At 65.6% G+C, this 57,671-nt stretch carries 46 protein-coding genes and 1 pseudogene (1 of these 47 cut by a window edge); 22 read left to right on the top strand and 25 right to left on the bottom strand.

Annotation, left to right across the window (positions count from 1 at the left end; translation table 11 throughout):
* The first annotated feature begins 453 nt into the window (after positions 1-453).
* On the top strand, positions 454-4,191 hold the full coding sequence (locus TEP_RS09575; RefSeq protein ID WP_132825131.1) for an autotransporter outer membrane beta-barrel domain-containing protein: 3,738 nt from the start codon (positions 454-456) through the stop codon (positions 4,189-4,191).
* A 47-nt stretch (positions 4,192-4,238) separates the two neighbouring features.
* Here the strand turns inward: TEP_RS09575 and TEP_RS09580 are convergent, their stop codons facing one another.
* The gene (locus TEP_RS09580) at positions 4,239-4,463 is read right to left on the bottom strand and encodes a hypothetical protein (protein WP_240790675.1); all 225 of its coding nucleotides are present in this window, start codon (positions 4,461-4,463) and stop codon (positions 4,239-4,241) included.
* A 274-nt stretch (positions 4,464-4,737) separates the two neighbouring features.
* The gene (locus tag TEP_RS09585; RefSeq protein WP_132825133.1) at positions 4,738-5,094 is read right to left on the bottom strand and encodes a hypothetical protein; all 357 of its coding nucleotides are present in this window, start codon (positions 5,092-5,094) and stop codon (positions 4,738-4,740) included.
* Between the two features lie 615 nt (positions 5,095-5,709).
* Here TEP_RS09585 and TEP_RS09590 point away from each other — a divergent pair.
* The 3 genes from TEP_RS09590 to TEP_RS09605 all read left to right on the top strand — a co-directional run bounded on the left by TEP_RS09590 (position 5,710) and on the right by TEP_RS09605 (position 8,423).
* Positions 5,710-6,219: a hypothetical protein gene (locus tag TEP_RS09590; protein WP_132825134.1), complete on the top strand. Its 510-nt coding sequence runs from the start codon at positions 5,710-5,712 to the stop codon at positions 6,217-6,219.
* A 572-nt stretch (positions 6,220-6,791) separates the two neighbouring features.
* Complete coding sequence (locus tag TEP_RS09595; RefSeq protein ID WP_132825135.1) at positions 6,792-7,553, top strand: hypothetical protein; 762 nt, start codon at positions 6,792-6,794, stop codon at positions 7,551-7,553.
* Positions 7,554-7,922: 369 nt separating this feature from the next.
* Complete coding sequence (locus TEP_RS09605) at positions 7,923-8,423, top strand: hypothetical protein (RefSeq protein ID WP_132825136.1); 501 nt, start codon at positions 7,923-7,925, stop codon at positions 8,421-8,423.
* A gap of 23 nt (positions 8,424-8,446) precedes the next feature.
* On the opposite strand, the gene TEP_RS09610 is transcribed toward TEP_RS09605, so the two are convergent.
* The 3 genes from TEP_RS09610 to TEP_RS09620 form a co-directional block, all read right to left on the bottom strand.
* Positions 8,447-8,929, bottom strand: coding sequence for a DUF3653 domain-containing protein (locus TEP_RS09610; RefSeq protein ID WP_317219731.1), 483 nt, complete (start codon positions 8,927-8,929; stop codon positions 8,447-8,449).
* 131 nt (positions 8,930-9,060) lie between these two features.
* A complete protein-coding gene (locus TEP_RS09615; protein ID WP_132825138.1) occupies positions 9,061-12,516 on the bottom strand; it encodes an ESPR-type extended signal peptide-containing protein in 3,456 nt (1,151 codons plus the stop codon).
* A gap of 251 nt (positions 12,517-12,767) precedes the next feature.
* Positions 12,768-14,156, bottom strand: coding sequence for a DUF389 domain-containing protein (locus TEP_RS09620; protein WP_132825139.1), 1,389 nt, complete (start codon positions 14,154-14,156; stop codon positions 12,768-12,770).
* Between the two features lie 580 nt (positions 14,157-14,736).
* Between TEP_RS09620 and TEP_RS09625 the strand changes: the two genes are divergently transcribed.
* Together TEP_RS09625 and TEP_RS09630 are read left to right on the top strand one after the other, a co-directional pair.
* Positions 14,737-15,363 (top strand): response regulator transcription factor, encoded by a 627-nt coding sequence (locus TEP_RS09625; RefSeq protein WP_132825140.1) that lies wholly within the window; start codon positions 14,737-14,739, stop codon positions 15,361-15,363.
* On the top strand, positions 15,360-17,687 hold the full coding sequence (locus TEP_RS09630; RefSeq protein WP_132825141.1) for an ATP-binding protein: 2,328 nt from the start codon (positions 15,360-15,362) through the stop codon (positions 17,685-17,687). The genes TEP_RS09625 and TEP_RS09630 overlap by 4 nt, the downstream gene beginning before the upstream one ends.
* A 1-nt stretch (position 17,688) precedes the next feature.
* Here TEP_RS09630 and TEP_RS09635 read toward each other — a convergent pair whose 3' ends face one another.
* The 9 genes from TEP_RS09635 to TEP_RS09675 all read right to left on the bottom strand — a co-directional run bounded on the left by TEP_RS09635 (position 17,689) and on the right by TEP_RS09675 (position 27,795).
* Positions 17,689-18,444: a SapC family protein gene (locus TEP_RS09635; RefSeq protein WP_132826497.1), complete on the bottom strand. Its 756-nt coding sequence runs from the start codon at positions 18,442-18,444 to the stop codon at positions 17,689-17,691.
* A 111-nt stretch (positions 18,445-18,555) separates the two neighbouring features.
* Positions 18,556-18,828 carry a hypothetical protein gene (locus TEP_RS09640; RefSeq protein ID WP_025877210.1) on the bottom strand — a complete coding sequence of 91 codons (273 nt, stop codon included), beginning with the start codon at positions 18,826-18,828 and terminating at the stop codon, positions 18,556-18,558.
* A 274-nt stretch (positions 18,829-19,102) separates the two neighbouring features.
* On the bottom strand, positions 19,103-21,145 hold the full coding sequence (gene fusA / locus TEP_RS09645) for an elongation factor G (protein ID WP_132825142.1): 2,043 nt from the start codon (positions 21,143-21,145) through the stop codon (positions 19,103-19,105).
* A gap of 403 nt (positions 21,146-21,548) precedes the next feature.
* Positions 21,549-22,298, bottom strand: a complete 750-nt coding sequence (locus tag TEP_RS09650) for a hypothetical protein (RefSeq protein ID WP_132825143.1) — start codon at positions 22,296-22,298, stop codon at positions 21,549-21,551.
* A 66-nt stretch (positions 22,299-22,364) separates the two neighbouring features.
* The gene (locus TEP_RS09655) at positions 22,365-23,126 is read right to left on the bottom strand and encodes a heme ABC transporter ATP-binding protein (RefSeq protein ID WP_132825144.1); all 762 of its coding nucleotides are present in this window, start codon (positions 23,124-23,126) and stop codon (positions 22,365-22,367) included.
* Positions 23,123-24,172, bottom strand: coding sequence for an iron ABC transporter permease (locus TEP_RS09660; RefSeq protein ID WP_132825145.1), 1,050 nt, complete (start codon positions 24,170-24,172; stop codon positions 23,123-23,125). Before TEP_RS09660 ends, TEP_RS09655 begins: the two co-directional genes overlap by 4 nt.
* On the bottom strand, positions 24,169-25,215 hold the full coding sequence (locus TEP_RS09665; protein ID WP_132825146.1) for an ABC transporter substrate-binding protein: 1,047 nt from the start codon (positions 25,213-25,215) through the stop codon (positions 24,169-24,171). Before TEP_RS09665 ends, TEP_RS09660 begins: the two co-directional genes overlap by 4 nt.
* Positions 25,216-25,265: 50 nt before the next feature.
* A complete protein-coding gene (locus tag TEP_RS09670; RefSeq protein ID WP_132825147.1) occupies positions 25,266-26,645 on the bottom strand; it encodes an ATP-binding protein in 1,380 nt (459 codons plus the stop codon).
* Between the two features lie 121 nt (positions 26,646-26,766).
* Positions 26,767-27,795, bottom strand: a complete 1,029-nt coding sequence (locus TEP_RS09675) for an alpha/beta hydrolase-fold protein (protein ID WP_132825148.1) — start codon at positions 27,793-27,795, stop codon at positions 26,767-26,769.
* A gap of 270 nt (positions 27,796-28,065) precedes the next feature.
* On the opposite strand from TEP_RS09675, the gene TEP_RS09680 reads away from it, so the two are divergent.
* Positions 28,066-28,440: a hypothetical protein gene (locus TEP_RS09680; protein ID WP_088099885.1), complete on the top strand. Its 375-nt coding sequence runs from the start codon at positions 28,066-28,068 to the stop codon at positions 28,438-28,440.
* 85 nt (positions 28,441-28,525) lie between these two features.
* Here TEP_RS09680 and TEP_RS09685 read toward each other — a convergent pair whose 3' ends face one another.
* From TEP_RS09685 to TEP_RS09705, 5 genes and pseudogenes are all read right to left on the bottom strand, one after another.
* Positions 28,526-28,927, bottom strand: a complete 402-nt coding sequence (locus tag TEP_RS09685; RefSeq protein WP_025877228.1) for a DUF805 domain-containing protein — start codon at positions 28,925-28,927, stop codon at positions 28,526-28,528.
* A gap of 84 nt (positions 28,928-29,011) precedes the next feature.
* Positions 29,012-30,261 (bottom strand): annotated as a pseudogene (locus TEP_RS09690) (replication-associated recombination protein A).
* Between the two features lie 307 nt (positions 30,262-30,568).
* The gene (lolA, locus tag TEP_RS09695; protein ID WP_132825149.1) at positions 30,569-31,207 is read right to left on the bottom strand and encodes an outer membrane lipoprotein chaperone LolA; all 639 of its coding nucleotides are present in this window, start codon (positions 31,205-31,207) and stop codon (positions 30,569-30,571) included.
* Between the two features lie 110 nt (positions 31,208-31,317).
* Entirely contained in the window at positions 31,318-33,255 is a 1,938-nt protein-coding gene (locus tag TEP_RS09700) for a DUF3857 domain-containing protein (protein WP_132825150.1), read from the bottom strand.
* A gap of 41 nt (positions 33,256-33,296) precedes the next feature.
* Positions 33,297-35,660: a DNA translocase FtsK gene (locus tag TEP_RS09705; RefSeq protein ID WP_132825151.1), complete on the bottom strand. Its 2,364-nt coding sequence runs from the start codon at positions 35,658-35,660 to the stop codon at positions 33,297-33,299.
* 232 nt (positions 35,661-35,892) lie between these two features.
* Between TEP_RS09705 and trxB the strand changes: the two genes are divergently transcribed.
* Positions 35,893-36,864, top strand: a complete 972-nt coding sequence (gene trxB, locus TEP_RS09710; protein ID WP_099818427.1) for a thioredoxin-disulfide reductase — start codon at positions 35,893-35,895, stop codon at positions 36,862-36,864.
* A 126-nt stretch (positions 36,865-36,990) separates the two neighbouring features.
* On the opposite strand, the gene TEP_RS09715 is transcribed toward trxB, so the two are convergent.
* Entirely contained in the window at positions 36,991-38,496 is a 1,506-nt protein-coding gene (locus tag TEP_RS09715) for an N-acetylmuramoyl-L-alanine amidase (protein ID WP_132825152.1), read from the bottom strand.
* Between the two features lie 192 nt (positions 38,497-38,688).
* Here TEP_RS09715 and TEP_RS09720 point away from each other — a divergent pair, with 192 nt between their 5' ends.
* On the top strand, positions 38,689-39,813 hold the full coding sequence (locus tag TEP_RS09720) for a GNAT family N-acetyltransferase (RefSeq protein ID WP_132825153.1): 1,125 nt from the start codon (positions 38,689-38,691) through the stop codon (positions 39,811-39,813).
* Between the two features lie 21 nt (positions 39,814-39,834).
* Here TEP_RS09720 and TEP_RS09725 read toward each other — a convergent pair whose 3' ends face one another.
* A complete protein-coding gene (locus tag TEP_RS09725; protein ID WP_240790677.1) occupies positions 39,835-41,112 on the bottom strand; it encodes a hypothetical protein in 1,278 nt (425 codons plus the stop codon).
* Positions 41,113-41,214: 102 nt separating this feature from the next.
* The gene (locus tag TEP_RS09730; RefSeq protein ID WP_132825154.1) at positions 41,215-42,483 is read right to left on the bottom strand and encodes a hypothetical protein; all 1,269 of its coding nucleotides are present in this window, start codon (positions 42,481-42,483) and stop codon (positions 41,215-41,217) included.
* 71 nt (positions 42,484-42,554) lie between these two features.
* Here TEP_RS09730 and aat point away from each other — a divergent pair, with 71 nt between their 5' ends.
* The 3 genes from aat (at position 42,555) to TEP_RS09745 (ending at position 44,199) form a co-directional block, all read left to right on the top strand.
* Positions 42,555-43,295, top strand: coding sequence for a leucyl/phenylalanyl-tRNA--protein transferase (gene aat / locus TEP_RS09735; RefSeq protein WP_132826499.1), 741 nt, complete (start codon positions 42,555-42,557; stop codon positions 43,293-43,295).
* Between the two features lie 86 nt (positions 43,296-43,381).
* Positions 43,382-43,600, top strand: a complete 219-nt coding sequence (infA, locus tag TEP_RS09740) for a translation initiation factor IF-1 (protein ID WP_005409596.1) — start codon at positions 43,382-43,384, stop codon at positions 43,598-43,600.
* Between the two features lie 203 nt (positions 43,601-43,803).
* A complete protein-coding gene (locus TEP_RS09745) occupies positions 43,804-44,199 on the top strand; it encodes a hypothetical protein (protein WP_132825155.1) in 396 nt (131 codons plus the stop codon).
* Between the two features lie 73 nt (positions 44,200-44,272).
* Here TEP_RS09745 and clpA read toward each other — a convergent pair whose 3' ends face one another.
* Positions 44,273-46,555 (bottom strand): ATP-dependent Clp protease ATP-binding subunit ClpA, encoded by a 2,283-nt coding sequence (clpA, locus tag TEP_RS09750; protein ID WP_132825156.1) that lies wholly within the window; start codon positions 46,553-46,555, stop codon positions 44,273-44,275.
* Between the two features lie 137 nt (positions 46,556-46,692).
* On the opposite strand from clpA, the gene TEP_RS09755 reads away from it, so the two are divergent.
* Positions 46,693-47,505 carry an APH(6) family putative aminoglycoside O-phosphotransferase gene (locus TEP_RS09755; protein WP_132825157.1) on the top strand — a complete coding sequence of 271 codons (813 nt, stop codon included), beginning with the start codon at positions 46,693-46,695 and terminating at the stop codon, positions 47,503-47,505.
* 46 nt (positions 47,506-47,551) lie between these two features.
* Here TEP_RS09755 and clpS read toward each other — a convergent pair whose 3' ends face one another.
* Positions 47,552-47,878 (bottom strand): ATP-dependent Clp protease adapter ClpS, encoded by a 327-nt coding sequence (gene clpS, locus TEP_RS09760; protein WP_025879127.1) that lies wholly within the window; start codon positions 47,876-47,878, stop codon positions 47,552-47,554.
* A gap of 113 nt (positions 47,879-47,991) precedes the next feature.
* Here clpS and TEP_RS09765 point away from each other — a divergent pair, with 113 nt between their 5' ends.
* The 8 genes from TEP_RS09765 to TEP_RS09800 all read left to right on the top strand — a co-directional run bounded on the left by TEP_RS09765 (position 47,992) and on the right by TEP_RS09800 (position 54,205).
* Positions 47,992-48,480 carry a hypothetical protein gene (locus TEP_RS09765; protein WP_132825158.1) on the top strand — a complete coding sequence of 163 codons (489 nt, stop codon included), beginning with the start codon at positions 47,992-47,994 and terminating at the stop codon, positions 48,478-48,480.
* 1 nt (position 48,481) lies between these two features.
* Positions 48,482-48,943 carry an NUDIX hydrolase gene (locus tag TEP_RS09770; protein ID WP_025879125.1) on the top strand — a complete coding sequence of 154 codons (462 nt, stop codon included), beginning with the start codon at positions 48,482-48,484 and terminating at the stop codon, positions 48,941-48,943.
* The gene (mnmA, locus tag TEP_RS09775; protein ID WP_132825159.1) at positions 48,940-50,082 is read left to right on the top strand and encodes a tRNA 2-thiouridine(34) synthase MnmA; all 1,143 of its coding nucleotides are present in this window, start codon (positions 48,940-48,942) and stop codon (positions 50,080-50,082) included. The genes TEP_RS09770 and mnmA overlap by 4 nt, the downstream gene beginning before the upstream one ends.
* Entirely contained in the window at positions 50,079-50,693 is a 615-nt protein-coding gene (gene hflD, locus TEP_RS09780) for a high frequency lysogenization protein HflD (protein ID WP_093818272.1), read from the top strand. The genes mnmA and hflD overlap by 4 nt, the downstream gene beginning before the upstream one ends.
* 174 nt (positions 50,694-50,867) lie before the next feature.
* Positions 50,868-52,058, top strand: a complete 1,191-nt coding sequence (locus TEP_RS09785) for a methyl-accepting chemotaxis protein (protein WP_093818271.1) — start codon at positions 50,868-50,870, stop codon at positions 52,056-52,058.
* 98 nt (positions 52,059-52,156) lie between these two features.
* Positions 52,157-52,372 (top strand): hypothetical protein, encoded by a 216-nt coding sequence (locus TEP_RS09790; RefSeq protein ID WP_132825160.1) that lies wholly within the window; start codon positions 52,157-52,159, stop codon positions 52,370-52,372.
* A 67-nt stretch (positions 52,373-52,439) separates the two neighbouring features.
* On the top strand, positions 52,440-52,967 hold the full coding sequence (locus tag TEP_RS09795; RefSeq protein WP_132825161.1) for a hypothetical protein: 528 nt from the start codon (positions 52,440-52,442) through the stop codon (positions 52,965-52,967).
* 188 nt (positions 52,968-53,155) lie between these two features.
* Positions 53,156-54,205 (top strand): GAD-like domain-containing protein, encoded by a 1,050-nt coding sequence (locus tag TEP_RS09800; protein ID WP_165933913.1) that lies wholly within the window; start codon positions 53,156-53,158, stop codon positions 54,203-54,205.
* Between the two features lie 165 nt (positions 54,206-54,370).
* Here the strand turns inward: TEP_RS09800 and TEP_RS09805 are convergent, their stop codons facing one another.
* Positions 54,371-57,130: an EAL domain-containing protein gene (locus TEP_RS09805; protein WP_132825163.1), complete on the bottom strand. Its 2,760-nt coding sequence runs from the start codon at positions 57,128-57,130 to the stop codon at positions 54,371-54,373.
* 144 nt (positions 57,131-57,274) lie between these two features.
* On the opposite strand from TEP_RS09805, the gene TEP_RS09810 reads away from it, so the two are divergent.
* A protein-coding gene (locus TEP_RS09810) for a PAS domain-containing sensor histidine kinase (protein ID WP_132825164.1) crosses the window boundary here: on the top strand, positions 57,275-57,671 show its start. The gene runs 1,706 nt beyond the window's last position; only the first 397 of its 2,103 coding nucleotides appear in the window; its start codon is at positions 57,275-57,277; its stop codon lies beyond the right edge, outside the window.

The raw sequence follows: 57,671 nt of genomic DNA on the forward strand, positions 1-57,671 counted from the left end.
GGGCAGGGTGGCTGAGGCGGGGGGGGGTGTACTGCTGGCTCTGCACGCCAGCCAGGACCTGTTCCAGATAGCGCATCGGCACCACCGGCCGATGCATCTGCTCTGCCACGACCAGTGCCAAAAAGAGCACCCACATCATCCCGTGGCGCACCGCTCCGGCTCGCCGTTCTGGCGGCTGCGTTCGGCACCAGCAGCACTTCCAGCACCACGCGCAGGCCATTCAGCGAACGTCAGGCCCCACCGGGGCCACCTTTGGCCGGGCCGGCGCACGGCTTCTAGGACGCTGAACACGCCTGCCTGCCTGGCCCCTATCCCAACGTTTTTGGGACGAGTCCGATTCGGCTCCCAAGCGGTCCTCCCTAACCTCTCAAGTGTCAGCTGAGTGCTCCCTTTCCGTTCTTTCGAACGCTTCAGGACGCCCTCCAGCATTCATCTCACTTCGAGGAGAGCCTCATGAACAATAGTCATGCAATCGCCTGGGATGCGACCGCCGGTCGATGGCTCGCCGCCTCCGAAGTTGCCATCCGCCGCGCGCGCGTCAAGGCGGGTCGACGTGCTTCACTGCGCCCGCTGCAGCTGGCGACCGCTATCGCGCTAGCGTGGAGCGGCGCAGCCGCTGCCGAGACATTGCAGTTTCCCGCGGCTCCGGTGGACATTGCCGATGAAACCCGCGTTGTAGACAACATCCTGGTTGCCAACGGCGCGACAGGTATTGTCCGGGGCGAGGGCGGTACGCTGATCCAGCAGGCAAACTCGTTCCGTATCGGCGGCACCGTGAATCGCGGCACGCAGAATCTGGACCTCAGTGGCCTTTCGAACTACGTCTTCGATAATGCCCAAGGTGTTTACAGTGTGGGTGGGCGCGCTATCGGCGGCGCCTGGAACCAGACCGGTGCTACTACCGGAGCCGTCACCCTGGCCTCGGGTAGCAACCTCATCCGTGCTTCATACTTCGGCATCGGCGATGTGGGGCGTAGCATCAGCGCAAATGCCACCAATCAGGGCACTGTACGCCTGGGTCAGAACAATACGATCAATGCGGACAGGATCATCCTTGGAGGCAACCAGAGTTCCGGCACCCTGACGTTCCAGGACTCGGTCACGGAGGGAACCCTCACCCTGCGGGGCTCGGACGGTAACAGCGCCGTGGGCACCTGGAACATCGGCACGGGAAACAGCAGCAATTACGGCGACGCGACCGGCAATGTCGACCTGCGCCGCGGCACGATTGATGCCAAGGTGGACGCCCTGAACATTGCGGGCGCGTTGTATGGCAATGGCGCTGCCAACGGCACCCTGAGCCTGGGCCGGGGTGTGCTCGAGGCCAATACCATCATGCTGGGTGCACGAAGCAGCACCGCAGGCACCGGCGGCTCGAACGGGCGCCTGAACATTGGCAAGGACGGCAGCGTGCTTGCCAACAGCATCACCATGGGCAACCGCACCGGCACCACCGGCACTGTGTCCGCGAACATCACCCTCGAGGGTGGTGCGCTGCGTGCTGGCAGCATCCTGGCCGGCGCTGGCGCCGGCACCCGCGTGATCACCTTCAATGATGGCGTGCTGGGCAACCGTGCCGCAGGGCAGGACATGGTCGTCAACGTACCGGTGGTGCTGGCGGCAAGCGGCCAGCACGTGTTCCGCGTCGATGGCGGTGATGCCCTGATGACCGTCAGTGGCCAGGTCCGGGGCAATGCAGGCACCCTCACCAAGACAGGCGAGGGCGTGCTGGCCTTGACCGGCGCCAACACCTACAGCGGGTCCACGCGCGTCAATCAAGGCCTGATCCGATTCCAGTCCGGCAGCAACCTGGGCACCGGCAGCATCGTGCTGGATGGCGGCGGCCTGCAGTGGGCTGCTGGCAGCCACGAAGACATCTCTGCGCGACTGGAGGCGCTGGGTACCGCAGGCGCCGTTCTGGACACCAACGGCAACGCGGTCACCCTGGCCACCGCCCTGCATGGGGAAGGCGGCCAGCTGATCAAGCGCGGCGATGGCACCCTGACCCTTACCGCGGACAGCACCCATACCGGTACGACCCGGATTGAACAGGGTGAACTGGTGCTTGGCGATGGCGGTACGACCGGCAACGTGGCCGGCGACATCGTCAACAACGCCCGGCTGACCCTCAGCCGTGGTGACCGCATGTCCCTGTCCGCCAACGTCTCCGGCGGCGGCGAGCTGCTGCAGGCAGGCAGCGGCACCGTTGTGCTGTCCGGCAACGTCGCCCATAGCGGCGGCACCCGGGTGGAGGCTGGCACACTGCAGGTCGGTGATGGCGGCTCACGCGGCACGCTGGCTGGCGATGTCAGCCTGGCCAGCGGCACCCATCTGGACGTCGACCGCAACGACACGTTCCTGCTCTCCGCGCGCGTCGGCGGCGACGGTGCGCTGCGCCAGGTCGGCTCGGGCACCACCGTGCTGGACGGCGACCACACCTACACCGGCGGCACGTTCATCGCGGCCGGTGCATTGCGCGTGGGCAACGGCGGCACCACCGGTAGCGTGGTGGGTGCAATCAACAACCAAGGCCGGCTGGAATTCAATCGCAGCGACGACTTCGTGCTGGGCAATGCCGTGAGCGGCGCTGGCGGCCTGGTGCAGATGGGTACGGGCACCCTGCGCATCGCCGATGACCAGACATACACCGGCGCCACCGGCGTGCTTGCCGGTGCACTACAGGTCGATGGCAGCATCCGCTCGGCAACCGAAGTGGCCCGCAATGCCACCCTCAGTGGCAACGGCACGATTCATGGTGATGTAGTCAATGCCGGTGTCATTCGTCCGGGCAGCGGAAATGACTATGGCCGCCTGACCATTCACGGCAACTACGTTGGCCAGCAGGGGCAGTTGGAACTGAACACCTGGCTGGGCGACGACGCATCGCCCAGCAGCCAGCTGGTGATCGATGGCGGCGTCGCCAGCGGCAGCACCACCGTGCGCGTTCACAACACCAGCGGTTCGGAAGGCCACACCTTCGGCGATGGCATCCTGGTGGTTGCCGCCATCAATGGGGGCACCACGTCGGCTGATGCGTTCAAGCTCGGAAACCATGCACGAAATGGTGCCTTCGGGTACGGCCTCTTCCGCGGCGACCTGGAGGGCAAGTCGGCCGAGAACTGGTATCTGCGCAACGCCTTCGTCGTGCAGCCGCCGGTCGGCCCTGTCGATCCGACCCATCCGGCCGACCCCGTTCCTCCGGTGGCCATGCCCATCTTCGGCCGCGAGCTGGCGACCTACGGCACCGTCCAGCCGCTTGCGCAGGAGCTGGGGACACTGGCAATGGGCAACCGGCGTGACAGGGCAGAGGCCGCCGCCACCGGCGACACGCGTCATGCTGCCTGGGCACGGGTGGCAGGCCGCACCCTGCACAACGGGTACGACTCCATTGTTGCGCCCGAAGCGAAGGGCAGGCTGGATGCACTGCAGGTCGGAAGTGACTTCTGGCAGGCGGCCGCGTCGGCAGGCGCGAACTGGCGGGCGGGCGGCTACCTGTCGCACGCAAGCAGCAATGTGCAGGTCGAGGGCATCTACACCAACGATGAGCGAACCCGCTATGTGCGTGGCGCAACCGGCAGCGTTGACCTGCACGCCACCAGTGCCGGCCTCACCCTGACGGGCGCGGGCAGCAGCGGCGGCTATCTGGATGCCGTCGTCCAGCTGACGCGCTACGGCGGTTCCGCCAGCGCGGGGCCGGTCAGCCTCGATACCCACGGCGAAGGCTACCTGGCGTCGCTCGAGGCGGGCCATCCGTTTGTCATGCAGGCCGGCAAAGGGCAGTTCACGCTCCAGCCGGAGGTCCAGCTGGTCTGGCAGAAGGTGCGTTTCGACGCAGCGCAGGACGCTGCAGGCCGCGTAGCGCTTGGCAGTTCGCAGGGCCTGAGCGGGCGGCTGGGCATCAACGGTAGCTGGCAGTTCCAGGGCGCGGGTGGCGTGCAGTGGGCGCCGTACCTCGCAGCGGACGTGTGGCACGCGTCGGATGCGCGCTCGGCGGTGACGTACGCCGACAAGGATCAGATTCCGCTGGAAGCAGGCGGAAACCGAGTGTCGTTGAGCGCTGGCATTACCGTCCGGTTGAATGACCGCTTCAAGCTGCAGGTATCCGGTGGCCGCGAGCGCTCCTTGGGCAATGGAAGTGGTGTCAGCCGGGACGTGGCTTTCGGCAACGTCGGCCTGCAGGTGCGCTGGTAAAGCCAGCGCACCGTGCCGCCCCGGCTGACGCCAAGCCGGGGGGCCTTCTACTGCCGTACGCCACACCGCTCATCCTCAGGTACATCGCCAGCAAGGTTCAGCAGCAGCCGATCCTGCAGCGTAGGTTCCTGCACGCCAGACAGTACCTGCTCCAGATAGCTCAACGGCACCAGTGACCATTGCAGCGTGGCCTGCAGCGGGAAGATCGCCGGCGCCCGTTGCTCGGCACCCAGCGCAACCTGGATCAGCAGAAGGGGCGGCTGCCTCTCCACGTGCAGCACCGGCACACTCTTGCACAGGATCTGGAACGAAGCCGAAGCGGGCGTCCCCTCCAGGAACGCGAAGCCCTCCCGTGCCCGCGCCTCTGCGAACCGAAGCGTGGCGGCGCAGCGTCCAGAATGTGTCGTCGGATACGTCGCGGTAAGCGAGCACTTCCGGCTCAACAGGCTCTGGCGAATGGATCTGTACTGCAACGACCAGCGCCAGAAAGAGCGCCCACATCACCCCGTGGCGCACCTTCATTTCAGGCCCCACCGAAGTGATCCTTCAGTCTGCAGGCTGCAGCCGTTCACTTGCGTGCGCTGCGAGCCCCAAACCGGCCATGATCAGTCCTTCCATCACCCGGTCGCCGACGTACTGCTCCGGCTCACCATTCTGGCGGGTGCGTTCTGCCGCCAGCAGCACCTCCAGCACCACGCGCAGGCCTGTAAGCGAGCAGTCGGCATCGGCCAGCGCCATCTGCCGGCCACGCAGCTGATGCCGCTCTGGCCAGGGCTGGCCGTTGGCGGCCACGCCCGAGCCGATGCTGTGCAGCAGCGCGATGAGGGTGTTGGGGTCCACGGCAGGCCCGGCCGAGGATGCCTCGTGGATGGGCTGTGGGGCAGGGGAGTAGGGCGTGGTCATGGCAGGGCTCCTTGCGTGCAGGCAGAAGCCGCCACCGATAAAGGTGGCGGACGATGCGTGGCTCGAAATCCGGTCTACGCTGGAACCGGTGGGCACGAGGCCCCCACGCACCGCCCGCCATAGCCGGCAGACGGATTGCCAGCCGGCACCACGCCGAGGTGGTGCCGACTGGCAAGCGTAAACATCAGCATAGAACCGGGATTTCGAGCCCCGACCACCGGTGTTAGGTGGCACGGAAAGAATTACGCCCGGTTGCGCGCGATGCCAATACAGTAAGGGCAATGCCGTCACCGTTTTCGACGTTTTCAGAATCGTTGTATGGCGGGGAGGGGCGCTAGAGGCTTGGCCTGCAAGGGCTGTCGGCTATCGCCAATCACTGGGGACGTTGTTGCTGCCGCCCATCTTGCGGTCCCAAGGGTGTGGCAGATGCGACAGCTGGTCGGCAGAGTCGGGACTGGTTAGACGCTCTTTATCGTCGCCTAGCTCGATCCACCTAGACCTAGACGGCATTGGATCCCACCACGGGACCAGGTTGTACGATCGCTTGTTTGCCGCCCCCGTTCGCCCTAAGATCGAGCGGCAATACGAGGTCAGTCAACAGATAGTCAGGAGTCTATGGGAACTTCAGACGCAATTGCAGCCTTGGCGTTGATAGTCAGCCTGGCATCTGCCTACATCAGTTTTAGGGCTTTCAAGCACTCTGTTAGTGTTCACGACCTGGAGTCAAGCTTGGCCTTTGATCGAGACAAATCCGAATTACTGGTGCAGGTCGAGCAAAGTCGCAAATTATTCTCTGCTGCAAGGCGAGAGATTGAGAAAACTCAGTTTGTTCTTTCGCAAGAGCCGGAGCAGGTCCGGCTGGCACTAAACTGCTACGACAGTCTTTTCACAGAGTTCCTTCCAAAGCTGATCGGTGCTGAAAGGCAGGCATCCTTGCTATGGGAAGAGATCTTCAGCTGGCGAGATAAGGCAGGTCGCAGCGCGTTCGTCCATCATACGCCACGATTTCGCTCACTAATTGAAGATGATCAAGTGGTTCACGATTCGGCCTTGGTCTGCAACAACGAGGTTCGGGCTCAGCTTGTAAAAGCGCAAGATATGTATCGGAAGGGGCAGTTAGCATAGCCCCCAATAGTTCATGCAAGCCCACCACCCTACGGCTTGGCCAAATTCCGGCAATGAGACGGCATGGATGTCTGGCGACGTTTCGCCACGATTCCGTACCCGGGCCATCGAAGGTGCCGAGGTCAGGATGCCGAAGAACACGGATGTTCGGCCACTTCCGGGATGTCCTGCATGCAAAGTGATCTAATTTCTCTTGAGGCCGCCAGCGGGCATAGCCTGGCTACTCAGAATGTGGGCGGGAACAGCTCCGTGGCCGGCAGCAGGGCAGTCGATCACGTTATCAATTGCACTCTCAACAGCCCTCCTTCTCTTAGTGAACCTGGCTTGGAAGTGGCCCGCTCTTGCATGGCTGGCTAAGCGTCCGATCGTTCATGGAGTCTGGTGGGGGGAGATCAAGCCGATCTACCAGGGGCGTGCCATTGAGGCTGGCAAGGCGATTCTTCGACGGGCGGCTACGCGATGAATGTCTGAACGAGCACACGACAACGCAGAGAGTCGCACGCTGTCTCAGGTTTTGCGATTCCTTGAGGCGAAAATGGTCACCTTTGCCAGACGCCTGTCAACGAGAGGAGATGACGCTGGACGCCACTGAGATTTCACGCGTAGTGAAGGATGGGGATTTGATCGCGATGGCCGTGCTTGGCGGGCTCGCGGCAGCGCCTCTGGTCAAGGGACTATTTGCGCTGATCGCAACGCGCCGTCAACGCCGGAAGGAATTTCTGGAATTCTGGAAAGCTGACAGTCTGGAGAGTTCCAATCTCTGGCTGGAGGAGGCGATCCAGCACCGATATGGGGCGTCCATTCCTGCGGAACTGATCCGCCATGTTGCTCGATTGAGCTGGCCGTCAAAGAGGCTGCGTCGACTTGCAATGAGTGCAGAGTTTTTGCAAATGGATGAAACGGGGCAGGCCGTGACATGGTCAAAGAAGCGCCGCGCGAACGCCTTCTGGCTGGAGGTGGAGATGGTAATGAGCGTTGGTGGTTATGTAGCGCTTGCCGCACTAGGCGTTGCGCTTATCATCACGGGAAGCAGGCAGGGCTTGGGCGAGGCTCACGACTTTGGCGTGCGGCGGGATCCTCGCCAGTTTGGCCTGCGCCGCCTTCATGCACTTCATATCTCTTATCGAGGCACGGTCCTCTCTGGTCGTCATCAACGACGCACCTCGCAAGGGGCTTTGGTATCGCGTCAAAGAAAAGCTGAGCGGTTGACCCTGGAGAAATTCCGTCCACCCTCCATTTATCGTGACGCATCACGGCGCAGCAGGAATGAGATACCATGCCCACGAATCTTGGGGGCGAAATGGACATCCGATTGGGCCCAATCCTGTCTCTAGCATTGCTTGCAGCACCCCTGCATACGCAGCAAATGCGCTCGGCCACGGGGCCGCAGCCACTACCCAACCACACGCCCGCATCGCCGAAGGCGAGCAACCTCGGCGCCGAGCCACTCAAATGCCAGCAACACGTCGATCCGCGTATCCGCCTGTACTGCACCGAGATCGAGCGATCATTGATCCAAGGCGAGGCACGTCGGCAGGGCATACCAACGCCATCGACCGAGATTGTTCGTATGCCTGCCTACGGCAGCTCGGAGGCGAAGCAACTGGGCGCCGCCTGCATGGGCGGGACGGCAATGCGCCGGCTAAGCAACGGCTGGGAGCAGCTTCGAAATGCCAAGGGCGAATGGCTGAGGTGCAGCCCATATGAGTGATGAGTTTGAGTACTCTAAATTGGAAGTTGCAGATGCGCACTTCGACGCTGCTTGCAGGGCATTTCTGACCAAGGAACATCCCGCCGTAATCGTCACACTGTCAGGTGTTGCGGAGGAGATCTATGGCGCACTGATTAGTTCCACTCTTGGGTGGACAAAGGAACATCAGCCGAGAGCCATCGACTCACTGGTGGACTGGGCTGCCACGCCAGAGGACGACGGAGGGCTTGGCTTGGAGCGAAAGGCAGCGTGGCAATTCCTCTACGCCACCAAGAACGCTATTAAGCACGCGAAAGATCCTTTCGGATCGACCAAGATTGACCCTTCAGCAGCGATTTACATGCTGCTCGCTGCGATGATCAATCGCATAAGACTTGGCAAACTTCCCGATGGGCCAAGTCTAGAGGCCACTCAATTGCTCATGGAAATTTGGCACCAGCGGCCAGCCTGGGTAGAAGCTGAGGCCCGGAAATGGGAGCAGGCCGGGGTGTAGGGGCGGCGCCCTACGTATACGCCTTACACGCGCCGTCGCGGCCTCGGCCCACGGCTCATATAGACCACATTGGATGGCTCGGCGCCGGGGCCGGATACACCCACGCCCAACCGCCGTTCTCTGCGGATTCTGAGCACTTCGGCTAGGTAGATGACGCTGGATTTCGTTGTAGCGCAAGCCTTTCGAGGCAGTACCGATCGGCTGGCTACCTCGGCTCGAGCCTCGGCCATCATGAGCCGCCATTCCCGGGCGATGTTGCAGGTCAGCGACCACCAGGCCATGTCGCCGGGTTCCAGCTGGTGACCTTCGGGAGTGAACATGTGGCCGCCTTGAAAGCCGAAACCGGCCCAATGGCCGGTTAGATCCATGGGGACGAACAGGCAGGCAAGAGCCGAGCCAGAGCCGTAGCCATTCCCAAGTAGAACCGACGAAAGCGGCCCAGCGGCGGAGTCTGTGTCGGCTACATAGCATTTCGCATAATGTATATTATGTTCTATCCAGCCCATGAATGTTCAACACGCTACCGGCCCCTCCGCGTGATCTAGCTTCTACAAACGCCCGATCCAGACAGATCAAACCACGGCCTCACTGATGCGAGGCCGCGGCACTCCTCCTCCCACCGCAGTGGCGAGCGGGATCAGTCGCCCAGCACGATCCCGACACCGAATCGCAGAATGGGACGGTCGCCGCGCGCAGCAGAGACCCCCGCGTTGATGTTGACCCGGCCATTGTCGCTCCAGCGAGAGATGCCGACACCCAGCGCCGTTTCTCCGCGGTAGCTGGCCATGCCGGCGTTGAGCACCGTCTTGCCCGGCAGATAAGGCGTGACCTGGATCAAGGCTGCGGCACCGGCAATGCCGCGGTTGGCCTGGCGGCTGACATGGTCAACGCGGTCATTCAGTCCTTCCCAGACGTCCTGGACCCGTGAATCGGCGTAAGCCTTTGCGTCATTCAACCCTTGGTTCAGCTGGGAAACGTTGACGGCGTCGGTGTCGCGCACACCGCGTGCCACGTGCGTGATCTGACGCTCGCCACCCTCGCGCCCAACGGCGACCGTGTTGTCCCGGTCGGCCAGCGAGCCGGCGCCGAGCGCAACCGCGTTCGCAGCGGAAGCATCGGCACCAGAACCTGCAGCGACCGAACCGGCACCTGCGGCGGTAGCCGGGGTTCCTGCGCCTACCAGCGGAGATGCCCCGTCTGCTGCGCCATCGGCCGCGTTGGCGTCATAGTAAGGTGTGTCCTTGCCACCGCTTCCAGTGCCGTTCTCCACCTGGCTCACACGCTCATCCAGATGCCCGATCTGGCCATTGAGCTCATCCCGCAGTGCGGCGATCTGGCCGCCGTTGACCGCTTCACGGCTCCCTTGGCCGATGCGCCCGTCGGCAACATTCCCCAGCACCGTACCTGCCGCGCCGCCAAACGTAATCCGGCCGCGCTGACTGTCGACATCGTAGACAACGGCATCCAGGCTCTGGCCACCATCGCCAATCAGGCCCGCGGCCTTCAGCTGCCGCAGGTTGACCGCATCGGTGTCCTCACTGGCATCGGCTACATGGGTGATCTGGCGCTCGGCACCTGCAGCGCCCACGGCCACCGAATTGGCACGATCGGCCACTGAGTTGGCACCCAACGCCACCGCGTTGTCTGCCGAGGCCTGCGCCCCCTGCCCCAGGGCAACCGAGCCCTCGCCTGCCGCGCGGGCGTTCGCGCCAGCGGCAACTGCGCCCTGCCCCGACACCCACGCGTCGTCACTACCGTCGCCCTCGCCGTCCGCCTTGAAATAGCGGGTATCGCCACTGCGCACGCCCTCGATGGCTGCGCTCAGCTGCGAGACGTTCACTGCGTCGGCGTCCTCGATCCCGTTGGCCACGCCTTTGAGCTGGCGCGCGCCGGAAAGACCGGAGAAATCAACGCTGCCGCCACCACTGCCAGCGGCAACCGTGACCACGTCGCTGGGCGAAGCCTGGCGGACCAGGCCGGCGGCGCCGCCGGAAAGGTTGTTCAGCACATTGTTGATCTCGGTGATGTCCCCCTCGTTGACGGCAACACGGCCGTCCAGAGCGGTCAGCGAGCCATCCACCGCATTCAGCGCATCGCCAACGTTGTTGTAGTCATTGCCCTGCAGCACATAACGCGGGCCGGTAACAATGCCCTGCATGGCACTCATGGTGGCACCACCGCCCAATGCCGCCACGACGGGGCGCAGCTGCTGCACGTTGACCGCATCTGCGTTTTCGGTGCCGTTGGCAACGTTGATCAGCTGACGGCTGCCGTTGCCGAACTGGTAGCCAGCACCCAACGAAACGACGTTGTCGCGGGTAGCGACCGACCCCGCACCCAGTGCGACAGAGTTCTCCCCGGTCGCCTGCGCGCCGGCACCCACCGCCACGGTCTCGATCGCAGCGGCCACTGCGCCGGCGCCGATCGCGGTGGCATCTGCAACGCTCGCCCGGGCCGCACGGCCGAACGCCGCCGCCCCCAAGCCAACTGCCTGAGCGTCATCACTGCCGTCATTGCGGCCCACAACCTTCACGTAACGGGTTGCGCCGCTCAGACCTTCCTGCAGCGCCACGATGCTGGTGGTATTGCTGGATACCTGCGCATTGGTGGCGTGCAGCTGCCGCCCATTGACGGCTTGCAGGCTGTCCGCGGCGACTACGCCGTCGGCGAGCCCATCCAGCGAGCGGGCGCCAGCGGCGCCACGGATGTCGAGGCGGCCACCGCCGGTGCCGGCGCCAACGGTGATGTCGGCATTGGCGTTCGATTGCTGGACCAGGCCGACCGTGCCCGCATCGATGGCGTCCACAAGGGTCGTCATGCGTGCGTCGACGTTGACGATGCTCCCATTGAGGGTGTCCAGGGCCGAGCCGACATTGTCCACCGTTTCCTGGCGTCCGCTGGCCACGTCATTTACGGTGTAGCTGGGCGCAGAGAGAGACCCGTCCGATGCCACGATTGCTCCGCCTCCCAGTGCAGCTGCAACACTGCTGGTGGCGGTGCGCAGCTGGCCCAGATTGACCGCGTCGGTTGATTGGGTGGCATTGGCCACGTTCACCAACTGCCGCTCAGCACCGGCTGCGCCCACCGACACCGTATCGCCACGGTCGGCGATGGCGCCGGCGCCAATGGCCACGGCGTTCGTAGCAGTCGCCTGCGCCTGATAGCCCAGGGCGCTTGAGGATGCGCCGCTTACACGGCTGCCGGCGCCGATGGCCATCCCGTTATTGACATTCGCCGATACGGCACTGCTTGCACCGATCGCCACCGCATTGGCGCTGTTGCTGCCAATGGCAGAGTAGTAGCCGATGGCCGTTGACGCGCTGCCGGCAACATTGGCCGACGCGCCGATGGCAGTAGCGGACCCCGAAGTTCCGCGGGAGCCGGTGCCGATGGCCACCGTATTGCCGCCTGACGAGGCAGAATTCAGGCCGATCGCGGTCGAGTTGTTCCCACTGGCGTTGGCGGCCACGCCAACCGCAAGCGTGCCGTTGTTGGTGGCGCGAGCGGTCGCGCCGAACGCGTTGGCGCCATTGCCGCTGGCATACGCGCCCTGGCCCACAGCCAGCGAGTTCGGCCCGGTATTGGTTGCAGCGGCCGTGCCGGTGTTGCCGAAGACGGCGATGAAGCGGCTGCCGTTTGGAATGTTGGCAATCGCCTGCTCGTTGTCGGTGATTCGTGCGTCCAGCCCATTCAATGCGCTGCCGACGTTACCGTAGGTTGTGCCACCCAGGACATAGCTGGGAGCGATCAGCACCCCATCCGGGTCTACAGCGGCTCCGCCGCCAAACGCATCAGCAATGCTCTGCACACTGGAGCGCAGTTGCGCACCGTTCACCGGGTCGGCATCGGCGAACAGCGTCCCCATGCTGGGCGATGCGTCGACGTCACAGGTCTCGACTTCGTTGTCGACAACTGGGCAGGCAACGTCTGGCACTGCATCCGCTGCTGCCGCCGACGTCACCAGCAAGGCGGAAAGCAGGCAGGACAACACGGTGCGGCGCGCCGTGCGCTTGCCACGGCCGTGGGCCAGTTCCGAGGCCACAACCCACTTGCCCAAGGCGGTGTTCCAGACAATGCGATAGATGGTGTTCATGCTCGTTCTCCGTCAGGTAAAGGACTTGGTGAAGGCCGTTGGTGGCCTACCCGCCGGTCCAGGGGACGTTCGGCGACGGATTCAGAGTAGGTAGCGAGGGTCATCAACCCCATCGGACACGGCCTATTCGCAGTGCCGCCAGGATTTGAATTAAGCCTTTGCAATCAATTGTTTGCGGAATTCTCATGGACGCTTTTAGGCGGCGTCCTATACGCCCCCGGACGTATAGGACGCTCGGCAGCGCTTCGATTTCAGGCAGCAGGCGGCTCTACCGTCCCGGTTGCGGCTTGCGAACCTTCGCCCCTCGAACCCACCGGGGGCCGGAGAACCTGGATGCGCCATTGCGGAAATGCGGCAGACAACCCCCTGCGAAGCTGCACGCTCTCATCCTCATCCAAGGCGTCCTGCTGAGGAAGCTCGAACGACTCTGGCTCGGGCGTGGGCAACAGCGCGACAGTAATGGTCTGTTGAAGGCCGTCGACAGCCACGTGGGCCTGCCTGTCACCAAGCCACTGGTGCACGTCTGCAATGGTGGCAGCGTCGGCCTGCCACCGTAACCTCGCCGATTGCTGGGTCAGCGCATTCACTTCCAGGCGCAGTGCATCCAGATCGGCGCGGTCGCGTCGGCCGCTGTCGCTGGCCTCCAGGGTCTGCCGTATGCGAACAGTCGCTGGCTTGCCCAGGCGTGCGGAAATGCGGGCATCCAGCTCATGCTGCGCATTGGGAATGTAACGAGGGACCATCGCCACCAGTTCCACCCGATAGCGCTGGTCATTGCGTTGCACGTTGATGAGCTCGATTGAACCCTGGTGCGCGTCCAGATAGCGTTGAACGACTGAACGGGCCTGGTTTGCGGCCCATGTCTGCGTACTGATGTTGCGCAGGGCGACGCCCAGCGGAACTGCGAGCAGGAGGAACGTGGCGACGATCACCGTGGCTTGCCAGGCAGTATGTTGCGGCGAGTTGTTCAGGCCAAACCCGTACCACTTGGCGATCAGCGTAACGCTGAAGGCGATCGCGAGCAGGTTCGTCATGAACAGAAAGAACGCACCACCTGCAACCTGGAAATTGCCGGTTGCCAAACCGAATGCAACCACGGCCAGCGGCGGCATCAAGGCGGTCGCGATGGCCACACCCACGATGGCCTCCCCTTTCCGGGTGATCACGGCATACCCGCCGGCCAAGCCGGAGAGAATCGCCACAAGCAGGTCAAACAGCGTTGGCTGCGTACGTGCCAGGATCTCACTGGTCGCCTCCTGCAGCGGCGACGCCCACACGATGCACATTGCAGTCCCCAGCGCCAACGCGACGCCAGCGGCAAGGGCCATCAGTGCCCGCCGCATCATGTGGAAGTCCACCACGCAGAGCGAGAACCCAAGCTGCACGATCGGGCCCATCAATGGCGAGATCAGCATCGCGCCAATGACCACGGCTGCCGAAGACTGCAGCAGCCCGAGGATGGCGATACCGCACGACATGACTGCCATGAACGCATAGCGGGCAGTGAGGCCGCCTGCATCGACCACGTTGTCCACGACTGCCGAGTGATCCACGCGCTGCAGTGGCCGCTCCCGCAGGAGGCGCCAACGGAAAACGGCATGATCAATGATATGCCTGACAAGGCCGCCGATAAGGTTCATTGCTTGAGTCCCGACGACAGCTGTGACGGGTCCAGGCCATGGATTCGCTCGAACAGCTCAAGGACGCGCTTGGCCTCGCAGACTTCAGTTCGTCCTGCCAGGAGTTGCGATCCACGCATTACCAGCCAGAAACCACTCGGTGCTTGCTTCAGATAGTGGAAGGAAGATGTAGACATCGCGGTGCTCGCACAGTGCCACGTAGGCCGATATCCGGATGCTCCGCTCGTCCCCCTTCTTTCCCAATAGGACCAGGCTCAATGTGCCTCATTGAGACGTCATCAGCGTGATGCGTCACACTAATCACCCCCTTCCCCCTCAGTCACGCCGACCTCCGGCGTGTTGCGTCGGGTGTTGATCTGGATGACGGGCGTCCCGCCCGTGGTGGCGGACACGCTCCAGAAGCCGGCAGACGCAACAGGCCGCTGCGCCGCCCCCACTCAGCGTCGATCGCGACGCAAGCCCCACCTTTTGCTGATTTCGCTCTAGGAAAAGTCTCAAAAATCGAACGTTTTCGATGCTCGACGCGACAGCGGCGCCAGAATGAGCGCCACGCCACTGGGCGCTGACAACACTCCTGCGCATGAACGGATTCCCTGCACCGCGCCGGCTTCGCCTGGCCCTGCTTGATGATCATGACGTCGTCCGCCGCGGCACGGCCTTCCACCTGGGCAACGACAGCCGCTTCGAAATCGTCGCCAGCCACAGTGACAGCCAGGCGTTCGTGCAGGCGCTGCAGCAACGTCATGCCGATGTGGCCATCATCGACATCACCCTGGCGCCCGGTGACATCAGCGGCACCAAGCTCGTCCAGCACCTGCGGCAGGCGTTGCCGCGGGTAACGCTGCTGGGTTTTGCCGGGCAGACTTCGGTGGCGATCATCAACCATCTGCTGGATGCTGGAATCAGCGGTTTTGTCGGCAAATCCGAGCCGTTGGCTGAACTGTCCGACGCGGTCGTGCGCGTGGCCCAAGGGCTCTGCCGCATTCCGCCATCGTGCAAGCTGCTGACGCCCGGCGATGCGCTGAGCCGCAACGAGCGCGAGGTCATCCGGTTGGTCCTGGACGGGCTCACCGTCTCCGAGATCGCCCGGCATCGGCACCGCAGCATCAAGACCGTCAGCACGCAGAAGGTTGCCGCGCTGCGCAAGCTGGGGCTGCGCAATGATGCGGAGATCTTCGCGATACGGCAGCAGCTGGAGGCGCTATGACCGCGCTGTTCACGCGTGGCCGCAGGTTCCTGCTGCTGGCACTGCTTGCCCTGCTTCCCTGCACATCCGCGGGCGACATCCAGCACGGAAAGTGGACAGCGGGGCGCGTGGTCCGGGTGGCCGCGGCACCCACGCTGCACCCTGTGCCCGAAGATGCGGCCGACCCTGAGGTGCTGCAGACGCTGGCGCATGGCTATGCCGCGCTCGTGGCCCGCCATTCCGGCCTGACCTTCGTCGAAGTCCCTTTTCCCAGCACCCTCGCCGCGATGGCCGCGGTCTGTGAAGGGCGGGCCGATCTTGTGCTGGCGATGGGTGCTGACGATGCGGCGCGCCTGCCCTGCCCCAGCCTGGCGCCCTCGCGCAGTTTTCCTGGCGGTGCCAGCGTACTCGCCGGCCGCATTGGCGAGCGCTTGCCACGCCGGGTTGCCGATCTCGGCACGCTGCGCATCGCCGCCGTTGAAGGAGGCCCCTACCCGGTGTGGCTGGCACAGCATCACCCTGCGGTACCTGTGCTGCCGCACCCCAGCATGCGGGCGGCATTGGCTGCCGTGGATGCCGGCATTGCCGACGCTGCGATCGGCCTGGAATCCACTGCAGGTGCGATAGCACGGCGTCACTTCTCCCACAGCCTGCGGCTGCAGACGGTGGATGCCGATTTTTCGACCCAGCTGCATCTGCTTGCCCGGCGCGAAGACCAGGCGCTGCTTGATCGTATCGAGGCGGCACTGGATGACATCACCATCGAAGAGCATGCCCAGTTGCTGCAGCGCTGGGCACGGCAGACGCTGCCGGCCGCGCTCGGCCAGAAGGTGCGCGAAGGCCTCGATGGCGCCGTGCTCTGGCTGTTGCCCGCCGCAGCCCTGCTGCTGGCATTCCCATTGCTGGCTGTACGCAGGCTGCGCCAGCAGCAGGGTCTTGACCAGAAACAGGCGCAGATGACGGGCATGATCAGCCATGAGGTGCGCAATTCCGCCCAGGCCGTGATGGCGTCGATCGACCTGCTGGGCCAGGCGCCACTGCCAGCCGGGCAACGCGAACTGGTAGCCGCCGCGGCCACCGCCAGCCAGACATTGCGCGGACTGCTCAACCGCACGCTGGACTTCTCCCGCCTGGCCAGCGGCACTTTCCGGCCAAAGCAGGTGCCCTGCGACGTCCCTGCGATCTGCACGCAGGCGCTGCAGGCCATTACGCCCCTCGCGCAGAAGAAGGCGCTCAGCCTGCAGCTCTGCGCACCGCAGGCGCCATTGCCGATGCTGGCAACGGACCCGGACTGCCTGCGCCAGCTGCTCGACAACCTGCTCGGCAATGCCGTCAAGTTCACCGACGTAGGCGGCGTTGAACTGCGCCTGCAGCTGGATGCGCCCACGAAGAACGCATCACTGTTGGTGGAGGTCATCGACAGCGGCATCGGCATCGCGCCAGCGCAGATGAGCGCCCTGTTCGAGCCCTTCCGGCAGGCCGATGCAGGCAGGCAGCGCGGTGGCAGCGGCCTGGGCCTTTCCATCTGTCGCGCGTTGGCCGAGGCCATGGGCGGCACCCTGGATGTCCATAGCGTGCATGGCCGTGGCAGCCGCTTCATTCTTCGCCTGCCCGTGCAGCAGGTGCAGGAAGATGCACCGGCCGCTGCCGCTGCGTCCGCCCTGCCCCGGCTGGCCGGCATGCGCATCCTGCTGGTGGAGGATCACGCGCTGACCCGGCAGGTCATTGCCGCCCAGTTGCGGCACTGGGGCGCGACGGTGCAGGAGGCTGCCGATGCCGAAGATGCCTTGGCGGCGCAGATACAGGCGCCCTGCCCGCTGGTGATGCTGGACATCGGCCTGCCAGGAATGGACGGCTACGCGCTGGCGCGGCAATGGCGGCTGCATGAGGCAGAAGGTGCGCCGCGCGCCCGGCTGATCGCGCTTTCCGCCTTCACTGGCGACGATCACACGCGGCGCTGCCAGGTTGCCGGCATCGACGCGGTATTGCTCAAGCCCTTGCAGGCCGATGCGCTGCTGCAGGCGCTGGACCAGCCTGTGCCCGGCGGTGTCGTCAAAAGCACTGCCCGCGATCTGGTGGCCGCCTACGAAGAAGATATCGATCGCGAGCTGCAATGCCTGCACGAGGCGATCGCTCGTTGCGATGCCGCACAGCTGCGCCATCATGCGCATCGCCTGCAGGGCGTGCTGCAGATGCTCAACGCGGGCGGCATGGATGCACGCGCCGGCGAACTATGGGAGCTGGGCGATCGCGTGCCGCCCGGCTGGGACGATGCGCGCCAGCTGCTGGCCGAGCTGCAGACGTGGCGCGGCTCCCGGGGTACGGGAACCGCGCCGTCGCCCTGAATCAGGCGGCTTTGCGGCCTGCCTGGCGGCGGGTCAGGTCGTTGAAGCGACCCAGCGACATCAGGTGCTGGTGGATCAGCGCCAACCAGCCGTTGCGGTGCCATTCGATGACGGTCGCATCCGGCAGCGCGATGAACTTCTCGACGTCGACCACGAAGAAGCCGTTGAGGTTGAACTCGCGACCATCGGGCAGGCGCACGGTTGCATTGCGCTCGACCAGCAGGCCGTTGTCGACCAGTGCCTTGGAGAAGGCCTGGGTCTGCTCGTGCTCGCGGGTGAACTGGCCGCAGAACTCAAGCGCCTGCTGCACCATGTCGGTGGCCTTGCCGTCGACGAACAGCGGCTGGCCTTCTTCGCCGCCACGGACGATGCGCGGGCTGTCTTCGTCGATGCCGAGCAGGAAGTCATTGTCCGCGCCGGTGTCGATGAAGATGAAGGGATGGCGGCGCAGGTAGGCCGGAATGTAGGTCTCGTCGTCCCACAGGCCATCGGTGATGAACAGATTGTCGGTGGTCACGCCCACGGCGGCCATCGGCACCGCGCTCGGGCCTGCGAACAGGATCGGGAAGTGGTGCAGCGCCAGCGAGAATTCGCCCAGCACCAGCGGGATGGAGTTGCTGCCGGCAGCGAACTCGAGCTTGCCCGGCAGGATGCGCACATCGGCGTGCAGGTCTGCCTGCAGCGGCACCGGGCGGGTGTAGAACAGGGGCGCGCTGCTCGGCGCAGCTTCGGTGGTGGTGTCGCTGGTGGTGGTCATCGTGGAAACCATGTCGATCATGCGCGCCTGCCATCCCGGGCGCGCCAGCGGGAACAACCTGAATCCCGCATTATCAACAAGGCAGGTGACAACGGCCACCCCGCCGCCCAGTTATTTCAGCTGCAACGGGTAGCGCTGCCACAGTACGTGGACCAGGAAGCCGGCCAGTTCGGTGTCGCGCGCACTGACCGCCGCGCGGATCTTGTCCAGCAGGACCATGTCGCTGCAATGCCGCACATCGGCGTGATTAGCCTGACCGGCGCGCCGCGCCCTATAGCGTGCAGCCCGCTGTGCGTCGCTCATTGCGTACCCGAACTTGGGCGGCCGGCCGCGTTTGCGCGGCAGGGTCAGCTCCAGGGTTCCGGGATCATTGTCATCACGCATGGGCAGGGTGCGGGCGGCGGCAAGCAACGGGGGGTGCGCAATTTATCGTGAGGCATCACTTTAATCCAGCTTTTTCTGCAGTTTTGTTGCAATGCAATGCAGGCACGTGGCGCACCGATGGCACCCATCCATGCATGGCGTGGGAAGTAGATCCACGCCATGCGTGGATAGACCCCCGCCAATGCAAAGGTCGGTAGATCCACGCCATGCGTGGATGCCCCCCCCTCGCCAATACAAAAAAAGGGAGCCCGCGAACGGGCTCCCTGCATCCACCTTACGCTGCACGCACCGGCTCGTAGCCATGCAGGTGCGATTCGCTGCTGGCCCGTCCCTGGCTCAGCGAACGCAGCGAGGTCGTATACCCGACCAGCTGAGCCAGCGGCGCGAACCCGCTGACTTCGGCGCGACCGTCCTGGTCGTCGATGCGGGCAACGCGTCCATGGCGGCGATTCAGATCACCCACCACGTCCCCCACCGAGGCCGACGGCGAATGCACCGTCACCGCCATCACCGGCTCCAGCAGCTGCGTGCCACTGGCTGCCAACGCGGCCTTGATGCCCTCGCTGCCGGCCCGATGGAACGCCATCTCCGACGAATCCTTCGCGTGGGTCTGGCCATCCACCAGGCTGACTTCGATGCCGACTACCGGATGGCCCTGCGGGCCTTCCGATAGCGCGGCACGAACGCCTTTCTCCACCGCAGCGATGAAGTTGCGCGGCACCACGCCACCGACGATGCGGTCATTGAACACAACCTCGCCGTCGTCGCGCGGCACCACATCCAGCACCACGTGCGCGAACTGGCCCTGGCCACCGGTCTGCTTGACCAGGCGGCCCACAACGCCTTCCACGGCACGCTGCGGCGTTTCCTGGTAAGCCACGCGCGGCGCGCCAATGCCGATGTCCAGCTTCCATTCGCTGCGCAGGCGCTCGACCATCACCTCCAGGTGCAGCTCGCCCATGCCCCAGGCCAGGGTTTCACCGGTCTCGCGATCGGTTTCCACCCGGAACGAGGGATCTTCCTGGGCCAGGCTTGCCAGGCCCTGCGCCAGCCGGATTAGGTCGGCCGCACGTGCCGGCTCCAACCGCCAGGCCAGTACCGGGGCCTGTGCCTGGATGTTCTCCAGGCGCAGCGGCTGCCCTCGCCCGCTCAGCGTTTCACCGCTGACCGCATCCTTCCAGCCCAGCACCGCCACGATGTCGCCGGCCACGGCCTGCCCGATGTCCTGGGTCTGGTCGGCCTGCACGCGCACCAGCCGGCTGATGCGACGCCCTTGCGGGTGCTGCGAGCTGGCCACGTTGTCGCCTACCTTCAAGGTGCCCGAGTACAGCCGCAAGAAGCTCAACGCACCGTGCTGCTGATGGGTGATCTTGAACAGGAGGCCAGCCAGCGGACCGTCCGGGTCCGGCGGCAGCAGGACATCGCTGCCCTCGCCTTCGGCAGTGACCGCAGGACGATCCAGCGGCGACGGCAGGTAATCGACCACCGCATCCAGCAGCGTTTCGATGCCCTTGTCCTTGAAGGCGGCGCCGGCCAGCACCGGTACGCCGGCGCCCGCCAGCGTCGCGCGGCGGATCGCGGCGCGCAGCATCGCGGCGTCGATGTCACGGCCTTCCAGCCATGCCGTTGCCAGCACATCATCGTGGTCGGCCACGGCTTCGACCAGCGCATTGCGCTGTGGTTGCCACTGCGCGCGCTCGGCTTCGCTCCATGCCGTCACCGTCGCTGCGCCTGCGTCCTGCCACTGCAGCACGCGGCCATCGACCAGGTCGACCCAACCGTGGAAGCCGCCCTCACTGCCCAGCGGTACGCCCAGCGCCCACGGTCGCGCCCGCAGCTTGTCCTGCAGCTGCTCCAGCACGCGCTCGAAAGAAGCGCCGATGCGATCCATCTTGTTGACGAACGCAATCAACGGCACGCCATGCCGGCGCGCCTGGCGCCACACGGTTTCCGATTGCGGCTGCACGCCGTCCACGGCCGAGAACACGGCCACGGCACCGTCGAGCACGCGCAGCGAGCGCTCGACCTCGATGGCGAAGTCGATGTGGCCGGGCGTGTCGATCAGGGTCAGCTGGTGCAGCGGCAGATCGCGCGGCGCCCACTGTGCGTGCACGGCGGCGGCACCGATGGTGATGCCACGTTCGCGCTCGATCGCCGAGAAGTCAGTGGTCGCGTTGCCGTCATGCACTTCACCGACGCGGTGGATCTCGCCGGTCTTCCACAGAAGGCGTTCGGTAAGCGTGGTTTTGCCAGCGTCGATGTGGGCAATGATGCCGAGGTTGCGAAGACGCGACAGACTCTGGGTGTTGCTGTTCATGAGAAAGGTTCCTGCTGGGCCAACTTCGGGGGCCGCACACCCCGGTTGGCTACAGGGTGTGCGGCTGGCGTTCGGTCTCGGCGATCTGGTGCATGGCACGTTCTCCTTGTGGTGGAGCGGGTTGAGGGATGGGGGATGGAAACGAAAAGAGCGCCCCGGAGGGCGCTCTGTGGATGGTCCAGCGAAGGCCGCGATCAGCGACCTCGTAGGGCTCCAGGCAGACACGCCCGTTCCGCGCTTGCGCGGGTCAGGGTGAAAAACTTCAGGAGCGGCATCCGGTTCATGCGGCGCATTCTAGACCTGTCAATCTGGCGCGCAAGTGAATATTGCACACATGGATGGAACGATGAGCCCCGAAGTAGAGCCACCCCATGGGTGGCTGCAGCCCAGGCCGTCAGGCGACTCACTTGCAGTCGTGCAGCCGGCGGGCATCGCCCACGGTCGCCGCGTGCTGCTCAACGGTCGACACCCAGCCCTTCAGGGACATCGCCGGGTCGGTACGTGGCTTGCGCGGACCACCATGGATCAGCACTTCGGTCCAGCTGCCGGTCGGCGCCAGTTCGGCCAGGCGCGCGGCCTGGTCTTCGTCAGTACTGAAGGTGTCGTCAGGCGAGGAGGGTTTTGCGTTGTTGACCGTCGCCTGCTTGCGTACGCGCACACGCAGGGCGCCATCCGGCATGCGCTGGGTGGCCACCTCGTAGCGCTCCACGCCGTAGGCCCACTTTGATTCGCCGGGGCGACGCGTCTCAGTGCCGTCATCGGCAACCTCGATCGACTCGCCGGTGACCGAGCCCAGCGCAGCAATGCCGCCGAAGCCGGCCATCATCGCCTCGTAGGCCACCATCTGCCGCTGCTCGACCGACAACTTGCTGGCGTCCGGTTTCATGCCTGGCAGGTTGAGATAGGCCGCCTTCTTGCACAACAGCAGCACGCGCTTGTCTTCCCAGGCCATCGAGATCTCACCATTGGCGAAGTACTCGGTGGTGAACGATGAAACCGCCGCACCCTCGCCGGTCGAATGGCGGGTCTCAATCAGCGACGCCTCTTCGGACGCTGTCATCAGCGAGACCTTGGTGGTCGCGGCGGCACCTGCAGTACCGATAACGCCGATCAGGGCAGCGAACAGTGCGCAACGCGTGCGGGAGAGAGTCATCAGGCCATTCCTTTGAAAAAACGAACCGCACATGATACGCGGCCAGGCCCGGGGTGCCGCTTCGTCTCAGGTAACCACCACCAATGGCACACCTCGGCGCGGATGCTGCAGCACCACCACGTCCTGCTGGTAGACGCGCTGCAGGTTGGCCTCGGTCAGCACGTGCGAAGGCGTGCCGTCAGCCGCCACCCTGCCCTGCTCCAGCAATACGATGCGATCGGAGTACCCGGCCGCCAGATTGAGGTCATGCAGCACCACGATCACGCACGCACCGGCTTCGGCACAGGCGCGCACGCTGCGCAGGGTGCGTTCCTGGTGGCGCAGATCCAAGGCAGCCGTAGGCTCATCCAGCAGCAGCAACGGCGTGTCCTGTGCCAGCACGCGGGCGAACGTGGTGCGCGCCGATTCGCCGCCGGACAACTGCTGCACTTCGCGCAGGCGCAGCGCCTGCAGCTCGGCAGCATCGATCGCCCGCTCCACCTGCGCCTCATCCACCTGCGGATCCGGCGGATGCGGCAGGCGCCCCATCGCCACCACTTCCTCCACGCTGAAGGCGAAGCGCACGCCGTGCTCCTGCGGCATCACCGCACGTTCGCGCGCAAGCGGTCCGGCCCGGTAGTCGCGCAATGGACGTCCATGCAGCCGCACATCGCCACCGTCGGCACGCAGATCGCCGGCCGCCACCCCCAGCAGGGTCGACTTGCCGGCACCGTTGGGCCCCACCAGCGCCGTCACCGTGCCCGGCTCGAATGCGAGGGTGATGCCATGCAGGATCTCGCGCTGCTGGCGACGCACCACCACATCGCGCAGTTGCAGGAAGGCGCTCATGCGGCCGCCTTGCGGCGCTGCTGCAGCACCAGCCACAGGAAGAACGGCGCCCCCAGCGCGGCGGAGAACAGGCCCAGCGGAATCTCGGCAGGCGGGTCCAATGTGCGCGCCGCAGTGTCGGCCACCACGATCAGCAGCGCCCCCAGCAGACCCGACAACGGCAGCAGCCAGCGGTGGCCAGGGCCAACCAGCAGGCGCGCCACGTGCGGTACCACCAGGCCGACGAAACTGATCGAGCCGGCGAACGCTACCGCCGCGCCGACCAGGAGCGCACTGAAGGCCACCAGCCGGCGGCGTGTACGTGCCACGTCCAGCCCCAGATGCTGTGCCTGGCGCTCGCCGAGCGCCAGCATGTCCAGCGGCGTGGCCAGGCGCTGCAGTGCGAACGCGCCGACGGCGAACAACGGCAGCACCGCCATCACGTCGGCCCAGTTCGCGCGCGCCAGCGAGCCCATCTGCCAGAACACCAGCGATTGCAGCTCGCTTTCGTTGGCGATGTAGGTCAGGAAGCCGATCAGTGCCGAACAGAACGCGGCCATCGCAATGCCCACCAGCAACAGCGTGGCATTGCCACTGCCACTGCCCTTGCCCGGCCGCGCCAGCGCATAGGTCAGCCCGATCGCGGCGGCACCGCCGCCGAAGGCCGCCACGGGCACCAACCACCCGGCTGCGCCCGCAGCACCCAGCACGATCGCCGCCACGGCACCCAGCGCGGCGCCCTGGCTGACACCGACGATGCCCGGATCGGCCAGCGGATTGCCGAACAGTCCCTGCAGGCTGGCACCGGCCATCGCCAGCGCCGCGCCGACCATCGCCCCCAGCAATGCACGCGGAATGCGCAGCTGCCAGACCACGGCCAGGTCACGGCTGCTGACCGATTGCGGATCCAGCAGGCCCAGCTTCACCGCCAGTGCCTGCATCACTTCCAGCGGCGGCAAGCGCAGCGGCCCCACGGCGAACGACGCCAGCACCGCGCCCAGCAGCGCGAGCAGCGCAATCAACAACATCGTCCGCCCGCGACGGCGGCGTCGATCCGCAGGGCTCATGCCTTCGGCAGCGCCGCCAGCGCCTGCGCCAGGGCCAACGCGCCCGCACCGGAACCGATGCTGGCGTACTTCAGCTGCGCATCCGGCATCACCCAGACCCGGTTGGCCTGTCCGGCCGGGGTCTGCTTCAGCGTCGGGTAAGCCTTCCACAGGCCTTCAGCGCCACCGAACAGCTGCAGGTCGTGCTCGGTCACCAGGATTACCTCCGGTGCCGCCGCGACCACGCCTTCGTTGCTCAGCTGCGAATAGTTGGCCACGCCGGCCTCGGTGCCGATGTTGAGGCCGCCAGCCAAGGCGATCAGCTTGGCCGATGCGCTGTCGGCACCGGCCACGGTGGGCGCACCGCCCGCTCCCGTCGCCGACACATGGATCACCCGCGGCGCATGCGCCAGGCCCTTGCCGATCGCGGCGGCCTCATCCAGCTGCCGCTGCACCTGCGTGGCCAGGGTCTGCCCTGCGTCGGCCACGCCGAGCACGGCAGCGATCTTGCGCACCTTGTCCGGCGCCGGCTGCAGGTCATCGATCACCACTGCGGGCTCGCCCACTTCGCGCAGCTTCTTTGCCAGTTCGGTGTGGCGACGCAGGCTGTTGCCGATGAACAGCGACCCCTGCAGGCTCAGCACGCCTTCCACGCCGGTCGTGCGGTTGAACAGGAACTGATGCGGCGCAGCCAGGCCGGCCTGGGTGGTGGTGTTGGTCGGTGCGGCGAATACCTGCTTGCCCAGCCCCAGCGCTTCGATCACCGCAATGATGTCGTCACCGCCGGCAATGATCCGGCTGCTGTCATCCACCTCCACATCGGCGCCATCGTCGGAGTGCACCTTGCTCGGCAGCACCGCCTGCTGACCGGGCAGTGTCGGCACATCGTTGCCTGCCACCCGCTGCCAACCTGCGGGAAGTGCTCCCGCCTTGGCGGTGGCGGCAGCCGGTGTTGCTGCATCTCGGTTGCCGGCAGACGGCGGCGCTTTGTCGCCACAGGCGGCCAGCACCAATGAAACGGCAATCGGGAGCGCGCACTGGCGCAGGCGGGAAGCGATGTTCATGCAGATTCTCCTTGCTGGCAGGGCGGCGGGGTGCCGCCCTGCCCTGTGGCTTACAGCTGACGCAGGCTGATGCGGGTGATGCGGTCACCCTTCGGATCTTCAGCGCCACGCGACTTGTTCACGGCGAAGACATTGCCCTTGCCATCGGCGCGGACGTGATTGGGGAAGGTGCCGCCATCGAGGTTGCCGACCACCTTGCCATCACGGTCGACGGCAGTGACGGTGCCGGCACCGCGATTGGTGACGTAGGCCAGGCCACTCTTCGCATCGAAGGCCACGTTCAGTGCGCCGGCGCCGACCGGCACGTCGTGCACGACCTTGCCGCTGGCCACGTCGACGATCAGCAGGTTGTCGGTGCCCTGCGAGGCCACGTAGAGGCGGTTGCGCTCGGCATCGAAGGCAACGCCCGAAGCGCTGATCGAATTGCCCAGGTCGATGACCTTGTCGACCTTGCCGCTGGCCACATCGATCACCGCCGCTTCCGGCGTACCGATGCTGACCGTGAACAGCTTGCCGCTGGGCTCATCCAGCACCAGGCTCATCGGCACGAACTTCTCGTCGTCCACGCCGGAGGCCAGGGTGATCGGCTCCAGTGCCTTCAGCGTCTTCGCATCGAACACCGACAGATGGTCCTCACCGGCGGCCGAGGCGAACACCTTGCCGTGCGTGCTGTCGACCACCACGTCGCGGGCGTGCGGCACGGTGCCGACCGGGAACTGATGGACCAGCGACAGATCCGCCTGGCGATAGACAGCCACGGTGTCCTGCCGGGTGTTGCTGACCCAGACATTGCCATTGGCATCATCCACGCCCACGCCATATACCGCGAACACCGCACCGTTGGTGCTGCCCGGCACCTGCGCCGGGGTGATGGCCTTGGTCACCTTCAGCGACTTCGGGTCCAGTTTCAGCAGCTGCGACTGGGTGACCGGCGGGCGACCGACGGCCGAGGTCACGAACACGGCATTGCTGGCAGCACTGTAGGCCGACTGGTACAGGCCCGGCACCAGCTTGTTGGACTGGGTGGCGAACTTCGCCTGGCCCGACAGCGGCAGCTGCGGCGACACACGCAGCTTCAGCACGGCTGCGGCGGCCGGCTGGCTGGCGCGCACCACCACCGGATGGGTACCCGGCACGGCGTCGGCCGGAATGGCCAGCTGGGTCTTGAAGTTGCCATCGGCATCGACCACCACCGGCTGGCTGTTGAGCACGGTATCGCCACGCAGCAGGCTGACCTGCTGGCCCGGCACGAAGCCGCGGCCGGTGACATCGGCGGTGCTGCCGGGAACCACGTTCTCACCGCGTGAGACAACCTGGCCCTTGAAGGTAGCGCTGGCCGGCTGGTCGAACACCGGCTGTGCGCTGGCGGTCACTGCCAGCAGCAGGCCGGCGGCCAGGGAAGTGAGGCGGAAAGACGGACGGAATGACATGGAAGGCTCCTTGCACACGTGGGCCGCGCCTGGTGGCGCGGGATTCATCGGTTGCCTTGGCCGCTGCACATCGACAGTCCGCCTGGGTAGTGGGGTCGCACGGTACTGCCGTGCGAGGGGGTCATTCGGCGGCGTTGTCTCCACCGGCCGGCGGGCCGTCGGCGGCGCTGCGGTCGGTCACGCCATACAGCTCGTGCAGCGCTGCGTGGAAGGACGCAGGCAGCATCGGGCCATGGCCCAGGCCCGGGAACTCGCGGTACTGCACGCTCAGCCCCGGCACCTTGCCCAGGCGCTCGGACAGCTGCATCGCTGCGTCCGGAGTGGCGCCACCAATGCGGCGCAGATGCGCGACCACGCGCGGATTGCTCATGTCGCGCTTGCCACGGTCGCCGACGCGCTCGGCACCGCCCAGCATCAGCCACACCTTTGCTGGCTGGCCATGCACGTTCTGCACGAACTGCTGCTCGATGTCACCCAGCGGCGCCCCCTGGCTCCACCACAATGACGGGCTGGCACTGAGGTAGTACTGGAAGGCGGCCGGACGGGTGTACAGGCTGCTGAGCACGAACAGGCCGCCCAGCGAATGGCCCCACAGGGCCTGCTGCTGGCGATCGATGGTGGCGCGGCGTTCCACTTCGGGCTTGATGCGGCGCTCGATCATGTCCAGGAAGGCCGCTGCGCCGCCGCCGACAGCCTGCGTCGTGCCGCTTTCATCATCGGCGCGATCGATCCATGCGGTGTAGTCGCGGGTGCGCGACGCCGAATCGATGCGCAGGTCGTTGTCGTAGCCGATCAGCACCAGGACCGGCGGCGCCTTGCGTGCGGCCAGCTCGGCCAGCAGTCGCTGGTCCAGCACCATCGCCACGGCGTTGCCGTCCAGTGCGTACAGCACCGGCGATGGCGCCTTGGAGGCCTTGGCCGGAATCGCCACATTCACCCGCCAGCGGCGCTGCTGGTCGGGGCTGTCGATCACGAAACGCTCGAAGCGATAGCTCGCCGCCGGTGCATCGAGCACGGTCTGGCCCATCTTCTGCAGCGGATTGCGTTGCTGCGCGTATGCGTACGGGGTAGCCATGAGCAGGCCCATCATCAAGGCGGCCAGGCCGGACAGCAGCGGGCCACGGCGCGGAGGCAGGACGGAAGACTTCATCAGTGACGGCGAAAGCGGCACACGGCCACCGGTTCACAAGGGACCGCAGTCTACCTTAAACGCGAATGATTATCACATCGATCAAACGTCACGCTGTGTATCACGCGCGCGACAGTGCGTACGCCAGCGCTTGCACCGGAAGTCCGGGTTCATCTACTTTGCCTGCCATCGGGGCGCAGGAATCGCCCCGCCCTTGCGGGTGCCTGCCTGGCCCCTGCCCATCAGCTCCACAACCGCCATGGGATCGGATCCCATGATTGTGAGAACCCCTTGAAGCACAAAGCACTGATCGCACTCGTCGCCGGCCTTCTCGCCCCGCTGGCCGGCCATGCCGCGCCGAGCCTGGCCGGGCTGTATTCGGCCTATGAAGAGGCCGGCTATTCCTCCCTCGGGCTGGAAGAACTCAACCAGACCGTGCAGTTCACGGCAGTGAGCCTGGGCGCCTCCAGCAACCTGCAGGGCGAGCCGGTCCTGGAGGCGGGCGATGAGGATGGCCAGGTGCTGGCCCGCCTGACCGCCTCCGACGACGAGCAGAACGCCAAGCTTGCAGCGATGGAGGACGGCGTCACCTTCACCGCCAGCTGCACGCTGCAGTTCAGTTCGGGATCGGACTATCTGGCGTTGGGCGACTGCGTTCTGCAGTAATCAGCTTGGCACTGCTGACAGCAGCGCAGAAACGACGAAGCCGGCCCTGGACCGGCTTCGTTGCATCGGGCCGAAACCCGTTGACTCAGGGGCCGGCGGGCACCGGACCGTAGGGGTTGTCCTGCGGCGTACCCGGCAGCAGCGCAAAGATCAGGATCACCACGCCACCGCCCGGCACCAGCGCCAGCAGGTACAGCCACCCTGACTGGTTGCAGTCATGCAGGCGGCGCACGGTCACCGCGATCAGCGGCACGATCGTGGCCAGCCAGAGCGCACCCACCAGTGCCACCGCGCCGATCGTGATCCCGGCCATCCAGCTGGAATCGGCTTCCAGCACGAGGCCGGCAACGAGCGCCACTGTCAGCGCAATCACGCATACCGCGGCCCCCGCAAGCAGCAGGAACAGCTGGAACATCCAGTACTCGCGGCGGTTGGCGCGGCCCTCGAACTGGGCATAGCGCTTCAACGGCAGAATCATTTCCTGCACGGCATTGTTCCTTGAAAAACAAGCCGCGCAGTCTGCCAAATGCATGCGGGCGGGGCAATGCGCCGCCTAGCCACACGCAGATGACTACGCGCCCTTGGCCGCCCTCGCCGCCTCGCGCTCGGCACGCAGCCGGTCGAGTTTTTCCTTCAGCTTGATCTCCAGCCCGCGCGGCACCGGGTTGTAGTACACCCGCTCGCCCATCGCATCGGGGAAGCCGGTCTGGTCCAGTGCGATGCCGCCCTCGGCATCGTGGTCGTACTGGTACTCGGCACCGTAGCCCAGCTCCTTCATCAGCTTGGTCGGTGCGTTGCGCAGGTGCAGCGGCACTTCTTCGGTACCACTGTCGCGCACATCGGCCTTGGCCTGGTTGAAGGCGGCATAGCCCGCATTCGACTTGGCGGTGCTGGCCAGGTACAGCACCAGCTGGGCGAAGGCGAGCTCGCCTTCCGGGCTGCCGAGCCGCTCGTAGATGTCCCACGCTTCCAGCGCCATGCTCTGCGCGCGAGGATCGGCCAGGCCGATGTCCTCGATGGCCATGCGGGTCAGCCGGCGCGCCAGATAGGACGGATCGCAGCCGCCGTCGAGCATGCGCGTGAGCCAGTACAAGGCGGCATCGGGATTGGAGCTGCGCACGGACTTGTGCAGCGCCGAGATCTGGTCGTAGAACTGCTCACCGCCCTTGTCGAAGCGGCGGGTACGGTCGGCCAGCACCTGGATCAGCGTCTGCGGGGTGATGCGCCCGCCCTCGCTCGTCGTCGGAGGCGGTCAGGCGGGCCAGCACCTGGCTCTGGCGCGACCTCGATGCGCTCCTCGCCGAGACCACGCTCACGGTCACCCAGCGCACGTTCCAGCGCTTCAACGATGTCGGTTGGCGAGACACCTTCCAACACGTGCACGCGGCAACGCGACAGCAGCGCCGAGTTCAACTCGAACGACGGGTTCTCAGTGGTGGCGCCAACGAACAGGATGGTGCCGCGCTCGATGTGCGGCAGGAACGCATCCTGCTGCGCCTTGTTGAAGCGGTGCACCTCGTCGACGAACAGCACGGTGCGGCGACCTTCAGCGAAGCGCTGCGCGGCCTCTGCCAGCACCTGGCGCACCTCCGGCAGGCCGGACAGCACCGCGGAAATGGCACGGAATTCGGCGTCGGAGTATTCAGCCAGCAGCAGCGCCAGCGTGGTCTTGCCGCAGCCGGGCGGTCCCCACAGGATCATCGAATGCACACGCCCGGATTCGACGGCGCGGCGCAGCGCGCTCTCTGGCGCAAGCAGACGCTTCTGCCCGACCATCTCATCCAGGGTGCGGGGGCGCATGCGCTCGGCCAGCGGGCGCATGTGTTCCCGATCGACACTCAGCAGATCGGGTCCGGGGAATGAAGTGGAGCGATGTCTTGGCACGTGCCCATTGTACCGCGAGAGCGTGCCAACCAAGGTTGGCACCCACCAAGGGCGATGCCGATTAACACCCACCAGAGCAGGTAGCGCCGGGCCATGCCCGGCGGGCCGGAGCTCTGCGGCAATCGGTAGTGCCGGCCGCTGGCCGGCAGATCAAAGCGTGTCAACCAAGGTTGACACCTACCAAGGCGGTGCCGGTTGACACCCACCAGGGCCGGTAGCGCCGGGCCATGCCCGGCGACCGCGATCAGTTGCCGATGACGTCGGTACCCGCCGGCGGCGTGAAGCGGAAGGTGTTGGCGGCGAAGCTCGGGTTGCGCTTCCAGCCGCTGAAGCTGATCACGGTGCGCTGACCCACGGCGTCGGTGATCTCCATCTTCGCCAGGCCCTGCGCGTTGAAGCCGAGCGCGGCGTACTGGAAGCTGGCTTCGGTCTCGCGCTTCGGCGACAGCGACAGCCACTGCAGGCCATCGCGGGTGGCGGCCTCTTCGCTCACGTCGTACTGCTGCTCCAGCAGTGCCGGGTTGATCAACGCGGTCAGCGGGCTGTTCTGCTCTTCCTTGCCCTGCTCGCGCACGGTCGCCTGCTCCAGGTCCGGCTCGAACATCCACACCTTCTTGCCGTCAGCCACGATCAGCTGCTCGTGCGGACGCACGTATTCCCAACGGAACAGGCGCGGTGCCGACAAAGCGACGCGGCCGCTGGTGGATTCCTTGACCTTGCCGCGGCTGTCGAACACCTGCTGGCTGAACTGCCCATCCAGGCCCTTCAGGCCGGTGGTGAAGGTCTTCAGGTCATCACGGGCGCCGGCCCAAGCGCTGCCGGCGGCGGCGCAGGCCGCGGCCAGGGTGGTGGTGGCAAGGAAACGACGGAGGCGGAGATTCATGCAGGGATCCTGTGGGCGCGCGGCCAGGAAGGTTGGGTGCCAGTGTGCCCGGTAAAAGATGAATGGGCGATCAGGACGTCATTATGACGCCCTGATCGCTGATCGGCGATTCAGCCGCCGCCTGGCAGCTTGCCGTACAGCACCTGGCCACGGAAGCCGCGGCGTACCTCGCGGAACAGTGCGCGGAACGCGGCATAGTCCTGCGGCTGGCACAGCGCCTCGGCGCCGCGCACCGCGTTCTGCTGCAGGCGGTGATGCACGGTCACTTCCTGGCCCTGCCGGCTCCAGTCGACCCGGTACTCGCCCGCCGCATTGGCAAACCGCTGGCTGCGCGGAATCGCGATGATCGGGGCATTGGCCGGGAACTGCAGGCGATAGGTTTCCTCGCGCAGGCTGGCATTGCAGTAGAACGGCGTCTCGTTGTCCGGCGCCGAGGCCGTCGCATACAGGCCGCGTACCGACTCACCCCCCGGCGGATCGGGAACGGCCATGCCGCCGGCCACGTCGAAGTCCACGTAGTCCTCGGCCTGGAAGGCCATGCGATAGCCAAACGGCCGGGTCAGGTCGACCGGCACACCCTGCAGCTGCAGCTGGCCGCGGCCATCGAAACCGGACGCGGCCATGATCGATTCTTCAGCGCGCGCCCGGTTCTGCGCATTGAGCTGGGCGAACTGCGCGCGCATGCCGATCTCGGCGTTGTCGCTCAGCTGCGGCACTGTCTCGCCACGCAGGTTGCCCTGCGCGTCGAAGGTGAAGCGCACCTCCATCACCGTGGCGTTACGCTGCGGATCATTGGCCGGCGTGCGCGCCAGGGTGGCATCGCGGGTGTGCAGCACCGGTGCGCCAAGGTCACCGTCGGGCAGCTGGCCGAAGCGCGCCCAGGCACTGGTCGAATCCAGGTACAGGTCGAACTCGGGCACGTAGGTGATGGCGTGGTTGAAGCGGCCCAGCAGCGGAATCTTCGGCAGCGTCGGGCCGCCACCGGCACCGATCAGCACCGGCGAACTGGTGATGCCCTTGGCCGCCAGCAGCGCCTCGAGGATCGTTACGTGGTCCTTGCAGTCGCCATAATGGTTGTCGAGGATGCTCTGCGCACTGTTCGGCTCCAGGCCGCCATTGCCCAGGTACACCGCCACGTAGCGGATGTTCTGCGCCACCCAGCGGTACAGCGCATCGGCCTGCGCGCGACGGTCGCTGATGCCGGCGGTGACTTCATCGGCCAGCGCCTGGATCTCCGGGGTGACCCGTGCGGCCGGCCCTGCTTTCAGTTGGTAGGCGCGGCCCATCTGCGCCCAGTCGCGATAGGTGCTGGCCATGATGTTCGGCCCGAACTCCCACACCGCCGCCGACCAGTTCTGCGCCTGCATCGGCTCGCGGCGCTGGTAGCGCCAGCGCCATTGCGCCTGGCCGTTCTTCACCATCGGTCGGTCACTGCCCTGCACGCCACGGCTGTCCACGAACATGGGCAGATTGGCTGGCGCGCTGAGGGTCACTTCGGCATCGTCGTACTGGGTGAACACATTGAAGGTTTCCCACAGCCCGAAGTAGCCCGGGAAATAGGGCGTCAGCTGGGTCCGGCGCACCTGGTAGAACAGCCGCGTGCCCGGCGCCAGGTTCGGGAACACGATCACCCGCACCTTGCGGTCGGCATACATCGCCGCCGAGGCACTGGAATAGCTTTCCTGGGTGTAGATGCGGTCGGCCGGCACTTCGCGGCGCTGGCCGTCGGCGGTCAGCGTATAGGCGTTGACCACATCCAGCGTTTCCATTTTCTCGCTGTAGCTCAGCCGCACCTGGCTGAACTGCTCCACCGCTGCCTTGGTCTTGAGCAGGATCTCGTAGGTTTCGGTCTGCACGTTGCCGGCATCGGCGCGCACCTGGTAGTCGGCGCGATAACGTACAAAGCTGAAGTTGTTGCTGGCCTCGGCATCGCTGCCGGTGGACGGCGGCGCGACTGCGGGTACAGCCGTCGCGGCGGCGTCGGCCAGCGCCGGGCCGGCTGCCAGCAGGCAGGCCAGCGCCAGCGCGCAGGAAACGGGGTGAAGCATGCGTCGGTTCCTTGGACGTCGGGAGTGCGGCAGGGCTTGGCTTACTTCGGCGGCGGTGGTGCCAGCACCGTGCGGTCGCCGTTGTGCTCGGGCGGACTGACCACACCGGCCGCTTCCATGGCCTCGATCAGTCGCGCCGCGCGGTTGTAGCCGATCTTCAGGCGACGCTGCACACCGGAAATCGACGCGCGGCGGGTCTCGGTGACCACGCGCAGCGCTTCGTCGTACAGCGGGTCGGACTCATCGCCGCCGCCGGAACTGGTCTCCGGCAGGCCGGTCGCACCGACCACCACGCCATCGCCCATCGTCTGCACTTCGTCCAGCACGCCGTCGACATAGTCGGCCGGCCCCATTGCCTTGAGGTGCTCGACCACGCGATGTACTTCCTCATCGGACACGAAGGCGCCGTGCACACGCTCGGGCATCGCCGTGCCCGGCGGCAGGTACAGCATGTCGCCGTGACCGAGCAGCGTCTCGGCGCCGGACTGGTCGAGGATGGTGCGCGAATCGATCTTCGAGCTGACCTGGAAGGCGATGCGGGTGGGGATGTTGGCCTTGATCAGGCCGGTGATGACGTCCACCGACGGGCGCTGGGTGGCCAGGATCAGGTGGATGCCGGCCGCACGCGCCTTCTGCGCCAGTCGCGCGATCAGCTCTTCGACCTTCTTGCCGACGATCATCATCATGTCGGCGAATTCGTCGATGAAGATGACGATGAACGGCAGCGTCTCCAGCGGGCGCGGCGCCTCGCCCAGTTCCGGGTTCGGCTTGAACAGCGGGTCCATCATCGGCTGGCCGGCGTCCTGGGCGTCCTTCACCTTCTTGTTGAAGCCGGCCAGGTTGCGCACGCCCACCGCGCTCATCAGCTTGTAGCGGCGCTCCATCTCGGCCACGCACCAGCGCAGGCCGTTGGCGGCCTCCTTCATGTCGGTGACCACCGGCGCCAGCAGATGCGGGATACCCTGGTAGACGCTCAGTTCGAGCATCTTCGGGTCGATCATCAGCATCCGCAGGTCTTTCGGCGACGCCTTGAACAGCAGGCTCAACACCATCGCGTTGACCGCCACCGACTTGCCCGAACCGGTGGTACCGGCCACCAGCAGGTGCGGCATGCGCGCCAGGTCGGCCACGGTCGAGCGGCCGGCGATGTCCTTGCCCAGGGCCAGGGTCAATACGCTGGCCGACTTGTCGTACTCCTTCGAGCGCAGCAGTTCGGACAGGTAGATCATCTCGCGGGTGACGTTGGGGATTTCCAGGCCGATCACCGACTTGCCCGGGATCACATCGACCACACGCACCGACTTGACCGACAGGCCGCGGGCGATGTCCTTGTCCAGCGAACTGATCTGGCTGACCTTGATGCCCGGTGCCGGCTCGATCTCGAAGCGGGTGATGACCGGGCCGGGGTTGGCGCCGACCACCTGCGCTTCGATACGGAAGTCCTTGAGCTTGAACTCGATCTGCCGCGACAGCGCGTCGAGGGTGTCCTTGTCGTAGCCGATCGGCTGCGGCTTGGGATCATCCAGCAGGGCCAGCGGCGGCAGGTCCGAGCCGTCGCCATTGACGCCACGGAACATCGGGATCTGGTTGTCGCGCTTGGCCCGGTCGCTCTTTTCAATCACCGGCTCCGGGCGCGGCTCGATCTTCACCGGTTCGCGCTTGGCGCGCACTACGGCATCGGCCTTGCGCACTTCCTGGCGCTCCTCGCGCAGCGCACGGGTCTGCTGCCATTCGGTGGCCTGCTCCTTCTTGCGCTCCAGCAACGGTGCCAGCGACATCACGCCGCGGCCGATCTTCTCCATCACCACGAACCACGACAGGCCCGTAGCCAAGGTGATCGAGGCCAGCAGCAGCACCAGCACGAACAGGTTCGCGCCCAGCGCACCAAAGCCCACGCTGAGCGAATTGCCGACCAGCTTGCCGAGGATGCCGCCGGCACTGGAAACATCGCCACTGAACAGGCGCACGTGCAGGAAACCGGTGCCGGCGATCAGGAAGCCGACCAGGCCGACCAGCCGCAACGCGGGGTCCAGATCGTTCTCGCCCTTGCTCTCACGCTTGAGGCCGAACATCGCGATCCAGGCCAGCGCGCCCAGTACCACCGGCAGCAGGAAGGCGATGTAGCCGAACAGCTGCAGCAGCACATCGGCGATCCACGCGCCCGCGCGGCCGCCCATGTTGTGCACCGGCGCAACCACGCTGCCGGTGTGCGACCAGCCCGGATCGGTGGCTGAATAGGTGAAAAGACTGGCAGCCAGGTACAGCAGCGCCGGCGCGATGGCGATCAGACCCAGGTCGCGCCACAGGCGCTGACGGCGTGGGTTGTCGGTCGTGGCCGCTGCCGCCGAGCGACGCGATGCCTTTTTGTCGTCGGACCTGGAGCGTTCGGGGACCTGCTTCGCCACCTTAGACCATACCTTTGGAATGCGCTGTTAGTGTTTGATAATAAACGAGACGGCGTCAGTTTTCAGTTATCCGTTGCCGCGCGAGCGAGGACGGGGCCTGAAACCGCCCGTGGATGGCGCTGTTCTGTTCATCGGCTTGAATCGCCCTGCCCCAGCCGCCACTCTATGACCAGCCAAGGATGCCGTGCAAACATCGCCGCGCCTTGTCCCATCTACCTTTTCGCGAGTCTACATGAGCACCAGCCTGCCCTCCCGCCACCAGCGTCTTGTCATCCTCGGTTCCGGCCCGGCCGGCTGGACTGCCGCCGTCTACGCTGCCCGCGCCAACCTGAAGCCGGTCGTCATCACCGGCCTGCAGCAGGGTGGCCAGCTGATGACCACCACCGAAGTGGACAACTGGCCGGGTGACGCCCATGGCCTGATGGGCCCGGACCTGATGGCGCGCATGCAGGCCCACGCAGAGCGCTTCGAGACCGAGGTCATCTTCGACCATATCCATACCGCGGACCTGTCGCAGCGCCCGTTCAAGCTGATCGGCGACAGTCACGAATACACCTGCGACGCCCTGATCATCTCCACCGGCGCGACCGCCAAGTACCTGGGCATCCCGACCGAAGACGAGTTCAAGGGTCGCGGCGTCTCCGCCTGCGCCACCTGCGACGGCTTCTTCTACCGTGACCAGGACGTGGTCGTGGTCGGCGGCGGCAACACCGCCGTGGAAGAAGCGCTGTACCTGTCCAACATCGCCCGCAAGGTCTACCTGGTCCATCGCCGCGACACCCTGAAGGCGGAAAAGATCATGCAGGACAAGCTGTTCGCCAAGGTTGAAGCCGGCAAGATCGAAACCGTCTGGCACCACCAGGTGGAGGAAGTGCTGGGCAACGAGGCCGGCGTGACCGGCGTGCGCGTGAAGTCGACTCTGGACGGCAGCACCCGCGACATCGATGCCCACGGCTTCTTCGTGGCCATCGGCCACCACCCGAACACCCAGCTGTTTGACGGCCAGCTGGCCATGAACAACGGCTACCTGGAAATCCGTTCGGGCCTGGGCGGCAACGCCACCCAGACCTCGGTGGAAGGCGTGTTCGCCGCCGGCGACGTGGCCGACCAGCACTACCGCCAGGCGATCACCTCGGCCGGCTTCGGCTGCATGGCCGCACTGGACGCAGAGCGTTACCTGGATGCACAGGGCAAGGCCAGCTGAGAAGCGAACCTGCTTCTGTAGAGTCGAGCCATGCTCGACTGCGACAAAAGGCCGACGCGAGAGCGCCGGCCTTTTGTTTTCAGTAGCGCCAGGCCATGCCTGGCAAGTACAACACTGTGAAACCGCTTAGGTCAGGACGCAGGATTGATTGAACTCCTGATACTCCGTCACTACGCCATCCGCATCGCGTAGGCGTGTCCGCCAGCGAACGGTTCCGACCCCGTCGCCATTACAGAGCAATTCAAGCTGCACTGGCTGGCCGGGGTCCATGAATTCCTCGTCCGACGGCGTACAGTTTCCCCCCACGCAAGAGGCAACGCTCAACTCCAGCACCAGGGGATACTGGGGATTGCCTTTGAATGCGACCGGGACAAACCGAGAGGAGCGCACCGGGATCTGTACATCTGCCAGAGGATCGAGGGCCAAGGTCTCGCATGCCTTTCCGGTCGCCCATAAGCGATAGCCTTTCTCAACGCCCTTCATGGCAGCAGACCGGAAGACGGGGTCAAGAAGCGCCTTGGCATCATCCGGGTTCGTGTGAAACGCGGTCTCTACGATGATCGACGGCATGTGCGCCTCTCGATTCTCTCCTTTGTCCAGCGCATGTGGAGCAGGAGCCACCGTGAATGCCCCATGTTCAGGTAACGAGTGAATCAGCTCCTTCATCGAACATAGAACACTCTGTGCAAGGGCAGCATCCATCGGCCTCCCAGGCTGCACGATCACACGAGTGCCTCGTGCCGACCCCGAGGGCTCTCCATTGCTGTGTAGATGAATCGCCACCTCAGCCCGGTGGTGGTTTGCGAGAAGCGGCCGACTGTTGATGTCTTCACGCTCCTCCCGATCCCAAAGCGCACTGCCTGCGTACGTATTCCATATCTTTGTCTCGCCTGGATACTGCTCCGCAATTGCGTAGCGCGCAGCTATGGTCCACCACTCCTCACCACTCGGCGGATGAGTCGTCCCCATGGTCTGAACGCGCGGACGGACGACAGGCATCTGGCTCCTTTGCTCGATCACCGCCTTTAGTTCCTCGGCGTACGACGGAGTCAACAGCCCCTCGGAGACGCCATTCCACTCATCCCTCGAGGTCACCCACCGGTTGTCCTTGTAGCTGTAGAAGTACCCATGCCCGGCTGCGACGAATGCCATCCCGGAACCAGGCGTTCCACGTATCCGCCGCAGCGCCTCCCCCGCCTCCCGCGCCGCGTCGTCCGCAGCCTTTATCTCAGGAAAGTAGTGTTCGATATCTTTCCCGTCATACAGAAAAATGACACGACTGAACGGCGCCGCCTGCTCGGCCCAATGCAGCAGTCCAAAACTGATCTCGCTTCGCTGATCCTCGAACGACGGTCCGTAATCGGCAGGAAGGAAGGCCCGATCCAAGGCCACGGTCACAACACCCCTGGCGATATCTGCTGACACCTCGACCCGGCGGGTCCGCGCCTGCCCATCCACGAGACGAACCCGCTCCAGGATGTCACGCGCCTTCTGGGTCAACAGAATGTCGAGTCCTGCGTCGCGCTCTGCTGCGGCGGGAGGCGCGGCAGCCAGGACGAGGCCAGGTGATAGTGCGCCGCCCAAAAGGGCCAGCAGCACAAAAAGGGTTCTTCGGGGATTTTTCCGGTTCAACGTGACTACTCCTTGTGCGGAATGAATGCACCGCTCCTGCGGCACGCACCCAGCCTGTCCGGTGCCGCAGCGGCGTTCTTCCAACGCGCACACACCCCCAGAGAATTCAAACTTTCCTCACTCAAGGCCCGGAACAGACCAACCCGTTCCCGCCAGCACCGTTCGCATCCCACCTGCCCTATCCTTTCTCCCATGCCCACCGCCCGCTTCCTCGACTCCCTGCAGTCCGTTCCCGCCACCGCCTGGGACGCCCTGCACGATGGCCGCAATCCATTCGTCAGCCACGCCTTCCTGTCCGGCCTGGAAACCTACGGCTGCCTGCGCGAGGACTGGGGCTGGCAGCCGCGGCACTTCACCCTGTGGGACGGTGATGCCCTGGTCGGCGCCATTCCCGGCTACCTGAAGACCAATTCACACGGTGAGTTCGTGTTCGACCACGCCTGGGCCAATGCCTATGCGCGGCACGGGCGCGACTACTACCCGAAGTGGCTCGGCGCGGTGCCGTACTCGCCGGTGACCGGCCCGCGCCTTCTAGCCCGCGACGATGCGCAGCGCACCGCCCTGCTGACGGCACTGCGCGAACAGTTGCCTGTGCTGGATGTGTCATCAGCACACATCAACTTCCACACAGCGGCTGACGAAACAATCTTCGACGACGACTGGTTGCTGCGCGAGGACATCCAGTTCCAGTGGCATAACCCGGGTGACTGGGTGACGTTCGAAGAGTTCCTGGGCGCGATGGACCACAAACACCGCAAGAACATCCGCCAGGAGCGCGCCAAGGTCGGCCGCCAGGGCATCAGCTTCCGGGTGGTGCATGGCGATGAGGCCACCCGCGCCGATCTGCAGGCGATGTACCGCTTCTACCTTCAGACGTTCCTGGAATACGGCAACGCGCCAGCGCTGACCGAAGCGTTCCTGCGCCATCTGGCGGTTTCACTGGGGCGCGGGCTGGTGCTGTTTCTGGCCGAACAGGACGGCGAACCGATTGCCGGCGCGTTGTGCCTGCGCGGTGGCGACACGCTGTACGGCCGCTACTGGGGCGGTGCCACCCTGCCCGGCCTGCACTTCGAGGCCTGCTACTACCAGGGCATCGAGTACTGCCTGCGCGAGGGCGTAGCCCGCTTCGAACCGGGTGCGCAGGGCGAGCACAAGCTGGCACGTGGCTTCCTGCCCACCATCGTGCGCAGCCGGCACTGGGTAGCCGACGCGGACTTCGCCGAGGCACTGCAGGACTGGTGCCGACAGGAGCGACGCGATGTGCGGCGCTACCAGCAGGAGCTGCAGGGGCATGGCCCGTTTCGTGCGGAACCGTAGTCTCGGACTGGCTCGGATGAGCTAAGAGTACTGGCTGTAGTGCCCACTGATTCGGCAATGGTCACACCAGAACGTATAGAGCATTCCTCCATTCATCCACTGCATTAGAAAGCCGTCGTCCAAAGGAATGCGGGAATCAAGCTGCATGACAAAGAACATCGTGCGGCAACAATCGGGACAGGCCAGATAGAGGCCGCTTTGGATCCAGGATGGCAGTCCACCCACCCTGCTGTAGTTCTGCCAGCCATCCACATAACTCGGCGGTTGCCAGAACCGACCCGGAAGCTCGACCAGATCGATGTCCGCCCCCAGTAGCGAAGTCGACGTTTCGGGACATGCTCGCGGATCGAACACCTGCGTTTCATGGGCGTAGGGAAGGCCCCGCGCATCGTGGCGGAAATACACAGGATCTCCGTGGCACCAACCGGACTCTCCATTATCGGGGCAGTCCAGGCATATGCCGAGTGTCACCATCGAGAGGGTGCATGGGCCGATCAAGGCCAGCTCCAGCTCCAGCAAACGCTGCAATGGTGAGCCGCATATTCCACATCGCCCTTCCAGGCGACCGCCCATATGTGCCACTGCCTTCGCATCCCCATCCTTCCAGGTCGGATGCAAACGCTGAAGGCGGCCCTCCACGCTGGTGGATTCCGCCAGTTGCAAGCGCTGGAGCTGCGCAGTGAAACGCAGGTGCAGACCACGCGCGCCATGCAGCGCGCGTCCCGAGCCCACCTCAAGACCAGACAATCCTTCCCGTCCAATTGTTGCCCAAGGCTCATCCCGTGAACCGGATAGATCACACACGGCGTCTTGGAACTCCACCACCCCACTCATCTCAAGCGGCAGCCCGAGCAAGCCGGCAACAGACGACGATGCCCCTCTTGCCTCCTGAATCCATCGCCGGCCCACCTCAATCGGCAGCTCCCGCCAGAACGGGCCTTCTACAGGCTCATGGGCCGACAGGCGAAGGACAGCATCCCAGTCATCATGAAGCAATCCGGGGACACGATAGGCCGCCTGCGCCGCGATCTCGGCCGCCAGCCAGTGGCTGTTGCCGCTCTTGAACTCGCTCCAAGCAAACCTGCAAACCTCTGTGGCACTGTTATCCGGCAGCAACTCCGCCGCAGCCCTTAGCATCCCGCTTCTCTCCACCCGAGCCTTCATCGCCAGGATGAGCAGTGTTGAGAGGGCGGCGGGATCACGCTCAGAGAGATCGAGCATCGCAACCAATGCTCTATCTGAGCCCCCCGGCATTCGAGCCATCTCAAGCAACTCTTGAATGGCGGCAGTACAGGTCATGGCAGTCCGCCCAGGGCATGTAAACAAAAAGGGTGACTGGAAGTGCCTTACAAGGGAATGCAACAAATCTCAAAAAAGGAAGCCTTCAGGCAACCGAGGCGCTCAGGTGCACTGCCAGAAGTGCCCGCTCACCCGGCACTTCGCGCACCAGAAGCTGTACAGCATGCCGCCACTACCCCACAGCAACATGCCTTCATTGGCAGTCGGCAACGTTGAGTCCAGCTGCATCACGAAAGGCATCTGCTCGCCGCAATCGATGCACGCCGGGTAGTGCGCGCTCTGCACCCAGCTCGGTGCGCCACCCACCCGCGACAGGTTCTGCCGGTGATTGGACTGGCCCCAGTCCTGCTGCTGCCAGCGATGGCTGTCCATCGCGGCAAGACCCACCTCAGCCTGTAGCAGGTCGCCGCTATCGGTGGGATTGATCGGCACCTGGCAGTGCTGGCTGGGGTGACAGCTCGGCATGCCTTCTGCATCGTGCCGATAGAAGCGCACGGGCGGCTCTTCCCAGCCACAGCAGTCCAGGCACAGCCCAAGCGTGACCTCGCCCTCCGCGCCCGGCTGCAGCGCCGCAGCATCGGTCCGCAACAGGCGCTGCAGCGGCGCATGACAGCTGCCACACAGGGCATCCAGCAGCCCGCCCATGTGCCCCGCATGACGCACCTGGCCGCCATTCCAAGTGGGGTGCAGCCGCCAGATCCGCTTGCGCCAGGCAGGCTCTTCGGCCACCTGTGCGCGATGCTGTTCGCGCCCGAAGCGCAGGTGCAGCGGTTGCCGGCCATGCAGATGGCGCAGACGCGGGCCATCGGCCAGGCCCGCCCAGTGCGCCCAGACCTCGGCATCCACATCGCTCCAGTCGGCCAGGTAGCCACGGGCGGCGGCAAGGGTCTCCGGCTGGGTGGCCAGCAGCACTGCCTTGGCCCGCTCCAGTTCGCGATCGTCGTCTGCCTCGGTCAACCGATGCGCCCAGTCAGTCGCAACCGACGGCGGCAATGCCTGCCAGACCTGCGAGGCCAGCTGGATGTGATCCTCGATGGCGACCTCCAGCAGCGCCTCCCAATCGTCCTGCAGCGTGTGCGGCGCCTGGTAGCTGGCAAACTCCAGTACGCTGGTCAGCAGCTCGCCGCGCTCGCCGTCACGATAGCGCCGCCAGGCGTCAATACAGACCAGGGCGACAGCCTCGTCCGGCAGCAGATCCACGGCGGTGTCGAGGAAGGTGGAGCTGGGCGAGCGGCGGTCCAGCGCCCGCAGCAGCAGCGCGCCAAGCTGGGGACGGTCTTCGCTGGCCAGGGTCAACAGCATGGCCAGGCTGTCATTGCGTGTGCGCGGCGCATCGTGCGCATCGAGGATGGCGGTGATCGGATCGCTCATGCAGGGCTCCTTGCCGGTAATGCGTGATGGTGCCAGACATCGCGCATCGCCACGACGAATACAATGCCGGCATGACCCGTCAGCTGCCCTGGCGCCTGGCCGATGCGCCGGACGCCCCCTTCCCGCCGGCCGAGACAGCGCTGCGCCAACCCGATGGCCTGCTTGCGGTGGGCGGCGACCTGCATCCGCTGCGCCTGCTCAACGCCTATGCCGGCGGCATCTTTCCGTGGTTCAGCGAAGGCGAGCCGATCCTGTGGTGGTCGCCGGACCCGCGCGTGGTGTTCCGTACCGACGGCGTGCACTTGGGCAGCAGGTTCCGCCGGCAACTGCGCGGCAGCCGCTGGGAAGTGACCGCCGATACCGCCTTCAGCCAGGTGATGCGCGCCTGCGCCAGCGCGCCCCGCCCCGGCCAGGACGGCACCTGGATCAGCCCGGCGATGGTGGATGCCTACAGCCAGCTGCACGACCTGGGTTTCGCACATTCCTTCGAGGTGTGGGATCGGCAGACGCTGGTCGGCGGCATCTATGGCGTGGCCATCGGCGAGATGTTCTTTGGTGAAAGCATGTTCAGTGGCGAAAGTGGCGGCTCCAAGGTGGCGCTGGCCGCACTGGCACGCACGCTGCACGGCTGGGGTTGGCCGCTGATCGACGCGCAGGTGGAAAATCCGCATCTGCTGCGCATGGGCGCCGAGCACCTGCCGCGCGCGTCGTTCCTGCAGCAGGTCCGCAGTGCGGTGCAGGCGCCGGGCCGGGAAGGCGCCTGGACCCGGCTCGTCGGGCGCGTGCCGGCGGCGGATTTCGCCGGGGAATAACACAATCTTTGCAAGCTGGGCGTTTGACGCGTAAAATGCTGCGCCTTAGGCCCAGCGTGGCCGTTTTCTGAACCGCACAGGACTACATGTCGAAAGACGATTCCATCGAGTTCGAGGGCACCGTCAGCGAGACGCTGCCGAACACCACTTTCCGCGTTCGTCTGGAAAATGGGCACGAAATCATCGCCCACATCTCCGGCCGCATGCGCAAGAACTACATCCGCATCCTCACCGGTGACCGGGTCAAGGTTGAAATGACCCCGTACGACCTGACCAAGGGTCGTATCACCTACCGAATGAAGTAAGCGGCTGGCGCGTTGCGCCACCTCGACAAGGCCAGCCCTGGTTGCTGGCCTTTTGTCATGCCCGGAATCCGGCCCTGCCGGACGGCACCCTGACCGGATGCACCGTGACGTCGGTCAGCCATGCTTGCGGCAGATTCGCATTCGCAGCGGCGGCGTCATCGTGGCATCCGATCCAGTCCGGATCGCCATCCCCTGCCCCTGCCATGAACGTGACTTCCCTGCCCGCCGGCTTCGCCGCCCTGGTATTCAGCACTGCCGCCCTGATCGCACCCGCCGCCCAGGCCGCCGACACGCCGTCGGCAAGCGCCGGTGACAGCTGCATTTCCCTGAGTGAAGACCAGCAGATCGTCCGCGCCGGCGCCGATCGCGATGTGCTGCTGCGCAATGGTGACCAGCACTACCGCGTGGTGTTCAAGGCCTCCTGCAGCAGCGCCGTGACCTCGCGGCGGCTGGCATTTGAAACCCAAGGTGAAAGCAACCAGCTGTGCGGCGGCTCACGCAGCGCATTGAAGACCGACCGCGCCAGCTGCACGGTCGAGCGCGTTGAGCCCCTCGAAGCTGCCACCTTCCAGCGCATGGCCCGCCAGCGCAGCCGCTGAAGGCTGACACGACAAGGGCGGCCTGCGCCGCCCCTGTCGTTGCTGCCAGTGCCGGGCAATGCCCGGCACATCCTTACTCCACCGTGGCCGGCAACAGCCGTTCCGGCTCGGCCTGCGCCTCGACCACCAGCTCGTCGTTGCGCACGTCGATGCTGACCTTGCCGCCGTTGACCAGCTTGCCGAACAGCAGTTCGTCGGCCAGCGGGCGCTTGACCTTGTCCTGCAGCACCCGCGCCATCGGGCGGGCACCCATCAGCGGGTCGAAACCGTGCTGGGCCAGCCAGTCGCGCGCGGTCGGCGTGGCCGACAGGCTGACGTGCTTCTCCTGCAGCAGCATCTCCAGTTCGATCAGGAACTTGTCCACCACACGCAGGATGTGTTCGAAGCCCAGCGGCTGGAACTGCACCACCGCATCGAGGCGGTTACGGAATTCCGGGGTGAAGGCACGACGGATGGTCTCCATCGCATCGGTGGCGTGGTCCTGCTTGGTGAAACCGATCGAGCGCCGCGAGGCCTGCGCCGCGCCAGCGTTGGTGGTCATCACCAGTACCACGTTCTTGAAGTTGGCTTCGCGGCCGTTGGTGTCGGTCAGCACGCCACGGTCCATCACCTGCAACAGGATGTTGAAGATGTCCGGGTGCGCCTTCTCGATTTCATCCAGCAGCAGCACGCAGTGCGGCGTCTTGACGATCTTCTCGGTCAGCAGGCCACCCTGGTCGAAGCCGACGTAGCCCGGGGGCGCACCGATCAGGCGGCTGATCGAATGCGGCTCCATGTATTCGGACATGTCGAAACGGACCAGTTCGATGCCCAGCTGCAGCGCCAGCTGCTTGGTCACCTCGGTCTTGCCGACACCGGTGGGGCCGGCGAACAGGAAGTTGCCGATCGGCTTTTCCGGATTGCCCAGGCCCGAGCGTGCCAGCTTGATGGCCGACGCCAGGGTGCCGATGGCAGGATCCTGGCCGAAGATCACCATCTTCAGGTTGCGCTCCAGGTGCTGCAGCACATCCTTGTCGGTGGCGCTGACCTGCTTGGCCGGGATGCGCGCCATCTTGGCGACGATGGCCTCGACCTCCTCGACGTCGATCAACTCCTTGCGCTGGCCTTCCGGCATCAGGCGCTGGCGGGCACCGGCCTCATCGATCACGTCGATGGCCTTGTCCGGCAGCAGGCGATCGGCGATGTGCTTGACCGACAGGTCGACGGCGGCCTGCAGCGCCTCATCGGCATAGGTGACGCTGTGGTGGGCTTCGTACTTGGACTTCAGGCCCTGCAGGATCTCGTAGGTTTCGCCCACGGTCGGCTCGACGATATCGATCTTCTGGAAGCGACGGGCCAGCGCCCGGTCTTTCTCGAAAATGCCGCGGTATTCCTGGAAGGTGGTCGAGCCGATGCAGCGCAGCTCGCCCGACGCCAGTGCCGGCTTGATCAGGTTGGAGGCGTCCATGGTGCCGCCCGACGCCGAGCCGGCGCCGATGATGGTATGGATCTCGTCGATGAACAGCACCGCATTGGGCACCTTCTTCAACGCGGTCAGCACGCCCTTCAGGCGCTTTTCGAAGTCGCCACGGTATTTGGTACCGGCCACCAGCGCGCCGAGGTCGAGCGAATAGATGACCGCATCGGCCAGCACGTCCGGCACCGAACCCTCAACGATGCGTCGGGCCAGGCCCTCGGCAATCGCGGTCTTGCCGACGCCGGCCTCGCCCACGTACAGCGGGTTGTTCTTGCGGCGGCGGCACAGGACCTGGATGGTGCGCTCGATCTCGTCGGCACGGCCGACCAGCGGGTCGATGCGACCTGCTCGCGCCTGCTCGTTGAGATTGCTGGCGAACTCGGTCAGGGCATCGCCCTTGGGCTCCCCATCGCCCCCCTCCATGCGACCTTCACCCTCGGACGAAGACGGCTGCTCGCCCTCCTCGCCCAGCTTGGCGATGCCGTGGGACAGGTAGTTGACCACGTCCAGCCGGGTGACATCCTGCTGGTTGAGGTAATAGACCGCGTGGGAGTCCTTCTCGCCGAAGATGGCGACCAGCACGTTGGCGCCGGTGACCTCCTTCTTGCCGGAGGACTGCACGTGGTACACGGCCCGCTGCAGCACGCGCTGGAAGCCCAGCGTGGGCTGGGTATCGCGGCCGTCATCTTCGGCCAGGCGGGACACGGAGGCCTCGATGGCCTGCTCCAGCTCCTGGCGCAGGCGGTCGGCGTCGGCGCCACACGCCTTCAATACGGCCTGGGCGGACGGGTTGTCGAGCAGTGCCAACAGCAGGTGTTCGACCGTCATGAACTCATGTCGGGCCTCACGGGCGCGCTTGTAGCACTGGCCGATGGTGTGTTCGAGGTCTTTGCTGAACATGGATTACTCCGGCGGCAGTTGGAGACAATATGCGGCCTGACTACACGATTTCCATCACCCTAGCCGATTGCGACGTTCAGATGGCGTTAGCACTACCGAACGCCTGATCATCGTTCACTCCAGGACAGCCCACCCGCATGAGCGAACCCTACCTGAGCCGCTGGCGATTGCGACGTGATGGTCCTTCGATCCGTACCCCTCATGCCCGGCTCTGGCCGGTACTGACCGCCTCTGGCGAGGCGGCCATGTTGAAGGTGAGCACGGAGACAGAGGAACAGAACGGCCATCGCCTGCTGCGCTGGTGGAACGGCGACGGTGCCGCACGCCTGCTGGCCCACGAGGGGCCGGCGATCCTGATCGAACGGGCGCACGGCGATTCACTGCGGCAACGCTCGATCAAGGGCGAGGACGACGCCTGCACCATGATCCTGTGCCAGGTCCTGCAGCAGCTGCACCGGCCACGGAGCGCGCCACCAGAAGATCTGGTCTGCCTGCGTAGATGGTTCGCCGATCTGCTGCAACCAAGGGCACCGCTGCCGCCATTGCTGGAACAGTGCAGATCGCTGGCGATGGCACTGCTGGAGGACGAGCAGGAGATCCGGCCACTGCATGGCGACCTGCACCACGACAACGTGCTGGATTTCGGCGCGCGGGGCTGGCTGGCGATCGACCCGAAGCGGTTGCTGGGCGACCGCGCGTTCGACTACACCACGATGTTCAGCAACCCGGACCTGTGCGGGCCGGGGATCCATGTGGCTACACGGCCCGAGCGCTTCCACGCCCGGGTGGAACAGGTCTGCCGGCTGGCCGATCTCGAGCGCACGCGGCTGCTGCGCTGGATCGCGGGCAGTGCCGGCCTGTCAGCGGTGTGGTTCAGGGATGATGGTGACCCGGCCGACATCGATGAGGCGGTGGCCGTGATGGCCCTGCAGGCGCTGGCGGAGGCGTGACTCGAACCTGGCAGGTGCCCACCCTGGTGGGCACATCGCGCCAGGATCAGGCCTTTTCCATCGTGCACAGCAGCGGGTGCTGGTTCATCCGCGCGTACTCGTTGACCTGGGCCACCTTGGTTTCGGCCACTTCGCGGGTGAACACACCGCAGACGCCACGGCCACGGGTGTGGACGTGCAGCATCACCTGGGTGGCCTTGTCCAGGTCCATGTTGAAGAACTGCTGCAGGACGTCCACGACGAAATCCATCGGGGAGTAGTCGTCATTGAGCAGCATGACCTGATAGAAGGGCGGCGGCGCCACTTCCGGGCGCGCGGGCTCCACGGCAACGCCGTGCTCGTGGTGGGAATCGGGGGCGGACTCGCGAGGCATCTGCCGATTATAAGGGGTGCGACGGCCGTGCGCAGGCCCTGCGTGGAATGGACGGCACGGGCGCCCGCCGTCACAATTGCACCTTCCCACACACTTGGTTTCACAGGATCTTCATGAAAAGGACCCTTCTCTCCGCCCTGCTGATCGCCCTGGCTGCCGCGGGCACCGCTGGCGCTGCCACCACCACTGACAGCACCAAGGCCGACAAGGCCATTGCCCGTCATCTGGAAAAGCTGGGCTACACCTACGAGGTGGATGAAGACGGCGATTATCAGATGGTGTTCGATGTCGAAGGCGATCGCACCCAGATCGTCTATGTGCGCTCGTCGGTGGAAGACTTCGGCACCCACAACATCCGCGAGATCTGGTCGCCGGGCTACACCTCGCAGACCAAGCAGTTCCCGGTGGCCGTGGCCAACCGCCTGCTGGAAGATTCGCAGGACGCCAAGATGGGCGGCTGGGTGAAGCAGGAGTCGACAGCGATGTTCGTGGTGAAGATCGATGCCGACGCCACCTCCGACCAGCTCAGCGACGCCATCGATGCGGCCATCCGCACCGCCGATGCGATGGAGCTGGAGCTGACCAAGAAGGACGACCTCTGAGTTGAACACCTCGCCGGACCCGCGCTGGGCACCGCATGCAACCGTCGCCACCGTGGTGGTCGACGGTGGCAGGGTGCTGCTGGTGGAGGAAACCATCGAGGGCCGGCAGGTGCTGAACCAGCCGGCCGGGCATCTGGAGCCGGGTGAAAGCCTGGCCGAGGCTGCCCTGCGCGAGACCGTCGAGGAAACCGGCTGGACGGTGGAGCTGACCGCCTTCATCGGCTGCTACCAGTGGACTGCGGGTGACGGCACCCCGTTCCTGCGCTTCTGTTACGCCGCGCGCCCGGTCTCGCACGACCCGGCGCGGCCCTTGGATGCGGGCATCGATCGGGCGCTGTGGATGACCCCGGCCGAACTGCAGGCTGCCGCCGGACGCCAGCGCAGCCCGCTGGTCTGGCAGGTGCTGGCCGACTACCTGGCCGGCCAGCGCTACCCGCTTGCACTGGTCCGGGAGGTCGCATGAGCAGCCCACGGGTGATGGTTGGCGTGTCTGGCGGCGTGGATTCTTCCGTGGCTGCCTGGCGCCTGGTGCAGCAGGGCGAGGCCGTGGCCGGTCTGTTCATGCAGAACTGGGCCGACGACGGCAGCGGTGACTGCCGCGCCGAGGACGACCGCCGCGACGCGGTGGCTGTCTGCGGACTGCTGGGCATTCCGTTCCATTTCCGCGACTTCTCCAACGAATACTGGCAGGGGGTGTTCGAGCACTTCCTGGCCGAATATGCCGCCGGCCGCACGCCCAACCCGGACGTGCTGTGCAACCGCGAAGTGAAGTTCAAGCATTTCCTTGATGCGGCCCGCGAACTGGGCGCCGAGCGGATCGCCACCGGCCACTACGCGCGCATTGCCCAGCGCGGCCATCAGTGGCTGCTGCTGCGTGGCGCCGACCGTTCCAAGGACCAGAGCTACTTTCTGCACCAGTTGGGGCAGGAGCAGCTGGCGGCTACCCTGTTCCCGATTGGTGACCTGGAAAAGAGCGACCTGCGCCGGATTGCCCGCGACGTCAGCCTGCCGACCCACGCCAAGAAGGATTCCACCGGCATCTGCTTCATCGGCGAGCGCGATTTCCGTGAGTTCCTTGGGCGCTACCTGCCGGCCAAGGCTGGGCAGATCCTCGATCCCAGCGATGGCAGCGTGATCGCCGAACATCCTGGCGTCTTCTATTTCACCCTGGGCCAGCGCGAAGGCCTGAACATCGGCGGCGTGCGCGGCCGCCCTGCCGCGCCCTGGTATGTGGTCGGCAAGGATGTCGCCAGCAACGTCCTATACGTGGACCAGGACCGCGACAGCCCGTGGATGCTGTCCAACCGGCTGCGCTCGGAGACCGCGCACTGGATTGCCGGCGCACCACCGGCACGGCGTTTTGAATGCACCGCGCAGACCCGCTACCGCCAGCCCGATGAGCCGTGCACGGTGGATGTGCTGGACGATGGCAGCGTGCAGGTCACCTTCGCCCGGCCGCAGCGTGCAGTCACCCCCGGGCAATCCCTGGTGCTGTATGACGGTGAGGTCTGCCTGGGTGGCGCGGTGATCGCCGCCACCGACGCGCCGCTGGAACAGCGCCTGCGCACCACCCCTTCTCCTTTTGAGGTACTCGCTGCATGAGTTTCACTGTCGACGACCGCGTTCTGGCTTTGGCCGGCATTGCCCAGGCCCTGCAGCAGGTACGCCGTATCGCCGATACCGGCCACTCCGACGCCGCTGCCGTGCGCACTGCCGTGGACAGCGTGTTCCGCATCGATGCAGCCTCGCCGCAGGCGGTTTTTGGCGATCGGCACGCCCTGAAATCCGGCCTGCGCCTGCTGCACAATTATTTCCGCAGCCAGGGCCAGGACCCGATCCTGCCCAAGCTGGCCCTGTCGGTACTGCAGCTGGAGCGCCGCTTCGTGCAGGACGGCGCCACCGTGAACAAGGTCGCCTCGGGTATCGAGCGCGCGCAGCGCCAGGCCACCGAGCTGGGCGACAGCGGCCACCCCGATGTGCTGGCCGCGCTGGGCGGCCTGTATGCAGACACCATCAGCCACCTCAAGCCGCGGGTCATGGTGCAGGGCAACCCGCATTACCTGGGGCAGGCCGGCGTGGTGGCCGAGATCCGTGCGCTGCTGCTGGCCGCCGTGCGCGCCGCCGTACTGTGGCGGCAGCTGGGTGGCAGTTACTGGGACTTCCTGCTCAGCCGCAAGGCAATGGTCGAGGCCGTGGACCGGCAGCTGGCCTGAGGTCGGGGAGCCCGCTGGGCATGGCCCGGCGCCACTCTCGTGGCGCTCGGTCGGTAGCGCCGGGCCATGCCCGGCGGACGGCGCCGGAAATCCGGCGCATTCAGAGAGCACATCGACGTTAAAGAGAAAGGGGGTACGGCCGATACATCCTCCGTGCACCTCCCGAGAACGTCCATGTACTCACGCATTTTCATCCGTCTGGCCGCCCCCCTGGCTCTGACCCTGCTGCTCCCCTTCGCCATCGGTTTCGAATGGCCGGCCGCCCTGCGTTGGGCGATCCTGACCACGATGACGCTGAGCTGGCTCGGCTTTGCGTGGTGGACCGCCCGCGCCCAGGCGCACCGTTCCCCGGAACATGCCCGGGTCCTGCGTGAGCAGGACCAGCTGCTGACCGAACTGCGCAACTTCGTCGGCAACGAGATCGACGGTTCGCGTGGCGAAGTGGAACGCGCCCGCGACCTGATCCGCCAGGCCGTCTCCAGCCTCGGCGGCAGCTTCGATGCCATGAACCGCAAGTCGCGCCAGCAGAGCCAGGCCCTGTCACGCATCGTCGACCGCGCCGGTGACGAAGGCGGCGCCGGCCTCGACGTTGCCCGTTTCGCCCAGCACGCCAGCCACCGCATGGAACAGCTGGTGGAAGCGCTGGAACAGGTCAGCGGCCAGAGCAGCACCACCGTGCAGCACATCGACCAGATGGCGCAGCACCTGGATGGCATCTTCGCGCTGCTGGAAGACGTCAAGTCGATTGCCGACCAGACCAACCTCCTGGCTCTGAACGCTGCCATCGAAGCTGCGCGTGCCGGTGAAGCCGGTCGTGGTTTCGCCGTGGTTGCCGACGAGGTCCGCAACCTGTCCGAGCGTTCGACCACCTTCAACGAGCAGATCCGCAAGCTGGCGCACAGCTCCAAGGATGCCATCGCCAAGGTCCGCGAGACGGTTTCGCACATGGCCTCGCGCGATATGGACCGCTCCCGTGAAGCGCGCCAGGAAGCGGCGGCGATGCTGGACAACGTGGCCCAGATCAACGCTTCGCTGGGTGACGGCATGCGCGAAGTGTCGGACTGCGCGCGCTCGATCGACGGCAGCGTCGCCGAAGCCGTGCGCGCCCTGCAGTTCGAGGACATCGCCACCCAGGCCCTGGGCGGCGTGCATACCCACCTGGACCGCCTGACCGCGATCAATCGCGAAGCGGTGGCCCTGCAGGAACTGCTGCATCGCAATGGCGGCGTGTTCGATGAAGAAATCGCCTCTGCCCTGCAGCGCACCGGCAACCGCCTGCGCGAACTGCGCAGCGAATGGGAGCGCCCGCCGCACAAGCCTGTTGCCCAGCAGAGCATGGGCGCCGGTACGGTCGAGCTGTTCTGATCCTGATGTCCGCTGCCACGTCCGGCAGCGTGCGAGGCCCCGGTTCTGCCGGGGCCTTTGCGTGTGACCCGCCTTTGGATGCATCCTGCAAGCGCACCATGACCCTGATCCGCGCCCTGCCCCCGATCAACGAGAACGAGCGCCCGCGCAATGCGGACGTACGTGAGCAGCTGCGCCAGCTGGAAGCGGTGGCCCGCGAAGAAATCCAGGAGCTGCAGAAACTGGCCGACGCGCGCCCTGCCCCACCGGCGGCCGGCGATGACGTGCTGGGCCTGGCGTGGGACCTCGGGTTGGATGGGGAAGCCTTGAGGTAGATCCACGCCATGCGTGGATGCAACTGCCCACGTGGCATGATGCGCCGGTCCCGTTCATGGAAGACCGATGGCCATCGCCCTGATCGCATTGCTGCTGATCGAAGTCCTGCTGCAGGTCCTGTGGGCGCCGTTCTTCTTCCGCACCGGCATCACGCTGTTCAACCGGCGCGTCGCCGCTACGCCGGCAGAGCTGGCGCAGCTTTCATTGGCCGGGCTTGAGCATGACCTGCCGGCCGATACCTGGCTCCGCCTGGTATTCCGCGCGCTGCCGGACGGCAGCGTCGCCTTTCGCGAGAGCTTCGCGCCGAGCGTTGGCCGTCGCTACTTTCCGCTGATGCGCGGGCGGGTGATGATCGATGCACGGCGCAGGGAGGTGCGGGTGATCGGGCTGTGCAGCTGGTTCGCGCTGGGCCTGACACTGATGCTGGTGCCGGTCATCCTCGTCCGACCCGCTGCGTGGCCGATGCTGGTGGCCCTGGTGCTGTTCTACATGGGCTATTTCATCCAGCGCCGACGCTATGCAGAGGTGGTCGAAGCGGTACGCGCACGGCTTCGCTCCGAATTTCCGCAGCGACTGGTTACCGCGCCGCAGTAGATCCACGCCATGCGTGGATGGATCCACCAGAGCCATACAGTTTCGGATTGTTTGCATGGACCTCGGCCAACCCGCCGTTCATCGTGACATGCCGATTCCGGCTCTGATCAGACTGTCGCCCGATGTCCAGCACAGCCCTCTGCCTTTCAGTTGCCTTGCAGCTTCCGGCACCCCCTCACCCATTGACCATGGATCCCGATTCCCTGGAGGCGCTTCAGCAGGCGCTGCAGACATTTGGAGAGTTCCAACAGCCCTACTCCGCTCCGATCGATCCGTACGATCCTGACGCAGGCGTGATCGACGCAGCGGTCGAGGTGGCCGCGGGGTGCGTGCACGACGGTCCGCCAGTCATCATCCTTGACGATGATGCCGATGAGGCACTGCAGCGCTATCTGGTGCTGGAGGAGTCGTGGCACGGCCTTCCAGCTGGCGCCTTGTTTCTTGTCTCAGGAAGCAAAGCAACCGCCATTCCATCCCACGAATCGACCCCGCAGCTTGCACACGCCGAGGCGATGCTGACGTTCCTGCACTATCTGTCAATCGGCTTCGACGGAAATGCGCTGGCCGCCCAAGGCATGGGAGCGCAACCAGCGGGCATTGAATCCGACGCGTTCATGCAGAGCTTCACCGTGAGCTCCAAAGGCGAGGCGGTTCCCGAGGCAACTCTTGCGGCATGGGAAGGCGTCTTGCCTGACCTGCTGCTGGCGCTGTGGCGACGCGACGGGTTCGCACGCTATCGCGACGACAGGCTCGTCATGGTCGATCCCCACCTGTATGCGGGGGTTGTCGAAACCTACCTGCAGGGCAATCCGCTGCAGCACGCCGATACATTTCACGCCTACGCTGTGACCGCTTTCGGCCAGATTCTGTTGTGTGGGGAGAATACCGCCGTGCAGATCAGCATCGACCCGCACGGCGCACAGGTTTCGGCGGACTCGGATGTACCGGGCCCCGCCGATGCAGCGGAACGCTACTGGAAACTGGCCTTCCTGCTGGACGTCTTGGATGGGCCTTATCTTGACGTCACCGACGAAGAGGAGCGGCCCTTGTATGCGCATGCACTCGATTCCCTGGGGCCTCTGGCTCCGAACGAGATTTACAGTTTCTCGCCCGCGGTTGTCGAAGGCGGCTGGGAGGCAGCGCACCTGGTCAAGCGGGATCGTCTCGCTGAACTGAAATCACTTGCCGAGCAGACAGCAGCGAGGCGGTCCTTCCGGCCCGATGCTGAATACAGGTAAATCCGCGCTGTGCATAGCTGATCGCGATCTCAGGCATCCATGCCGACCAACGGTCGGCACCTACCATTCCAGGCTCCGGTGGATCCACGCCATGCGTGGAGGATCGCGCGTGCAGGCATCAGTGCCGACCAAGGTCGGCACCCACCAGAGCAGGGTCGCGGCGCCTCAGCGCGCCAGCATCACTTCGCTGGCGGCATCGGCGCAGCCTGGTGCGAGGTGCTGCTGACGCAACCATTGCGCCAGGTCGCGCGGTGTGAGCGGGCGCGAGTACAGGTAGCCCTGGATCTCGTCGCAGCCCTGGCGGCGCAGCATGTCTTCTTCCTGGTGCGTTTCCACGCCCTCGGCCACCACCTTCATGCCCAGGGCGTGACCAAGATGGACGATGGCCTGGGTCACCTCGGCGGTGCCCGAATCATGCAGCATGCCCTGCACGAAGCTGCGGTCGATCTTCAGGCGGCCGACCGGGAAACGATTGAGGTAATTGAGGTTGGAGAAGCCGGTACCGAAGTCATCCACCGCCAGCGGCACCCCGTGCCGTTCCAGCACATCGAAGCAGTGGCGCAGGATGTCGGTGTCACGGATCAACGCCGATTCGGTCAGTTCCAGTTCCAGCCGCTGCGGTGGCCAGCCATGCGCGTGGCAGATCTCGATCACACGCTCGGCAAAGCCACGATCACGCAGCTGCACCGCCGACACGTTTACGGCAATGCGCTCGAAATGCAGGCCGGCACGATCCCACGCGGCTGCCTGGCGACAGGCTTCGGACAATACCCAGTCGCCGATGCGGACGATTTCGCCGCACTTTTCGGCGATCGGAATGAATTCTGCCGGGCTGCAGTAGCCGATGCCCGGGCGATGCCAGCGCAGCAACGCCTCGATTGCCGGCGGCTCGCCGTGATGGGCGTGCAGCAGTGGCTGATAGGCCAAGCTGAACTCGTCGCGCTCGATGGCGCCGTGGAGGCCGTGCTCGATCTCCAGCCGGCGCTGGATCCGCGCCAGCGCGTCCTGGCTGTAGTACTGATAGGTATTGCGACCGGCTTCCTTGGCCGCGTACATCGCCGCGTCGGCAGCGCGCAGCAGTGAGTCGAAGTCGGTCTGGCTCTCTCCAAGCATGGCGATGCCCACGCTGGCGCCCACTTTCAAGGTGGTGTCGCCACGGCGCAGCGGCTCGGCCAGCGAATTGATCAGCTTGCGCGCCACATGCCCGGCATCTTCCGGTTCGGCCAGGTCGCGCAGCACCACGATGAACTCGTCGCCGCTGAAGCGGCCGAACAGGTCGTTGTTGCGCAGGTTCTGGTGCAGCCGGGTGGCGGCGGCCTTCAGCAGCGCATCGCCGGTGGCGTGGCCGAAGCTGTCGTTGATGTTCTTGAAGCCGTCCAGGTCGATGAACAGCATCGCCAGCGAGGTCCCGCGATCGCGCGCCTCCTCGATGGCTTCGGAGGTCTGCTCGCCCAGCAGCACCCGGTTGGGCAGTCCGGTCAGCAGATCGTAGTGGGCAAGCAGTTCAATCCGCTCGTTCGCTTCGCGCTCGCGGGTGATGTCACGGAACAGGACCACGAAGCGCGGCGGCAGGCCATCACGACGGTCCAGTTCGATCAGCACCTGCACCCATACGCGCAACCCGGACTGGCGGTAGAAGCACAGATCCAGCTGCTCGGGCAGGCCGCCACCGGCGATCCGCCCCAGCGCCGCTTCGAACGCCGCACGTGAATCCTCGGCGTACAGTGCCAGCGCCTGGTCGAGGGTGATCGGCTCCTTGCGCAGGCCGTGGATGCGATAGCACTCCTCGGTCCATTGCATGTTGCGCGTCGCCACTTCGATCTCGCAACCACCGATGCGACCCAGCGCGGACACGCGGTTGAGCAGTTCGGTACGCCAGCGGATGAGGGCGTCGGTCTGATGCTGTTCGGTGATGTTCTGCACCTGCCCCAGCAGGCGCTTGGGCTGCCCGTCCATGTCCAGCAATGGTTGCATCCACAACCGCAGGTGCTGCGAGGACCCGTTGCCACGGGTCAAGTCCAGTTCGAGGTTGGCGGCCCGTCCCTCGCGCCACAGGCGCCGCCAGGCCGCACGCAGTGCACCGCGTGAGCGCGGGTGCAGCTGCTTGAGCCAGCGTCGCTGCCCCGGGATGCTGTCCTGCTGCAGTGCCAGCAGCGAGCGCAGTTCCGGCGACCACCAGAACTGGCGGCTGTGCGGATCGAACGACCAGCTGCCCATGCTGGCGATGCGCTGGGCTTCGCGCAGATGCAGCTGTTGCTCCTGCAGCAGGGCTTCCAGCTGCTTCTGCTGCTCGATGTCGGTATGGGTGCCGACCATGCGCAGCGGCTGGCCATCGGCGGTACGGGCCACCACCCGGCCGCGGTCCAGCACCCATCGCCACTGGCCATCGGCCTGGCGGAAGCGGAACTGGGCACTGTACTGCTCACTGCCGCCGTGCAGGTGTTCATCCAGCGCGGCGCGCGCCTGGGTGATGTCGTCGGCGTGCACGCGCGCCAGCATCTGGGTGGCCGTTTCCTCGCCCATCGCGGGCGTGCGCGCCACCCGGTCGCTGGGGATGTCCCAGTCCCACAGGCTGTGGCCGGCGCTGTCCAGTGCAAGCTCCCAGCGACCGCCGCCATCAACCGGCACCGGCTCGGGCACGCTGAGGGTGAAGGCGAGCAGATTGCCGCTGCCGTCATGCACGGCGCGCAGGTGGCCATCGTAATGGCCGCGCGGGCCGCCCGGCAGCGTGCAGGCGACGATGCCACCGTCGGCGGCCAGCAGGCGCAGGTCTTCCAGCATCGGCGCGTAGGCGGCCACCGTGGCCGGCAGGCCATGCTCGCGCGCAGCCGGATTGGCCGCGAGCGGGCGCCCGCTGCGGTCGACGATGACCAGCGCCGAGGCGAGCGGATGCTGCAGCAGGCTGGCGATGATCCCTTGGTCCACGCGATCTTGCTCCGGATGAAACGCCCGACAGCGGGGCACGCAGTGGTTAACGGCGCCTGCGGCGGATAATTGAGTGGCCAGGGCACAGCTGCGCGGTAAGATGGCCAGCACCCCTTCTTCCCTGCCCGCCTCCCTGCCCTGTCCATGCCCGTAGAACCGACCGGCACCGCCCCTGTTCCCGACCCGCGGATGGCGCAGGCGCTGGGGCGCGACCGTCGGCGCATCGTGCTGAGCTACCTGGCGATGGCGCTGGCCTGGATGATCGCCACCGACGGCGCGGTGACCACGCTGGTGCCCGACCCGCAGCAGGCGGCGCTCTGGCAGAGCATGAAGGGCGCGTTCTTCGCTTTGGCCAGCGCGGGCCTGCTGTACCTGCTGCTGCGGCCGCTGGCCGAGCACGTGCTGCACACCCATGCGCGCCTGCAGGCCTCCGAACTGCGCCTGCGGCAGATGTTCGAGGGCAACCCGGGCCCGATCCTGGTGTATGACCTGGACAGCCTGGCCATCCTCGATGCCAATCCGGCCGCCTGCAGCACCTTCG

It is taken from the genome of Stenotrophomonas sp. TEPEL (genome assembly GCF_004348785.1).
GTDB classification, from domain to species: Bacteria; Pseudomonadota; Gammaproteobacteria; order Xanthomonadales; family Xanthomonadaceae; genus Stenotrophomonas; species Stenotrophomonas indicatrix.

Coding starts and splice junctions, on each gene's coding strand:
- TEP_RS09575 (WP_132825131.1), top strand. CDS start 454: ATGAACAATAGTCATGCAATCGCCTGGGATGCGACCGCCGGTCGATGG.
- TEP_RS09585 (WP_132825133.1), bottom strand. CDS start 5,094: ATGACCACGCCCTACTCCCCTGCCCCACAGCCCATCCACGAGGCATCC.
- TEP_RS09590 (WP_132825134.1), top strand. CDS start 5,710: ATGGGAACTTCAGACGCAATTGCAGCCTTGGCGTTGATAGTCAGCCTG.
- TEP_RS09595 (WP_132825135.1), top strand. CDS start 6,792: ATGACGCTGGACGCCACTGAGATTTCACGCGTAGTGAAGGATGGGGAT.
- TEP_RS09605 (WP_132825136.1), top strand. CDS start 7,923: ATGAGTGATGAGTTTGAGTACTCTAAATTGGAAGTTGCAGATGCGCAC.
- TEP_RS09610 (WP_317219731.1), bottom strand. CDS start 8,929: ATGGGCTGGATAGAACATAATATACATTATGCGAAATGCTATGTAGCC.
- TEP_RS09615 (WP_132825138.1), bottom strand. CDS start 12,516: ATGAACACCATCTATCGCATTGTCTGGAACACCGCCTTGGGCAAGTGG.
- TEP_RS09620 (WP_132825139.1), bottom strand. CDS start 14,156: ATGAACCTTATCGGCGGCCTTGTCAGGCATATCATTGATCATGCCGTT.
- TEP_RS09625 (WP_132825140.1), top strand. CDS start 14,737: ATGAACGGATTCCCTGCACCGCGCCGGCTTCGCCTGGCCCTGCTTGAT.
- TEP_RS09630 (WP_132825141.1), top strand. CDS start 15,360: ATGACCGCGCTGTTCACGCGTGGCCGCAGGTTCCTGCTGCTGGCACTG.
- TEP_RS09635 (WP_132826497.1), bottom strand. CDS start 18,444: ATGACCACCACCAGCGACACCACCACCGAAGCTGCGCCGAGCAGCGCG.
- TEP_RS09640 (WP_025877210.1), bottom strand. CDS start 18,828: ATGCGTGATGACAATGATCCCGGAACCCTGGAGCTGACCCTGCCGCGC.
- fusA (WP_132825142.1), bottom strand. CDS start 21,145: ATGAACAGCAACACCCAGAGTCTGTCGCGTCTTCGCAACCTCGGCATC.
- TEP_RS09650 (WP_132825143.1), bottom strand. CDS start 22,298: ATGACTCTCTCCCGCACGCGTTGCGCACTGTTCGCTGCCCTGATCGGC.
- TEP_RS09655 (WP_132825144.1), bottom strand. CDS start 23,126: ATGAGCGCCTTCCTGCAACTGCGCGATGTGGTGGTGCGTCGCCAGCAG.
- TEP_RS09660 (WP_132825145.1), bottom strand. CDS start 24,172: ATGAGCCCTGCGGATCGACGCCGCCGTCGCGGGCGGACGATGTTGTTG.
- TEP_RS09665 (WP_132825146.1), bottom strand. CDS start 25,215: ATGAACATCGCTTCCCGCCTGCGCCAGTGCGCGCTCCCGATTGCCGTT.
- TEP_RS09670 (WP_132825147.1), bottom strand. CDS start 26,645: ATGTCATTCCGTCCGTCTTTCCGCCTCACTTCCCTGGCCGCCGGCCTG.
- TEP_RS09675 (WP_132825148.1), bottom strand. CDS start 27,795: ATGAAGTCTTCCGTCCTGCCTCCGCGCCGTGGCCCGCTGCTGTCCGGC.
- lolA (WP_132825149.1), bottom strand. CDS start 31,207: ATGAATCTCCGCCTCCGTCGTTTCCTTGCCACCACCACCCTGGCCGCG.
- TEP_RS09700 (WP_132825150.1), bottom strand. CDS start 33,255: ATGCTTCACCCCGTTTCCTGCGCGCTGGCGCTGGCCTGCCTGCTGGCA.
- trxB (WP_099818427.1), top strand. CDS start 35,893: ATGAGCACCAGCCTGCCCTCCCGCCACCAGCGTCTTGTCATCCTCGGT.
- TEP_RS09720 (WP_132825153.1), top strand. CDS start 38,689: ATGCCCACCGCCCGCTTCCTCGACTCCCTGCAGTCCGTTCCCGCCACC.
- TEP_RS09725 (WP_240790677.1), bottom strand. CDS start 41,112: ATGACCTGTACTGCCGCCATTCAAGAGTTGCTTGAGATGGCTCGAATG.
- TEP_RS09730 (WP_132825154.1), bottom strand. CDS start 42,483: ATGAGCGATCCGATCACCGCCATCCTCGATGCGCACGATGCGCCGCGC.
- aat (WP_132826499.1), top strand. CDS start 42,555: ATGACCCGTCAGCTGCCCTGGCGCCTGGCCGATGCGCCGGACGCCCCC.
- infA (WP_005409596.1), top strand. CDS start 43,382: ATGTCGAAAGACGATTCCATCGAGTTCGAGGGCACCGTCAGCGAGACG.
- TEP_RS09745 (WP_132825155.1), top strand. CDS start 43,804: ATGAACGTGACTTCCCTGCCCGCCGGCTTCGCCGCCCTGGTATTCAGC.
- clpA (WP_132825156.1), bottom strand. CDS start 46,555: ATGTTCAGCAAAGACCTCGAACACACCATCGGCCAGTGCTACAAGCGC.
- TEP_RS09755 (WP_132825157.1), top strand. CDS start 46,693: ATGAGCGAACCCTACCTGAGCCGCTGGCGATTGCGACGTGATGGTCCT.
- clpS (WP_025879127.1), bottom strand. CDS start 47,878: ATGCCTCGCGAGTCCGCCCCCGATTCCCACCACGAGCACGGCGTTGCC.
- TEP_RS09765 (WP_132825158.1), top strand. CDS start 47,992: ATGAAAAGGACCCTTCTCTCCGCCCTGCTGATCGCCCTGGCTGCCGCG.
- mnmA (WP_132825159.1), top strand. CDS start 48,940: ATGAGCAGCCCACGGGTGATGGTTGGCGTGTCTGGCGGCGTGGATTCT.
- hflD (WP_093818272.1), top strand. CDS start 50,079: ATGAGTTTCACTGTCGACGACCGCGTTCTGGCTTTGGCCGGCATTGCC.
- TEP_RS09785 (WP_093818271.1), top strand. CDS start 50,868: ATGTACTCACGCATTTTCATCCGTCTGGCCGCCCCCCTGGCTCTGACC.
- TEP_RS09790 (WP_132825160.1), top strand. CDS start 52,157: ATGACCCTGATCCGCGCCCTGCCCCCGATCAACGAGAACGAGCGCCCG.
- TEP_RS09795 (WP_132825161.1), top strand. CDS start 52,440: ATGGCCATCGCCCTGATCGCATTGCTGCTGATCGAAGTCCTGCTGCAG.
- TEP_RS09800 (WP_165933913.1), top strand. CDS start 53,156: ATGGATCCCGATTCCCTGGAGGCGCTTCAGCAGGCGCTGCAGACATTT.